At 61.3% G+C, this 57070-nt stretch carries 52 protein-coding genes and 1 tRNA gene (1 of these 53 only partly in view); 22 read left to right on the forward strand and 31 right to left on the reverse strand.

Annotated elements, in window-relative coordinates:
• On the forward strand, window positions 1–209 hold the final stretch of the coding sequence (tauD, locus tag ACF8GB_RS02495) for a taurine dioxygenase (RefSeq protein ID WP_392526500.1). 625 nt of this gene lie to the left of the window's left edge; 209 of the gene's 834 nt are visible here — the last part of the coding sequence; its start codon lies beyond the left edge, outside the window; it ends in the stop codon at window positions 207–209.
• 80 nt (window positions 210–289) lie between these two features.
• On the opposite strand, the gene betT is transcribed toward tauD, so the two are convergent.
• Together betT and epsC are read right to left on the reverse strand one after the other, a co-directional pair.
• Window positions 290–2251 carry a choline transporter BetT gene (gene betT / locus ACF8GB_RS02500; RefSeq protein WP_178091243.1) on the reverse strand — a complete coding sequence of 654 codons (1962 nt, stop codon included), beginning with the start codon at window positions 2249–2251 and terminating at the stop codon, window positions 290–292.
• A gap of 305 nt (window positions 2252–2556) precedes the next feature.
• Window positions 2557–3489, reverse strand: coding sequence for a serine O-acetyltransferase EpsC (gene epsC / locus ACF8GB_RS02505; RefSeq protein WP_392526501.1), 933 nt, complete (start codon window positions 3487–3489; stop codon window positions 2557–2559).
• 275 nt (window positions 3490–3764) lie between these two features.
• Between epsC and tcyJ the strand changes: the two genes are divergently transcribed.
• The 9 genes from tcyJ (at window position 3765) to ACF8GB_RS02550 (ending at window position 12673) form a co-directional block, all read left to right on the forward strand.
• The gene (gene tcyJ, locus ACF8GB_RS02510; RefSeq protein ID WP_058604706.1) at window positions 3765–4559 is read left to right on the forward strand and encodes a cystine ABC transporter substrate-binding protein; all 795 of its coding nucleotides are present in this window, start codon (window positions 3765–3767) and stop codon (window positions 4557–4559) included.
• Complete coding sequence (tcyL, locus tag ACF8GB_RS02515) at window positions 4556–5224, forward strand: cystine ABC transporter permease (RefSeq protein WP_023535780.1); 669 nt, start codon at window positions 4556–4558, stop codon at window positions 5222–5224. The genes tcyJ and tcyL overlap by 4 nt, the downstream gene beginning before the upstream one ends.
• Window positions 5225–5226: 2 nt before the next feature.
• Window positions 5227–5985 (forward strand): L-cystine ABC transporter ATP-binding protein TcyN, encoded by a 759-nt coding sequence (gene tcyN, locus ACF8GB_RS02520; protein ID WP_058637062.1) that lies wholly within the window; start codon window positions 5227–5229, stop codon window positions 5983–5985.
• Between the two features lie 285 nt (window positions 5986–6270).
• Complete coding sequence (locus tag ACF8GB_RS02525) at window positions 6271–7512, forward strand: SfnB family sulfur acquisition oxidoreductase (RefSeq protein ID WP_392526502.1); 1242 nt, start codon at window positions 6271–6273, stop codon at window positions 7510–7512.
• Between the two features lie 49 nt (window positions 7513–7561).
• On the forward strand, window positions 7562–8743 hold the full coding sequence (locus ACF8GB_RS02530) for an SfnB family sulfur acquisition oxidoreductase (RefSeq protein ID WP_392526503.1): 1182 nt from the start codon (window positions 7562–7564) through the stop codon (window positions 8741–8743).
• The gene (locus ACF8GB_RS02535; protein ID WP_392526504.1) at window positions 8743–10134 is read left to right on the forward strand and encodes an LLM class flavin-dependent oxidoreductase; all 1392 of its coding nucleotides are present in this window, start codon (window positions 8743–8745) and stop codon (window positions 10132–10134) included. Before ACF8GB_RS02530 ends, ACF8GB_RS02535 begins: the two co-directional genes overlap by 1 nt.
• Window positions 10127–10924 carry a MetQ/NlpA family ABC transporter substrate-binding protein gene (locus tag ACF8GB_RS02540; RefSeq protein WP_197844581.1) on the forward strand — a complete coding sequence of 266 codons (798 nt, stop codon included), beginning with the start codon at window positions 10127–10129 and terminating at the stop codon, window positions 10922–10924. The genes ACF8GB_RS02535 and ACF8GB_RS02540 overlap by 8 nt, the downstream gene beginning before the upstream one ends.
• Before the next feature lie 5 nt (window positions 10925–10929).
• A complete protein-coding gene (locus tag ACF8GB_RS02545; RefSeq protein WP_392475185.1) occupies window positions 10930–12039 on the forward strand; it encodes a methionine ABC transporter ATP-binding protein in 1110 nt (369 codons plus the stop codon).
• Complete coding sequence (locus ACF8GB_RS02550; RefSeq protein ID WP_058604699.1) at window positions 12029–12673, forward strand: methionine ABC transporter permease; 645 nt, start codon at window positions 12029–12031, stop codon at window positions 12671–12673. Before ACF8GB_RS02545 ends, ACF8GB_RS02550 begins: the two co-directional genes overlap by 11 nt.
• 38 nt (window positions 12674–12711) lie before the next feature.
• On the opposite strand, the gene dibA is transcribed toward ACF8GB_RS02550, so the two are convergent.
• Window positions 12712–14607 (reverse strand): phosphodiesterase DibA, encoded by a 1896-nt coding sequence (gene dibA / locus ACF8GB_RS02555; protein WP_196127041.1) that lies wholly within the window; start codon window positions 14605–14607, stop codon window positions 12712–12714.
• A gap of 208 nt (window positions 14608–14815) precedes the next feature.
• Between dibA and desA the strand changes: the two genes are divergently transcribed.
• Together desA and ACF8GB_RS02565 are read left to right on the forward strand one after the other, a co-directional pair.
• Complete coding sequence (gene desA / locus ACF8GB_RS02560; protein WP_196124562.1) at window positions 14816–16000, forward strand: delta-9 fatty acid desaturase DesA; 1185 nt, start codon at window positions 14816–14818, stop codon at window positions 15998–16000.
• A 128-nt stretch (window positions 16001–16128) separates the two neighbouring features.
• The gene (locus ACF8GB_RS02565) at window positions 16129–17115 is read left to right on the forward strand and encodes a sensor domain-containing diguanylate cyclase (protein WP_145253854.1); all 987 of its coding nucleotides are present in this window, start codon (window positions 16129–16131) and stop codon (window positions 17113–17115) included.
• 78 nt (window positions 17116–17193) lie between these two features.
• On the opposite strand, the gene gabT is transcribed toward ACF8GB_RS02565, so the two are convergent.
• Both gabT and gabD read right to left on the reverse strand, forming a co-directional pair.
• Complete coding sequence (gene gabT, locus ACF8GB_RS02570; protein WP_196124563.1) at window positions 17194–18471, reverse strand: 4-aminobutyrate--2-oxoglutarate transaminase; 1278 nt, start codon at window positions 18469–18471, stop codon at window positions 17194–17196.
• Window positions 18472–18653: 182 nt separating this feature from the next.
• Window positions 18654–20096 carry an NADP-dependent succinate-semialdehyde dehydrogenase gene (gene gabD, locus ACF8GB_RS02575; RefSeq protein WP_023535744.1) on the reverse strand — a complete coding sequence of 481 codons (1443 nt, stop codon included), beginning with the start codon at window positions 20094–20096 and terminating at the stop codon, window positions 18654–18656.
• A gap of 320 nt (window positions 20097–20416) precedes the next feature.
• Between gabD and ACF8GB_RS02580 the strand changes: the two genes are divergently transcribed.
• Window positions 20417–20493: transfer RNA gene (locus ACF8GB_RS02580), tRNA-Arg, on the forward strand.
• A 155-nt stretch (window positions 20494–20648) separates the two neighbouring features.
• Window positions 20649–22379 carry a dipeptidase gene (locus ACF8GB_RS02585; RefSeq protein ID WP_196135957.1) on the forward strand — a complete coding sequence of 577 codons (1731 nt, stop codon included), beginning with the start codon at window positions 20649–20651 and terminating at the stop codon, window positions 22377–22379.
• Window positions 22380–22448: 69 nt separating this feature from the next.
• Here ACF8GB_RS02585 and ACF8GB_RS02590 read toward each other — a convergent pair whose 3' ends face one another.
• Both ACF8GB_RS02590 and ACF8GB_RS02595 read right to left on the reverse strand, forming a co-directional pair.
• Window positions 22449–23339: an EamA family transporter gene (locus ACF8GB_RS02590; RefSeq protein WP_197844578.1), complete on the reverse strand. Its 891-nt coding sequence runs from the start codon at window positions 23337–23339 to the stop codon at window positions 22449–22451.
• A gap of 134 nt (window positions 23340–23473) precedes the next feature.
• A complete protein-coding gene (locus tag ACF8GB_RS02595; RefSeq protein ID WP_197844577.1) occupies window positions 23474–24733 on the reverse strand; it encodes an MFS transporter in 1260 nt (419 codons plus the stop codon).
• A gap of 139 nt (window positions 24734–24872) precedes the next feature.
• Here ACF8GB_RS02595 and ACF8GB_RS02600 point away from each other — a divergent pair, with 139 nt between their 5' ends.
• Window positions 24873–25328, forward strand: a complete 456-nt coding sequence (locus ACF8GB_RS02600; RefSeq protein ID WP_197844576.1) for a helix-turn-helix domain-containing protein — start codon at window positions 24873–24875, stop codon at window positions 25326–25328.
• 132 nt (window positions 25329–25460) lie between these two features.
• On the forward strand, window positions 25461–25898 hold the full coding sequence (locus ACF8GB_RS02605) for a CBS domain-containing protein (protein ID WP_197844575.1): 438 nt from the start codon (window positions 25461–25463) through the stop codon (window positions 25896–25898).
• Between the two features lie 154 nt (window positions 25899–26052).
• On the opposite strand, the gene ACF8GB_RS02610 is transcribed toward ACF8GB_RS02605, so the two are convergent.
• From ACF8GB_RS02610 to ACF8GB_RS02620, 3 genes are all read right to left on the reverse strand, one after another.
• The gene (locus ACF8GB_RS02610; RefSeq protein WP_058637047.1) at window positions 26053–26295 is read right to left on the reverse strand and encodes a DUF2789 domain-containing protein; all 243 of its coding nucleotides are present in this window, start codon (window positions 26293–26295) and stop codon (window positions 26053–26055) included.
• A gap of 215 nt (window positions 26296–26510) precedes the next feature.
• The gene (locus ACF8GB_RS02615) at window positions 26511–27143 is read right to left on the reverse strand and encodes a LysE family transporter (protein WP_058604691.1); all 633 of its coding nucleotides are present in this window, start codon (window positions 27141–27143) and stop codon (window positions 26511–26513) included.
• A 130-nt stretch (window positions 27144–27273) separates the two neighbouring features.
• Entirely contained in the window at window positions 27274–29184 is a 1911-nt protein-coding gene (locus ACF8GB_RS02620) for an ATP-binding cassette domain-containing protein (protein WP_326383693.1), read from the reverse strand.
• Window positions 29185–29234: 50 nt separating this feature from the next.
• On the opposite strand from ACF8GB_RS02620, the gene ACF8GB_RS02625 reads away from it, so the two are divergent.
• Window positions 29235–29717 (forward strand): TIGR02444 family protein, encoded by a 483-nt coding sequence (locus ACF8GB_RS02625; RefSeq protein ID WP_392475187.1) that lies wholly within the window; start codon window positions 29235–29237, stop codon window positions 29715–29717.
• Here ACF8GB_RS02625 and ACF8GB_RS02630 read toward each other — a convergent pair.
• Window positions 29693–30631 (reverse strand): AlgP family protein, encoded by a 939-nt coding sequence (locus ACF8GB_RS02630; protein ID WP_392475188.1) that lies wholly within the window; start codon window positions 30629–30631, stop codon window positions 29693–29695. The genes ACF8GB_RS02625 and ACF8GB_RS02630 overlap by 25 nt on opposite strands.
• A gap of 257 nt (window positions 30632–30888) precedes the next feature.
• Here ACF8GB_RS02630 and ACF8GB_RS02635 point away from each other — a divergent pair, with 257 nt between their 5' ends.
• The gene (locus ACF8GB_RS02635; RefSeq protein WP_392526505.1) at window positions 30889–31527 is read left to right on the forward strand and encodes an FKBP-type peptidyl-prolyl cis-trans isomerase; all 639 of its coding nucleotides are present in this window, start codon (window positions 30889–30891) and stop codon (window positions 31525–31527) included.
• Window positions 31528–31534: 7 nt separating this feature from the next.
• On the opposite strand, the gene rsd is transcribed toward ACF8GB_RS02635, so the two are convergent.
• The 7 genes from rsd to ACF8GB_RS02670 form a co-directional block, all read right to left on the reverse strand.
• Window positions 31535–32005: a sigma D regulator gene (gene rsd / locus ACF8GB_RS02640; RefSeq protein WP_144966069.1), complete on the reverse strand. Its 471-nt coding sequence runs from the start codon at window positions 32003–32005 to the stop codon at window positions 31535–31537.
• A 212-nt stretch (window positions 32006–32217) separates the two neighbouring features.
• Window positions 32218–32739 carry a disulfide bond formation protein B gene (locus tag ACF8GB_RS02645; RefSeq protein WP_197844572.1) on the reverse strand — a complete coding sequence of 174 codons (522 nt, stop codon included), beginning with the start codon at window positions 32737–32739 and terminating at the stop codon, window positions 32218–32220.
• 222 nt (window positions 32740–32961) lie between these two features.
• Entirely contained in the window at window positions 32962–34200 is a 1239-nt protein-coding gene (locus ACF8GB_RS02650; protein ID WP_058604684.1) for a heme biosynthesis HemY N-terminal domain-containing protein, read from the reverse strand.
• Entirely contained in the window at window positions 34197–35297 is a 1101-nt protein-coding gene (locus ACF8GB_RS02655) for a uroporphyrinogen-III C-methyltransferase (RefSeq protein ID WP_058637039.1), read from the reverse strand. The genes ACF8GB_RS02650 and ACF8GB_RS02655 overlap by 4 nt, the downstream gene beginning before the upstream one ends.
• 31 nt (window positions 35298–35328) lie before the next feature.
• A complete protein-coding gene (locus tag ACF8GB_RS02660; protein WP_058637038.1) occupies window positions 35329–36111 on the reverse strand; it encodes a uroporphyrinogen-III synthase in 783 nt (260 codons plus the stop codon).
• Entirely contained in the window at window positions 36108–37049 is a 942-nt protein-coding gene (hemC, locus tag ACF8GB_RS02665) for a hydroxymethylbilane synthase (protein WP_023535732.1), read from the reverse strand. The genes ACF8GB_RS02660 and hemC overlap by 4 nt, the downstream gene beginning before the upstream one ends.
• A gap of 159 nt (window positions 37050–37208) precedes the next feature.
• Entirely contained in the window at window positions 37209–37952 is a 744-nt protein-coding gene (locus tag ACF8GB_RS02670) for a LytR/AlgR family response regulator transcription factor (protein WP_392526506.1), read from the reverse strand.
• Between the two features lie 310 nt (window positions 37953–38262).
• Between ACF8GB_RS02670 and argH the strand changes: the two genes are divergently transcribed.
• On the forward strand, window positions 38263–39657 hold the full coding sequence (gene argH / locus ACF8GB_RS02675) for an argininosuccinate lyase (protein ID WP_058604679.1): 1395 nt from the start codon (window positions 38263–38265) through the stop codon (window positions 39655–39657).
• A gap of 111 nt (window positions 39658–39768) precedes the next feature.
• On the opposite strand, the gene ACF8GB_RS02680 is transcribed toward argH, so the two are convergent.
• On the reverse strand, window positions 39769–40428 hold the full coding sequence (locus tag ACF8GB_RS02680) for a glutathione S-transferase (protein ID WP_144966059.1): 660 nt from the start codon (window positions 40426–40428) through the stop codon (window positions 39769–39771).
• A gap of 148 nt (window positions 40429–40576) precedes the next feature.
• On the opposite strand from ACF8GB_RS02680, the gene ACF8GB_RS02685 reads away from it, so the two are divergent.
• Entirely contained in the window at window positions 40577–40876 is a 300-nt protein-coding gene (locus tag ACF8GB_RS02685) for a hypothetical protein (protein ID WP_058637035.1), read from the forward strand.
• 68 nt (window positions 40877–40944) lie between these two features.
• On the forward strand, window positions 40945–41190 hold the full coding sequence (locus tag ACF8GB_RS02690) for a TIGR02647 family protein (RefSeq protein ID WP_023535777.1): 246 nt from the start codon (window positions 40945–40947) through the stop codon (window positions 41188–41190).
• A gap of 147 nt (window positions 41191–41337) precedes the next feature.
• Here the strand turns inward: ACF8GB_RS02690 and ACF8GB_RS02695 are convergent, their stop codons facing one another.
• The 6 genes from ACF8GB_RS02695 to ACF8GB_RS02720 all read right to left on the reverse strand — a co-directional run bounded on the left by ACF8GB_RS02695 (window position 41338) and on the right by ACF8GB_RS02720 (window position 47298).
• On the reverse strand, window positions 41338–42756 hold the full coding sequence (locus ACF8GB_RS02695; protein WP_078477806.1) for an efflux transporter outer membrane subunit: 1419 nt from the start codon (window positions 42754–42756) through the stop codon (window positions 41338–41340).
• The gene (locus tag ACF8GB_RS02700; RefSeq protein WP_058604675.1) at window positions 42753–43628 is read right to left on the reverse strand and encodes an HlyD family secretion protein; all 876 of its coding nucleotides are present in this window, start codon (window positions 43626–43628) and stop codon (window positions 42753–42755) included. The genes ACF8GB_RS02695 and ACF8GB_RS02700 overlap by 4 nt, the downstream gene beginning before the upstream one ends.
• Window positions 43625–43837 (reverse strand): DUF1656 domain-containing protein, encoded by a 213-nt coding sequence (locus ACF8GB_RS02705; RefSeq protein ID WP_023535833.1) that lies wholly within the window; start codon window positions 43835–43837, stop codon window positions 43625–43627. Before ACF8GB_RS02705 ends, ACF8GB_RS02700 begins: the two co-directional genes overlap by 4 nt.
• Window positions 43834–45921, reverse strand: coding sequence for an FUSC family protein (locus ACF8GB_RS02710; protein ID WP_392526507.1), 2088 nt, complete (start codon window positions 45919–45921; stop codon window positions 43834–43836). Before ACF8GB_RS02710 ends, ACF8GB_RS02705 begins: the two co-directional genes overlap by 4 nt.
• Window positions 45918–46370, reverse strand: a complete 453-nt coding sequence (locus tag ACF8GB_RS02715; RefSeq protein ID WP_058604673.1) for a MarR family winged helix-turn-helix transcriptional regulator — start codon at window positions 46368–46370, stop codon at window positions 45918–45920. Before ACF8GB_RS02715 ends, ACF8GB_RS02710 begins: the two co-directional genes overlap by 4 nt.
• A gap of 136 nt (window positions 46371–46506) precedes the next feature.
• Entirely contained in the window at window positions 46507–47298 is a 792-nt protein-coding gene (locus ACF8GB_RS02720) for a tetratricopeptide repeat protein (protein ID WP_058604672.1), read from the reverse strand.
• Window positions 47299–47505: 207 nt separating this feature from the next.
• Here ACF8GB_RS02720 and ACF8GB_RS02725 point away from each other — a divergent pair, with 207 nt between their 5' ends.
• On the forward strand, window positions 47506–48066 hold the full coding sequence (locus ACF8GB_RS02725) for a WYL domain-containing protein (protein ID WP_392526508.1): 561 nt from the start codon (window positions 47506–47508) through the stop codon (window positions 48064–48066).
• 59 nt (window positions 48067–48125) lie between these two features.
• On the opposite strand, the gene ACF8GB_RS02730 is transcribed toward ACF8GB_RS02725, so the two are convergent.
• From ACF8GB_RS02730 to ACF8GB_RS02755, 6 genes are all read right to left on the reverse strand, one after another.
• Entirely contained in the window at window positions 48126–48989 is an 864-nt protein-coding gene (locus ACF8GB_RS02730; protein WP_058604670.1) for an ABC transporter permease, read from the reverse strand.
• A 15-nt stretch (window positions 48990–49004) separates the two neighbouring features.
• Window positions 49005–49868: an ABC transporter ATP-binding protein gene (locus tag ACF8GB_RS02735; protein ID WP_392526509.1), complete on the reverse strand. Its 864-nt coding sequence runs from the start codon at window positions 49866–49868 to the stop codon at window positions 49005–49007.
• A 3-nt stretch (window positions 49869–49871) separates the two neighbouring features.
• The gene (locus ACF8GB_RS02740) at window positions 49872–50891 is read right to left on the reverse strand and encodes an ABC transporter substrate-binding protein (RefSeq protein WP_058637030.1); all 1020 of its coding nucleotides are present in this window, start codon (window positions 50889–50891) and stop codon (window positions 49872–49874) included.
• Window positions 50892–50907: 16 nt separating this feature from the next.
• A complete protein-coding gene (locus ACF8GB_RS02745; protein ID WP_196185958.1) occupies window positions 50908–51807 on the reverse strand; it encodes a TauD/TfdA family dioxygenase in 900 nt (299 codons plus the stop codon).
• 196 nt (window positions 51808–52003) lie between these two features.
• On the reverse strand, window positions 52004–52345 hold the full coding sequence (locus ACF8GB_RS02750; protein ID WP_023535786.1) for a hypothetical protein: 342 nt from the start codon (window positions 52343–52345) through the stop codon (window positions 52004–52006).
• A 186-nt stretch (window positions 52346–52531) separates the two neighbouring features.
• Window positions 52532–57070: immunoglobulin-like domain-containing protein (locus ACF8GB_RS02755; RefSeq protein WP_392526510.1), on the reverse strand; the 4539-nt coding region annotated here is incomplete at its 5' end.

Here is a 57070-nt window from a genome sequence, read left to right on the forward strand (position 1 = left end):
ATGAGCTGAGCGAGCTGGAAAGCGAAGCGCTGCTCAAGCTGCTCTTCGCCCATGCCACCCGGCCGGAGTTCACGATCCGCTGGCGCTGGCAGGAAAACGACGTGGCGTTCTGGGACAACCGCGTCACCCAGCACTACGCGGTGGATGACTACCGGCCAAGCCGGCGGGTGATGCACAGGGCAACGATCCTGGGCGATGCGCCCTATTAACGAGAGGGATGGCCGATGCCCCAGCCCTGAAAGGTCAAACCTGGTGGTTCGCCTTTTCAGGGCTGGTCTGGCGCGGAGGGTCAGCGCACCAGGTGCAGGAACTGCATGTGCCGTTCGTACTGGTCGAGGATGTCGTTGATGATCTGCTCCTTGCTGTAGCCCACCAGGTCGTAATTCTGGCTGCCTTCGCTGAGGTAGACCTCCGCCCGGTAATAGCGGCGGTTCTTCAACTCATGGGCACCCAGGCCACCACGGGCGAACGAGGGCGTGAAGTAACCGCGCATCTGCACCTGGTAGATGAACGGCTGCTCATCGCCATGGCCGACTTTCAAGCTGACGTTGTCATGGCTCGGGTCGTCCTGGGTGATCAGCACCAGCCCTTTCTGCTCGAACACCTCACGCACATCGGCGATGGCCGGGCGCACCACATCGTCCATGAACCGGTACACCTCGTCCCGCGAAGGGAAATGCACGGCCTGGCTCAGGCGCTGGCGCCAACCCCCACGGCCTCGGCGCGACTGGGCGAAGGGAGCCAGCGAATGCATCTGCGCGATCTGGCGCTGCGACTCCAGGTAGAAGGCCTTGTGCAGCCCCCACATCATGCACAACAGGATCAGCGAGAAAGGCAACGAGGTGAGCACCACCGCCGACTTCAGCGAATCGATGCTGCCGGCGAACAGCAAGGCACTGGTCACCAGCGCCGTCATGGCACCCCAGAAGATGCGCAGCCAGTTCGGGCCGTCCTCGTCGGCATCGCCGCCGGTGGCCGACAGCGTGGACAGCACCACGGTACCGGAGTCTGCCGACGTCACGAAGAACACGAAGCTGACGAACACCGTCATGGCGATTACCGCCTTGCTCCACGGATAGGTCTCCAGTAGCAGGTACAGGCTCATCGACGGGTTGTCCAACGCGGCCTGGCCCAATGCGGTCATGCCGTGATTGATGACCTGGTCCAGTGCGCTGTTGCCAAAGATCGACATCCACGCCAGGGTGAAGCCAAGCGGAATCAGCAGCACACCGAAGACGAACTCGCGAATGGTCCGCCCACGGGAAATGCGCGCGATGAACAAGCCCACGAATGGCGCCCATGCGATCCACCAGGCCCAGTAGAACACCGTCCAGCCGCCCAGCCACTCACGGTTATCGCCATAGGCATAGACATCGAAGCTCTTGCGCGGCAAGGCGCCCAAATAGTCGCCCAGGTTCTGGATAAGGGTGTTGAACAGGTGCTGGGTGGGGCCTGCGAACAGCACGAAGAGCAAAAGCGCACAGGCCAGGAACAGGTTGATGTCGCTCATCACCCGTACGCCTTTTTCCACACCGGCTACTGCCACGGCCACCGCCGCGCCCATCATCAGCGTGATCAGCACCACCTGCACCCACTGGCTGTGGCTGATGCCGAACAGGTAATCCAGGCCGGCATTGAGGTGCAGCACGCCAAAGCCCATGTCGGCCCCCAGGCCGAACACCGTGGCGATGATGCCGAAGCCGTCGACCGCATAGCCGATAGGCCCGTTGATGCGCTTGCCGATTAACGGATAGAGCGCAGAGCGCAAGGCCAGCGGCAGATTGTGCCGGTAGGCGAAATAGGCCAGCGCCATGCCGACGAAGGCAAAGACGCCCCAACCATGCAGGCCCCAATGCAGGAACAGGATCTGCATTGCCTGCCGGCCCGCCTCAACCGTGCCCCCTTCACCCTGGGGTGGTTGCAACATGTGGGTAAGCGGTTCGGAGACGCAGAAGAAGAACAGCGTGATGCTTATCCCCGCAGCAAACAGCATGCCCGCCCACGACAGGTAGCTGAATTCGGGTTCGTCGTGGTCGGCACCGAGCTTGATCTTGCCGTAGCCCGATACGGCGGTGACCACCACGAAGACCAGGTACAGCGTCATTGCCAGCATGTAGTACCAGCCTACCGTGTTGGCAGCCCAGTTCTGCGCCGCCAGCAACCACTGGCCCGCACTTTGCGGATTGGTAATGACCACAAGGCCGAAGATAAGAATGAAACTTGCCGCGAAATAGAACACCGGAGGGTTCATGCGGATCTTGCCAGGGGCAAGCGAAGGGGTCGGTGCACTCATCGCGTGTGCACCTCGTCAAAGGACGAAAGACGCATAATTAACGGGTTCAGCAAAGGAATCCTCCTGATGAACACCGGCAGCGGACCAGCGTTTTTTTAATTGAACAAGCGTTCAAGTTAAACATGGTTTGAGCCTCATTGCGAATTGAAGCGCCGATTGGTAATGCCTTGGAAGCACCCTTTGGCCAGCCTGACTTGCCCTAGCGCTACCCCGGCTGAAGGTGCATGTAACGGTCTGGTGCCTGCCCAAGGCACCGCCTAGGATCACTGTTTGTCCTGGCAATCGAGCTGCAGGTTGGCCTGGGTGATGTTGCTGTGCGGCGGTACGCTACGCGTCAACCACACGTTGCCACCGATGGTGGAACCCTGCCCGATGGTGATACGCCCCAACACGGTGGCGCCGGCATAGATCACCACGTCGTCCTCGACGATCGGGTGACGGGCCAAGCCCTTGTGCAACGTGCCGGACTCATCGCTCGGGAAGCGCTTGGCGCCAAGGGTCACCGCCTGATAAATCCGCACGCGCTCGCCGATGATCGCAGTTTCGCCGATGACCACGCCGGTACCGTGGTCGATGAAGAAGCTTGGGCCGATCTGAGCCCCGGGATGAATATCGATACCCGTCGCCGAATGCGCCAGCTCCGAACTGATCCGTGCCAACAATGGCAGCCCGGCCGTGTACAGGTGATGGGCCAGACGGTGGTGGATGATCGCCAGGATGCCGGGATAGCACAGCAACACCTCATCGACACTGCGTGCCGCCGGATCGCCGTGATAGGCCGCCAGCACGTCGGTATCGAGCAGCATACGCATGCCTGGCAGCGCCGCGGCAAAGCCCTGGATCAGCTTCAGGGCATGGGCATCGACACCCGCCAGGTCCTCCTTGCCTTGCCGGGCGGCGTAGCGCAGTTCCAGGCGTGCCTGCACCAACAACGCATTGAGCGCGGCGTCCAGGGTATGGCCGACATAAAAATCCTCGCTCTCCTCGCGCAGGTCCACCGGGCCGAGACGCATGGGGAACAACGCGCCGCAGAGCTGTTCGAGGATCTGTCGTACCGCTTCGCGCGAGGGCAGTTCCCGGCCACCTTGCTCGCCGCTGCTGCGGCCATTGCGGGTGCGCCATTGCTCACGGGCACCGCGCAAGCCGGCCACGATCCCCTGCAGTTGCCAGTGCCCGGAGGCGGGTTGTTCGCTCACGGTGTGTTCTCCTGCCTTTTAGGCTATCTGTTCTGTTGTCGATGCCGTCATTCTACGGGCAAGCCCGTGGACCAGGCCCTCATCTCTACCTCTTTACACTGCATCGCAAGGCAAGGGCGATGACAGCCATGCCGTCCTCGCCTACCCTCAAGATCAATGGACAATTTCCAAACGCATAAATAGGCAAGGTGCGATAATTTTTGACTATTTCCTGCGTTGCGCATCCAACCCTATAGTCGCCATCACTTCATTCACAACACGCTCGGGGCTCAGACATGTCGAAGTTCGCCAAACCGCTACTCAATGCCAGCCTGGCCCTGTTGCTGGGCACGGGCCTGCTTGGCCAGGCCTTTGCCGGCGAAGAATTGAAGACCATCCAGGAAAAAGGCGTGATCAGCGTCGGCCTCGAAGGCACCTACCCGCCGTTCAGCTTCCAGGATGAAAACGGCAAGCTGACCGGCTTCGAAGTCGAGCTGTCCGAATTGCTGGCCAAGGAACTGGGCGTGAAGGCCAAGATCCAGCCGACCAAATGGGACGGTATCCTGGCTGCGCTGGAGTCCAAGCGGCTGGACATCGTCGTCAACCAGGTCACCATCTCCGAAGAGCGCAAGAAGAAATACGATTTCTCCGAACCCTACACCGTCTCGGGTATCCAGGCGCTGGTGCTGAAGAAGAAGGCTGACCAGCTCGGCATCAAGGGCGCTCAGGACCTGGCAGGCAAGAAAGTCGGTGTAGGCTTGGGTACCAACTACGAGCAATGGGTCAAGCAGGATGTGCCCAAGGCCGAAGTGCGGACCTATGAGGACGACCCCAGCAAGTTTGCAGACCTGCGCAATGGCCGCATCGATGCCATCCTGATCGACCGCCTGGCTGCGCTTGAATACGCCCAGAAAGCCAAGGACACACAACTGGCGGGCGATGCCTTCTCGCGACTGGAGAGCGGGGTTGCCATGCGCAAGGGCGAACCTGAACTGCTGGCCGCCATCAACACGGCCATCGACAAGCTCAAGGCGGACGGGACCCTGGCCAAGCTGTCCGAAAAGTACTTCGGTGCTGACGTCACCCGATGATCGCTGAAAGCCTGCAACTGGTCGCCGACTCCGCACCCTTCCTGCTCAAGGGTGCGGGTTACACCGTGCTGCTCAGCGTAGGGGGCATGTTTTTCGGATTGGTGCTGGGCTTTGCCCTGGCGTTGATGCGTTTGTCCAAAGTGCTGCCGCTCAACTGGCTGGCACGGATATACGTATCGTTCTTCCGAGGCACGCCCCTGCTGGTGCAGCTGTTCGTCATCTACTTCGGCATGCCCCAGATCGGCATCGAGCTCGACCCGATCCCCGCCTCGCTGATCGGGCTGTCATTGAACATGGCCGCCTACATCTGCGAGATCCTGCGCGCCGCGATCTCTTCGATCGACCGTGGGCAGTGGGAAGCAGCGGCCAGCATCGGCATGACCCGCGTACAAGCCATGCGCCGGGCGATACTGCCCCAGGCGCTGCGCACCGCGTTGCCGCCGTTGGGCAACAGCTTCATCTCGCTGGTCAAGGACACCGCACTGGCCGCCACCATTCAGGTGCCGGAGCTGTTCCGTCAGGCCCAGCTGATCACAGCACGTACGTTCGAGGTGTTCACCATGTACGTGGCAGTGGCCGTGGTCTACTGGGTGCTGTGCAGCATCCTGGCCTACTTCCAGAACCGCATGGAAGCGCGGGTCAACCAACATGACCAGGAGCACTGAGCATGATCGAAGTCAAAGGCCTGACCAAACGCTTCAAGGGCCAGACCGTGCTCGATGGCATCGATGTGACGGTGCAGCCGGGTGAAGTGGTAGCGATAATCGGCCCCAGCGGGTCGGGCAAGACCACTTTCCTGCGGTGCTTGAACCTGCTGGAAACGCCCGATGCCGGGCAAATCAAGATCGGCGCCATCAGCATCGACGCCAACCGCCCCCTCGGCCCGCAACACAGCGCCATACGTCGCCTGCGCCAACAAGCTGGGTTTGTGTTCCAGAACTTCAACCTGTTTCCCCACCGCACGGCCTTGGAGAACGTCATCGAAGGGCCGGTGATCGTCAAGAAAACACCGCGCGACCAAGCGGTGGACCTTGGCCGGCGTCTATTGGCCAAGGTGGGCCTGGCAGGCAAGGAAGACGCCTATCCACGTCGCCTGTCCGGGGGCCAGCAGCAACGGGTGGCCATTGCCCGTGCCCTGGCCATGGAGCCGGAGGTGATTCTGTTCGATGAACCCACCTCGGCGCTGGACCCGGAACTGGTAGGCGAAGTCCTGGCGACCATTCGCAGCCTGGCGGAAGAAAAACGCACCATGATCATCGTTACCCATGAAATGAGCTTCGCTCGCGACGTGGCTAACCGGGTCATTTTCTTCGACAAGGGTGTGGTAGTGGAGCAAGGTGAGGCCAAGGCGTTGTTCGCGGCCCCGCAACAGGAGCGAACGCGGCAATTCCTGCGCAAGTTTCTGGGCACGGCTGCTTCTGAATAAGCCTGCAAAGCCAGCCAGCGCTGTAGTAGCCCGTACGTCACTCAGCTCACGCCTGAATGCATGTCGCCTGGGGGCAGGCGACGCGCTTCTATATATATTCCAAAGCGTTAGTTCATAAATATTTTATAAACCCTTACGGTATATACACCGGACCACCGGACCAGCATACGTCTGTCGCGATCAGCTGTAGCGGCATAACCCACATGTGAGGTCAGCAATGGTCAGGATCACCATCACCCCAGTGCATAACGCCAGGGCATTGAGTGCAGCCAAGGAGCGGCACTGATGTCCAGCCAAGCCCTTATTGCCTCCCGCAGCGTGCTCGACAGTGCACCGCCCTTGCTGCCAGCCAAGGTTCTGCACAGCGATGCCCAAGCGCTGCAAGCTGCACGTGAAGTCGCCGCTGTCGCGCGCGAACAGGCTGCCCGTCGGGATCAGCAACGCGAACTGCCCTGGGCCGAAATCGAATTGTTTACCCGCAGTGGCCTGGGGAGCATCAGCGTTCCGAAGGCCTACGGCGGCCCTGATGTGTCGTTCGAAACCGTGGCCGAAGTGTTCCGCCTGATCAGCGCTGCCGATCCTGCGCTGGGGCAGATCCCACAGAACCAATTCGGCATGCTGCAACTGCTGCGCCTGACAGCCACGCCGGCGCAACAGGCAGTGCTGTTTCGCAGCGTGCTGGACGGCTGGCGAATCGGCAATGCAGGCCCTGAGCGCGGAACCAAGGACACCCTCACCCTCAAGGCACGGATCAACCGCGCAGGTGACGGCTATCGCATCAGTGGCGAGAAGTTCTACTCCACCGGCGCGTTGTTCGCCCACTGGGTGGCGGTCAAGGCGCTGGACGAGGAAGGTCGCCAGCGCCTGGCCTTCGTGCGCCGCGGCACCCCCGGGTTACGCATCGTCGACGATTGGTCGGGGTTTGGTCAGCGCACCACGGCCAGCGGAACGCTACTGCTCGATGACGTTCCGGTAGAGGCAGACCTGGTTATCGACAACTGGCGCCAGCGGGAGGTACCCAATACCCAGGGCGCCGCCTCGCAGCTCATCCAGGCGGCCATCGACGCAGGCATTGCCGAGGCCGCCATCGATGACGCCATTGCTTTCGTGCGCACAAAGTCGCGCCCATGGGTCGAAGCCCAGGTAGAGCGCGCCAGCGACGACCTCTATGTCATCGCCGACATCGGCCGCCTGAAGCTTGAACTGCATGCCGCCGAGGCGCTGCTGCGCCGGGCCGGGCAGGTGCTGGACGAGGTCAACGCAGCACCGGTGGATGCCGAGTCGGCTGCCCGTGCGTCGATTGCGGTGGCCGAGGCCAAGGTACTGACCACCGAGATTGCCCTGCAGGCCAGCGAGAAACTGTTCGAACTGGCTGGCAGCCGCGCGACCCTGGCCGAGTTCAACCTCGACCGCCACTGGCGTAACGCCCGCGTGCACACCCTGCACGACCCGGTGCGCTGGAAATACCACGCAGTTGGCGCGTACCACCTCAACGGCACCCTGCCCGCGCGGCATTCCTGGATCTGATGGGTAGCCTGCAGGACCGCTGCGCGGTCCGGGGCACCGGAGACACACCATGACCACACGCATCATTACCAGCGACGGCGAAGCCTTGGCCGTTGCCTTGGACATCGCCCGCCAGCTACGCCCCGACAGCGCGGTGCGCGACCGTGAGCGGCGTCTGCCACACCCTGAGCTGGCGCTGTTCACACGCTCGGGCCTATGGGGTATCAGCGTACCCAAGGCCTACGGCGGGGCGGGCGTATCCAACGTCACCCTGGCCAAGGTCATCGCCATCATCGCGCAGGCCGACGGCTCGCTCGGGCAGATTCCGCAAAACCATTTTTATGCCTTGGAAGTGCTGCGGGTAAACGGCACGCCCGAACAGCAGCAGCGTCTGTACGCCGAAGTGCTGGCAGGCCGGCGGTTCGGCAATGCCCTGGCAGAACTGGGCACCAAGACAGCCAATGACCGCACCACACGCCTGAGCCGCGAAGGCGATGGCTTTCGCATCAACGGTCGCAAGTTCTACGCCACTGGCGCGCTATACGCCCAGCGCATACCCACCTCGGTGATCGATGACCAAGGCGTCCAGCACTTGGCATTCGTGCCTGCCGACAGCCCCGGCCTGCAGGTGATCGACGACTGGAGTGGCTTCGGCCAGCGCACCACCGGCAGCGGTTCGGTGGTGTTCGATAACGTCCCCGTCAGCGCACAGGACGTCGTGCCGTTCCAGAGCGTGTTCGATCGCCCCACCCCGGTAGGCCCGCTGGCGCAGATTCTTCATGCCGCCATCGATACCGGCATCGCCCGGGCAGCCTATGAGGACGCCTTGCATTTCGTGCGGACCCGCAGCCGGCCATGGGTGGACTCAGGCGTGGACCAGGCGAGCGACGATCCGTTGACCGTCAAGAGCTTCGGGCAGCTGGCTATCCGCTTGCACGCTGCCGAAGCCTTGCTCGAACGCGCAGGCCACTACCTGGACAGCGCGCGTGACGACAGCACGGCCGAAACCGTAGCCGCGGCCTCCATTGCCGTAGCAGAGGCACGGGCCATCAGCACGGAAATAGCCCTGTCCGCCGGCACCACGTTGTTCGAGCTCAGTGGCAGTCAGGCCACGCTGGCCGAACACAATCTCGACCGCCACTGGCGCAACGCCCGGGTACACACATTGCACGACCCGGTGCGCTGGAAATACCACGCCATCGGCAACTACTACCTCAACGAGCAAAACCCACCGCGCCGGGGGACCATCTGATGGCCCGGCAGATCCTGCTCAATGCCTTCAACATGAACTGCGTGGGGCATATCAACCATGGCCTGTGGACGCACCCGCGCGATACGTCGACCCAGTACAAGACCCTCAAATACTGGACCGATTTGGCGCGTCTGCTGGAACGGGGCCTGTTCGACGGTCTGTTCATCGCCGACATCGTCGGCACCTACGATGTCTACGGCCAGTCGCTGGACGTAACGTTAAAGGAATCCATCCAGTTGCCGGTCAACGACCCTCTGCTGCTGGTGTCTGCCATGGCCGCCGTCACCCGCAATCTCGGTTTCGGCCTCACGGCCAACCTCACGTATGAAGCACCTTATCTGTTTGCACGCCGTCTCTCGACCCTGGATCACCTGAGCAATGGCCGAGTCGGCTGGAACATCGTCACTGGCTATCTGGACAGCGCTGCGCGCGCCATGGGCCTGACCCAGCAGCCTGAGCATGACCGTCGCTACGACCAGGCCGATGAATACCTCAAGGTGCTGTACCAACTGCTTGAGGGAAGCTGGGCCGACGATGCCGTGCTGGCTGACCGCGGACAACGCATCTACGCGCGCCCCGACAAAGTACGCAAGGTCCATCACCACGGGGAGTTCTACGATGTCGAAGGCTATCATCTGTGCGAGCCGTCGCCACAACGTACGCCGGTACTGTTCCAGGCTGGCAGCTCGCCGCGCGGCCTGACGTTTGCGGGCAACCATGCCGAGTGCGTGTTCATCAGCGGCCAGGACAAGGCTTCAACCCGCGCCCAGGTGGACAAGGTGCGCGCCGCTGCCAGGGCTGCGGGTCGCGACCCAATGGCAGTCAAGGTTTTCATGGGCATCACGGTGATCGTGGCGCCCACCGAGCGACAAGCCCTGGCCAAGCACGCCGAATACCTGAGCCATGCCAGCCCCGAAGCCGGCGTCGCGCATTTTGCCGCCTCCACCGGCATCGACTTTGCGGCCTTCGATCTGGACGAGCCGATTGCCTTTACCCAAGGCAACGCCATCCAGTCGGCCACCCGCCAACTGCAGGAAAACGCCTGGACCCGACGCCGCCTGCTGCAACAGCACGCCTTGGGCGGTCGCTACGTCACCTTGGTCGGCGACCCCGAGCAGGTGGCTGATGAGCTGATCGCATGGGCCGACGAAACCGACCTGGACGGCTTCAACCTGACCCGCACCGTCACACCGGAAAGCTTTGAGGACTTCATCGACCTGGTGATTCCGCCGCTACAGGCGCGCGGCCGCTACAAGACCGCCTACGCCGGCGGCACGCTGCGCGAAAAGCTGTTCGCAACCGACCATCCCTACTTGCCAGCCGATCACCCTGGCTCGACCTACCGCTTTGCGCCTGCCCCCGCCTCGACTGGAGCCTTGCACCATGCTTGAAAAACTATTTCGTCCCATTGCGGCCGTCGCGATTGCCTTGGGCTTCTCCAGCGCAGCCCTGGCCGATGAGCCGCTTAAGATCGGCACCACCTCAGCCTTCGCCATCCCGCTGGAAGCCGCCGTCGAAGAGGCGCACAAGCAAGGGCTCGAGGTGAAGCTGATCGAATTCAGCGACTGGATAGCCCCCAATGTCAGCCTCAACAGTGGCGACATCGACGTGAACTACTTCCAGCACATTCCCTTTCTGGAAAACGCCAAGGCTGCTGCCGGTTTCGATCTGGTGCCCTACGCCCCAGGCATCATCAACAACGTGGGCCTGTATTCCAAGCGTTATAAAAGCTTCGTCGACCTGCCCGAAGGTGCCAGCGTCGCCATCGCCAACGACCCGATCAACAGCGGACGCGGCCTGCAATTGCTGGCCAAGGCTGGCTTGATCACGCTCAAACCGGGTGTGGGCTACAAGGCCACCGAACAGGACATCACGGCCAACCCGAAAAAGCTCAGGATCATTCAGGTCGAAGCGGTCCAGCTGGTACGGGCGTATGACGACGCGGACCTGGTGCAGGGCTACCCCGCCTACATTCGGCTAGCCAACAGTTTTGACGCCACCTCGGCCCTGCTTTTCGATGGCCTGGAGAACAAGGAATACGTGATTCAGTTCGTCATTCGCCCACAAAGCAAGGATGACCCTCGCCTGGCCAAGTTCGTCGACATCTACCAGCACTCGCCAGTTGTACGTGCGGCCCTGGACAAGGCTCATGGCACGCTCTACCAGGCCGGTTGGGAGTGACAGCGATGAGCCAGTCCACTGCACGGCGAGCACTCGAGTCCCCTGCACCACCCCGTCAGGCTGAACACTTGTACCTTCGCCCTGACGTCAACCACGCCCATGTGCGGTTCATCGGGCTGGGCAAGACGTATCCAGGCCAGAGCCAGCCAGCCCTGCAAGGCATCGACCTGAACATCCAGCGCGGTGAAATCTTCGGCATCATCGGCCGCAGCGGGGCGGGTAAGTCGTCGCTACTGCGCGCCATCAACCGGTTGGAACAGCCTACGCAAGGCCGAGTGCTGATCGAGCAGGCGGACATTGCCAGCTACGACGAGGACGCACTGGTGGGGTTGCGCCGAAGCATCGGCATGATTTTCCAGCACTTCAACCTGATGTCAGCCAAGACCGTATGGCAGAACGTCGAGCTACCCCTGAAGGTGGCCGGCGTCGCCAAAGCGCAGCGCCAGCACAAGGTGCGCGAGCTGCTGCAACTGGTTGGCCTCGAGGACAAGCATCACGTTTACCCTGCGCAGTTGTCGGGCGGCCAGAAGCAGCGCGTGGGCATTGCCCGCGCTCTGGTACATGACCCAAGTATCCTGCTGTGCGACGAAGCGACCTCGGCGCTGGACCCGGAGACTACCGCCTCAATCCTGCAACTGCTACGCGACATCAACCAGCGCCTGGGCCTGACCATCGTGCTGATCACCCATGAAATGGCCGTGGTGCGCGACACCTGCCATCGGGTTGCGGTACTGGAGCGTGGCCAATTGGTCGAGCAGGGCGAGGTCTGGCAGGTGTTCGGCGCGGCGCGGCACGCCACCACGCGCACGTTGCTGGCGCCCCTGCAACCGACCTTGCCAGAGGCCTTGACCGCGAACATCAAGGCTGCGCCATCGAGCCCCGACAGCGCCATCGTGCTGAAGCTGACAGCCTTCGGCGAGCCCGATCTGTCGGCATTGTTCGCCGAGTTGGGCGGACGCGTGCGGTTGCTGCAGGGGGGTGTGCAATCCATCGGCGCGCATATCCTGGCGCAACTGATCGTGTCGGTGCAGCACTCGCCTCATGACGCCAACCGCCTCCTGGAACGCAGTCGGCGCTGGGCCGAAGATGTGGAGGTGCTGGGCCATGTGGGTTGATCGTCTGCTGGAGGGTTTGCTCGACACGCTGCTGATGGTGGGCGTTTCTTCGCTGATCGCCTTGCTGGTGGGCGTACCGATGGCCGTCATGCTGGTGACCAGCGACAAGGGCGGCATCTATGCGGCGCCGCTGCTCAACCGGGTGCTGGGCGCGTTCGTCAACCTGTTTCGCTCGGTGCCGTTTCTGATCCTGATGGTTGCCCTGATCCCCTTTACGCGGTGGGTAGTCGGCACAACCTATGGCGTCTGGGCGGCCATCGTGCCCCTTACCATCGCGGCCACGCCCTTTTTCGCCCGCATCGCCGAAGTCAGCCTGCGAGAGGTCGACCACGGCCTGGTGGAGGCGGCGCAGGCCATGGGGTGCCGACGCTGGCACATCGTCTGGCACGTGCTGCTGCCAGAAGCCCTGCCAGGCATCGTCGGCGGCTTCACCATCACCTTGGTGACGCTGATCAATTCATCCGCCATGGCGGGCGCCATCGGTGCCGGAGGGTTGGGGGACATCGCCTACCGCTATGGATACCAGCGCTTCGACAGCCAGATCATGTTGACGGTGATCGCCATGCTGGTGGCTCTGGTGGCACTGATCCAGCTGGGTGGCGATCGGCTGGCCCGAGGGTTGAACAAGCGATGAGCGAAGGCGAAGGGCTGGCGCCAAGCCAGCCCCTGGCCTCATTCCCAGCGCAGGTCCTTTGCGGCGACCGGCCGGCCGAACCAGTAGCCCTGCCCCAGCTGGCACTGCTCCTGCAACAGAAAGCTGGCCTGCTCCTGCTGCTCGATGCCTTCGGCGTGCACTTGCATGCCCATGCTGCGGGCCAGGGCGATGATCACACGCACGATGGCGACATCATCCTCATCGCACGGCAGCCCGGTCACGAAGCCCTGGTCGATCTTGAGCTTTTGCACGGGCATGCGCTTGAGACGTAGCAGCGAGGAATACCCAGTGCCGAAATCATCGATGGCCAGGGTTACCCCCAGCTCGCGCAGACGGTGAAGCTGCTCCAGGGCCACTTCCGGGTCCTCCATCACCGCACTTTCCGTGACCTCCAGCTCAAGCAGCGCTGGCGCCAGGCCTGTTTCATGCAGCACATCGGCCACCTGCCGGTACAACTCATGCTGGCCAAACAGCCGGCTCGAGATGTTCACGGCCACGAATGCCAGTGGGCGGCCTTCCTGCTGCCAGCGCACCATCTGCAGGCACGCCTGGCGTAGCACCCAGGCATCGATTTCGGCAATCAGACCGGTGCGTTCGGCAATCGGAATGAATTCGCCCGGTGCCACCAGGCCCCGCTGGGGATGCTGCCAGCGGACCAGCGCCTCGACCCCCACCTGGCTGCCCGAGGCCAGGTCCTGCACCGGTTGATAGAACACGCATAGCTCATCCTGCTCGAGGGCGCGGCGCAATTCCCCGGCCGTTTCCACGCGCAACTGGGCGTGCGCTGTCAGCTCCTCGGTGTACAGGGCGTAGCAGGCGCGACCGTTGGTCTTGGCCTTGTACAGCGCCGAATCGGCATTGCGCAGCAACTGCTCGGCACTCAGGGCGTCGCTTGGGAACAGGCTGATGCCTGCGCTGACGCTGATGAACAAGCGATGGCCCTCGAACAGGAAGGGCTCGCGCATGCGTTCGATGATGCGCTGGGCCAGCTTTGCCGCCTGCCCCAGGTCCTGGCAGTGCTCGGCCAGGACGCCGAACTCGTCGCCGCCCAGGCGCGCCAGGGTGACCCCGCTGCTCACCACTTCGCCCAGGCGGGCGCCCACCAACTTAAGCAACTGATCGCCGATCGTATGACCCAGCCCGTCGTTGATGCTTTGGAAATGATCGAGATCCAGAAGCAGCAGCGCACAACCGCGCTTCTTGGCCTGGGCCGCAGCCAACGCCTGTTGGACCCGGTCGGTGAATAACAGGCGATTGGGCAGGTCGGTCAGGGGATCATGGTGGGCCAGGTAGGCCAGCTCCTGCTCCGAATGCTTGATGGCGCTGATGTCACTGAATACCGCCACGTAATGGCTCAGTTCGCCTTCGTCGTCGCGAATGGCGCGAATGGTTTGCCATTGAGGATAGATTTCACCGCTTTTGCGGCGGTTCCAGATCTCGCCGCTCCACTCCCCAGTCTCGGTCAGGGCCGCGTAGATCTGCTGGTAGAACGCGGCACCATGGTGCCCCGACTTGAACTTGCTCGGGCGCTGGCCGATGACCTCATCCTGCTGATAGCCGGTGATGCGCATGAACGCGCGGTTGACGTGCACGATCACCCCCTGCCGGTCGGTCACAAGGACCCCTTCCAGGGTGCAGTCGAACACCGCGGCGGCCATGCGCAGGCGCTCACGGTCTTCGCCGCGCAGGCGCGCACCGGCACCGATGAAGTTCAACAGCCGCACACGCGAGACGTAGATCAGCAAGGCGCTGAGCAACACCCAGACCACGACGTTGATCTGGCGCCCCACCGTCAGGGCCAGGGGGTCTTCAGTCATGCTGTGCAGCACCACCTCGGCCAGCACCAGCCAGAGGATCGAGAGCACCACATAGAGCGCAGCCATGCGCAAGGCGTCGCGAACGGAAACAGACATGTCGGGTGGAATTGCCCATGGAAAGTGTTGGGGGATTATAAAGCTTCTGCTGCCCGACGTGCGGTTGCCGCTTTGCAAAGGCCTCGCGCCAAGGCATGCCGGGCACCGCCGCCCCGCTGAAACATCGCGTGGTCAGCTTTGACTGGTTTTATTTCCCGACCCAGGGATAATCGCACCTTTCCCCTGAATTTCGAGGGTATCTCTACCTATGTGGTACAACGGCCTGCTCGACTTGTCGGCCTGGCAACTGGTCGGCATCACTTTGTTGATGACCCATGTGACCATTGTCAGCGTCACGGTCTACCTGCATCGCTATTCCGCGCATCGCGCGCTGGAGCTCAATTCCGGGCTCAAGCATTTCTTCCGCTTCTGGCTGTGGCTCACCACGGCGCAGAACACCCGTGAATGGACCGCTGTTCATCGCAAGCACCACGCCAAGTGCGAAACCCCGGACGACCCGCACAGCCCAGTCTACAAGGGCTTGAGCACGGTGCTTCGTAAAGGGGCCGAGCTCTACCGCGAAGAGGCGCGCAACCCTGAGACCCTGCGCATCTACGGCAAGAACTGCCCGGACGACTGGGTCGAACGCAACCTCTACTCCCGCTACAAGCTGGGCGGTATCGTGCTGATGGCGCTCATCGACCTGCTGCTGTTCGGTACCGCCGGCATCACGATCTGGGCCGTGCAGATGATGTGGATTCCCTTCTGGGCAGCCGGGGTAGTCAATGGCCTGGGCCATGCCGTGGGCTATCGCAATTTCGAATGCCGCGACGCTGCGACCAACCTGGTGCCTTGGGGCATCGTCATTGGCGGCGAAGAGCTGCACAACAATCACCACACCTACCCCAACTCGGCCAAACTTTCGGTCAGGCGCTGGGAATTCGACATGGGCTGGGCGTGGATTCGCCTGTTCTGCCTGCTGCGGCTGGCCAAGGTCCAGCGCGTGGCCCCCATCGCCCACCGCGTTGCCGGCAAGGCCAGCCTGGACATGGACACTGCCATGGCCATTCTGAACAACCGCTTCCAGATCATGGCCCAGTACCGCAAGCTTGTGATCGGCCCGCTGGTCAAACAGGAACTGGCCCGCGTCGATGCCTCGGTCAGCCACCATTTCCGACGCGCCAAGCGCCTGCTGTCCCGCGAGACCAGCTTGCTGGAGGATCGCCACCATGTCCGTATCGAGTCCATGCTGGCGCACAGCCAGGCATTGAAGACCATTTACGAGAAACGCCTGGCCCTGCAGCAGATCTGGGCGCGGACTAGCGCCAACGGCCACGACATGCTTGCCGCCATGAAGGATTGGGTGCATGAGGCCGAGACCAGTGGCATCCACGCCCTACGCGACTTTGCGTCACAGTTGAAAACCTATTCCCTGCGCCCGACCGCTGCCTGACCTCCGTTGATCGATACGCCCCGTTCTGGGGCGTAAGCTCAGGAACTTCACTGCTCTGTTTCGACTCGAACTGCCCACATCGGCCGGAAGGTGGCCGCACCTTTACCCGTCGAGCGCGCCCTGTGCACATGGCCAAGAACAATCCCAAGATTCTGCCCGGTACTCCTCCCCCCGACGCTGCTCAAACCCTGCTGGCACTGATGCATGCCCAAAGCGAAGTCGCCCGCCTCAGCGAACGTGAGCAGTTGTTCAGTTCGCTGCTCGAAAGTGTCAACGCCGTACTGTGGGCCTTCGATTGGGAAACGCGGCAAGTGCTCTACGTAAGCCCTGCATTCGAGCGCATCTTCGGTCGCCCTGTCTGCCGGGTCATGGCCGACTTCAACGTATGGCGCGACAGCATCTATCCGGATGATCTTGAATTTGCCGAACAGAGCCTGGCTCAGGTACTGTCCACAGGCTCCGTGGAACACCGCGAATACCGCATTCTCAATGGCGATGGCGAACTGCGCTGGTTAAGCGACAAGTGCTACGTCAGCCAGCAGCCAGGTAACGATCGGGTAACCATCGTTGGCATTGCCGAAGACATCACCGACAAGAAACGACTGGAGGGCGAGCTTCAGCGCCTGGCCACTACCGATGTCCTGACCCAGAGCAGTAACCGTCGCCACTTCTTCGAATGCGCCAAGCAGGCGTTTGACAAGGCACGCGAAGACGGTACACCGCTGACGTTCCTGCTTCTGGACATCGACGATTTCAAGAACATCAATGACAGCTATGGCCACCAGGAAGGCGACCAGGTGCTGCAGCGTATCGCCCACAGCGGCAGGACCGTACTGCGCCGAGGTGATCTGTTCGGCCGGATCGGGGGTGAAGAGTTTGCCGCGGTGTTCCCGGGCTGTAAGGCCAAAGTGGCAGAACAGATCGCCGAACGGTTGCAGCGGGAGGTTCAGCGGCTGAGCTTCGGCCAGGAGGGCCAGACCTACAGCGTGACGGTGAGTCAGGGTCTGACGGGTTTATTGGATGACGATGACACCCTGAACAGCTTGTATGCCCGCGCCGACGCAGCCATGTATCAAGCCAAGCGCCAAGGCAAGAACCAGATCGTTCAGGGGTGAGCATCGCCGCCGCCTGCCGTCTGTATATTGCTGACATGAAAAAACCCGCCGAAGCGGGTTTTTTTAAAGCCAGCTACATCAAGCGAGTTCAGCGAAGCACTCTTCGATGATGGCCAGGCCCTTGTCCAGCAGGGCGTCTTCGGCGGTCAGCGGCACCAGAATACGCAGGACGTTGCCGTAGGTACCGCAGGACAGCAGGATCAGACCCTTGTCGCGTGCCTTGGCAACGACCTGGGCGACAGCTGCAGCGTTAGGGGCATGAGTGCCTTTCTCGAAGACTTCGACGGCAATCATCGAACCCAGGCCACGCACGTCACCGATGATCGGGTGCTTCTGCTGGATTTCACGCAGGCCGGCAGTCAGGCGCTCGCCCACGGCCTTGCTGCGGTCCAGCAGGTTTTCTTCTTCGAATACATCGATGACGGCCAGGGCCGCAGCACAGGCGATTGGCGAACCGGCATAAGTGCCGCCCAGGCCGCCCGGTGCAATGGCGTCCATGTATTCAGCCTTGCCGCACACACCGGCCAGCGGGAAGCCGCCAGCGATGGACTTGGCGAAGGTCGTCAGGTCAGGCGCAACGCCCATCTGCTCCATGGCGAAGAAGGTGCCAGTACGGCCTGCACCGGTCTGCACTTCGTCGGCAATCAGCAGGATACCGTGCTGGTCACACAGGGCACGCAGACGCTTCATCAGCTCTTTAGGCGCTGGCAGGAAGCCGCCCTCGCCTTGTACGGGCTCGAGGATGATAGCGGCGATGTCACGTGGCTCGGCATCGTTCTTGAAGATGCGCTCGACCGAAGCGATGGCATCGTCAACGCTGACGCCATGCAGCTCGCTCGGGAACAGTGCACGGAAGACGCCACCTGGCATCAGGCCCATGCCTGCGGAGTACGGCACGACTTTACCGGTCAGGCCCAGTGTCATCATGGTACGGCCGTGGTAGCCGCCGGTGAAGGCGATCACGCCAGCGCGGCCGGTCGCGGCACGGGCGATCTTGACGGCGTTCTCGACCGCTTCGGAGCCGGTGGATACCAACAGGGTCTTCTTGTCGAAGTCACCTGGCACCAGCTTGTTGATCTTTTCGCACAGCTCTACGTAGGGCTCATAGGCCAGCACCTGGAAGCAGGTGTGGCTGACCTTGGTGAGCTGCTCTTGCACCGCTGCAACCACTTTTGGGTGCAGGTGCCCGGTGTTCAGCACGGCGATACCGCCAGCGAAGTCGATCAGTTCGCGGCCTTCGACGTCGATGACGGTGGAGTTCTTGGCCGATTCAACGAAAATCGGGTGGATCTGACCGACGCCACGTGGAACGGCGGCGACACGGCGTTGCATCAAGGATTCGTTGGTCTTGCTCATAATGCCCTCATTGCGCCGTTGAACATGGCGCTTTTATTCGGGGGTAGCTGGGGTTGCCCACAGTCAGTATTCGTTGATCGACTGCCGCGAGCGCCCTGGCCACCAGGTGCTGCAATGTAAAAAAGGCCAGCGGAACGTCGCTCTCGCGCCCCGCTGGCAGAGGTAAAGCCTTTACCGTGCGATCAGACGCTGATGCACAGGTATTTGATTTCGAGGTAATCCTCGATACCGTACTTGGAGCCTTCGCGGCCCAGGCCAGAAGCCTTGATACCGCCGAATGGCGCCACTTCGTTGGAAATCAGGCCGGTGTTGATGCCTACCATGCCGTATTCCAGCGCTTCGGCGACACGGAACACACGGCTCATGTCGCGGGCGTAGAAGTAGGAGGCCAGGCCAAACTCGGTGTCGTTAGACATGGCGATGACTTCGGCTTCGTCTTTGAAGCGGAACAGCGGCGCCAGCGGGCCGAAGGTTTCTTCCTTGGCAACGGCAGCGGTCTTGGGCACGTCGACCAGAATGGTCGGCTCGAAGAAGTTACCTTCGATCAGCTTGCCGCCGGACAGGACCTTGGCGCCTTTGCTCACTGCGTCTTCGATGTGCTCCTGCACCTTGGCCACGGCCTTGCCGTCGATTAGCGGGCCAGTGGTGGTGCCGTCTTCCAGGCCGTTACCGATCTTGAGCTTGGCGACAGCGGCGGCCAGCTTCTGCGCGAACGCGTCATAGACGCCGTCCTGCACGTAGATACGGTTGGCACAGACGCATGTCTGGCCGTTGTTGCGGTACTTGGAGATGATCGCGCCTTCGACTGCCTTATCCAGATCGGCGTCGTCGAACACGATGAACGGGGCGTTGCCACCCAGCTCCAGGGATACTTTCTTAATGTCCTTGGCGCATTCCTGCATCAGCTGGCGACCGATTTCGGTGGAGCCAGTGAAGGAGAGTTTGCGCACCAAGGCGTTGCCGGTCAGCTCGCCGCCGACTTCGCCAGCACTGCCGGTGACCACGCTCAGCACGCCCGCCGGAATACCGGCACGGTTGGCCAGTTCGACCAGGGCCAGCGCGGAGTACGGCGTCTGCGAGGCAGGCTTGAGCACCATGGTGCAGCCAGCGGCCAAGGCCGGGCCGGCTTTACGGGTGATCATGGCAGCCGGGAAGTTCCACGGGGTGATGGCCGCAGTGACGCCAATCGGCTGCTTGATGACGATCAGGCGCTTGTCAGGCTGGTGGCCCGGGATGGTGTCGCCATAGACGCGCTTGGCTTCTTCGGCGAACCACTCGATGAAGGAAGCGGCATAGGCGATTTCGCCTTTGGCTTCAGCCAGCGGCTTGCCTTGTTCGGTGGTCATCAGGCGAGCGAGGTCGTCCTGATTTTCGATCATCAGTTCGAACCAGCGACGCAGCTTGGTCGAGCGCTCCTTGGCAGTCAGGGCACGCCAGGCCGGCAGGGCCTTGTCGGCTGCCTCGATGGCGCGGCGGGTTTCCGCAGTACCCATCTTCGGCACGGTACCAATGACTTCGCCCGTGGCAGGGTTGGTCACATTGATAGTCTGGCCGCTGTCCGCATCCAGCCATTCACCGTTGATGAAGGCTTGCTGGCGGAACAACTGAGCGTCTTTGAGCTGCATGTCGGCTTCCCGAATTGTTGATTGTTGAAAGCGCCCAGCGCAGGGCTCCGAGCGTTTGAAATCTCAAACGAATGCTAAGCGTCTGCTGGGGTGTTGGACAATAGGCTGTTCGAAAAAAAGAACGAGCGGTTGAACACCTTAATCTGAAATCGGCCCGCTGGCCTGGCGTAATGCAGCCCGCCGGGCCTGGGCGAGCACGAATCGAAAATTGTAGCCCTAGGCAGCAGCACCATGGAGGCGAAACACGGCAACAGGTAAAAAGGGCTACAGATCAAGGCGATGGACGCCGACGAACGAGATAGGTATCATGCGTGCGCGTTGCACTCGTAGCTCAGCTGGATAGAGTACTGCCCTCCGAAGGCAGGGGTCGTGGGTTCGAATCCCGCCGAGTGCGCCATACATGAAAAGCCCCAGGCCAACGCCTGGGGCTTTTTCGTTTGTGCGCCCTGTCACACGCCTGGTACTGCCGTACCACAGGTCATTGGTGTTAGCGTGAGGGCCTTCCCGCACGACGGGGCCTCATCAATGACTGGCGAAGGAATGCGTACACTCATGCACCTGAAAAAGCTCACCTCTGTTTCCCTGCTGGCGGCCAGCATCGGCTTGTTCACATTGCCTGCCCAGGCCAACCTCACCCAGCAGCAGTCTGCGGCGATCGTCAAGGCGTTCGACGGCAGCGATCCGCATGACTTCAAGCAGTTTCTCGGCAAGCTCAAAGGCAGCGACCTGAACCAGGCCGATGGCCTGGGCGCCACCCTGGACACCTACCTGGCCGGCAAGCCGTTGGACGCCGAGCAGCAGAACGAGATCAATCGCCTGCTCGGGCTCTACACCCGCATCAAGTACGGCAAGGCCGCCACCCAGACGCTGCGCGAATTGGTGGCCATTCCCACGGTCACCGTCGAGGGCACACCTCAGCATGAAAACCCTGAGTTCCTGAAGATCGCCGACAAGATCAAGGCACTGGCCGATGGCTTTGGCCTGGCTTTTCGCAACGTCGACAACCGTGTCTACGAAATCTCCCTGGGAAGCGGCAAGGAAGTGGTCGGTATCCATGCCCATGCCGACGTGGTTCCTGTCACACCGGAAAACTGGAAGCTTGCCGACGGCACGCGCCTGGACCCGTTCAAGGTGACCCTGGTCGGTGATCGCATGTACGGCCGTGGTACCGAGGACGACAAGAATGGCATCGTCGTAGCGCTGTATGCCCTGAAGGTCGCCAAGGATGAAAACCTGCCCCTGGCGCGGCAATTCAAACTGCTGATCGACACCACCGAGGAAACCAGCGGCGATGCCATCCCGTACTACTTCGAGCGCAACCCCACGCCTGACTACAACCTCGCCCTGGATGGCGGCTACCCGGTGGTCATCGCGGAAAAAGGCTACGGCACCGTAATGGCGAATTTTGCCAAGCGTGCGGCCAGCGGCCAGGGGGCCGAAATCGTCAACCTCACCGGTGGGCTTGCTACCAATCAGATCCCGTCCACCTCGGTAGCGACCTTGCTCACCGACGACTCCAGCGCACTGGCGCAGCGACTGAACACGGCCGGTGCCGAGTACGTGAAGCAAAACGGTGGCGACTTCAGCATCGCTGCCAAACCCGATGGCAAGCAGGTGGTGCTCACCGTGACCGGTGTGTCAGCTCATTCCTCAGAACCCGAATCGGGCGTGAACCCTGTCGCGCGCATGCTGGACTTCATCAATGGCGTGGGCAAAACGGTGCCATTGAAGCAGAACCAGTTCACCGATGCTGCCCGCTATGCGGCGGACAACTGGGGCCTGGACTACCTGGGCAAGAAGCTGGGCATCGCCTATGACGATGCGTTCATGGGGCCGCTTACCGCCTCGCCAACCTTCGTCGGTGTGGATGACAAAGGCTTGAAGCTGGCGATCAACCTGCGCATTCCCAAGGGCAAGGCGGTCGCAACGATCAAGGATGAAATCGCCGACAAGCTCGGCAAATGGTCGCAGCAGAGCCATATCACGCCCGCCTACGACTACAGCCTGGATGAGCCGATGTACCGCAACCCAGAAGGCGAGTGGGTCAAGGCACTGCTGGCCGTGGCCAGCGAAAACCTGGGCATGGAGCACACCTTCGGTACGTCCGCCGGGGCCACCTCGGTTCATGACCTGCCCAACGGCGTGCAGTTTGGTCTGGCAATGCCCGGCGTGAAGTACACCGGGCATAACGACAACGAGTTCAAGACCGTGGACCAGTTCATGCTGGACCTGCAGGTGGTTAGCGAAATGGTGGCGCGGATTGGGCAGATGCCGAAGCTCTGAAGCATCTGCCTTCTTGAGCCTGGGCTCCGCCCGCTTGTGCATGACGACCCGACCTTCGCGTTGGGATCGTCATGCAGCGCGAACGCGTGCGAACAAGGCGGTGACGAGCCGGCGACCATAAAGCCCTACAACCAGACCGAGCATGATCAACGTTGCAGCCAATGCTATGCCTGCCGTCAAGCGTTCACCGAACACCAGAACCGACCCAACCAGGCCGAAGATCGGCACCAGCAGCGACAGCGGTGCAATCGTAGACAGGGGATAAGTCCTGAGCAAAGAGTTCCAGATCCAGTACGCGAACAATGTATTGGGATAGACCTGAAACAAAAGCGAAAAGACAGCAGTGCTGTTCATCTGGCGCAACAGCGCACCATAGCCTGCGCCGCCATGCACTGCATAATCCAGTATGAACAAAGGAACCGGCGCGACCGCGCTGGACCACACCAGAAATCCGAACACGTCGTTGGTTTGGGCCTTCTTGACGATGGTATTGGCGATACTCCAGCAGGCAGCACCGGCCAGCACGAACGCCAGACCAGGCCAGGTCACCGATCCACCGCTGAACTTTATGATGCACAGCAGGCCTGTGCTGGCGATCAGCATACCGAGCACTTGAAAACGGGTCAGTGCCTCCTTGAAAACCACTCCACCTAGCAGCAGCGTAAAAAAAGCGCTGAACTGTAATACCAGCGAAGCGACACCCGCTGACAACCCGGCTTGAATGCCGAGGTTCACCATACCCCAAAGCCCGACCCCGAAAACCAAGCCATACAAGATGATGAAGCGCCGAGGTACGTCGGGTTTACGGACAAAGAAGATAGCGGGCAACGCGCACAGCCCGAAACGCAAGCCGGCAAGAATGAGCGGATCGATCGCTGCCAAGCCCAGCTTGATCACCGAGAAATTGATACCCCATATCAATGTCACCAGTACAGCCAGCACTCCATGCAAGGGTTTCATTATCGGGTCACCTTAGGTATGGGCCTTGGAAATGTGGCACCTTTCACATTCGTACGCCTTCGCCAGCTGGTAGTGCATATCCAAACCGGCCGTAGACCAACGTTTCGACGCCACTAGACCGCCCCCCTCCTGCGTCAGCGCGTTTCGAACATCAACCACAGCCAGTAGATCAAGGCGGCGGCACTGATTGATGCGCCCACTAGGCAAACGGCTACCCAACCCGCCTGGGCGTAGGTATAGGTCGCCGCGATGGCGCCAAGCCCGCTGCCCAACGAGTAGAAGCACATGTACGCGCCAACGAGCCTGCTTTGTGCGTCTGGTCGTGCGGCGAAGATCAGGCTTTGGTTGGTGACGTGCACGGCCTGTACCGCAAAGTCGAGCATCACCACGCCCAGCACCATTGCCAGCAGCGAGCTGTGGACGAACGCCGTCGGGAGCCAGGACAGGGTCAACAAGACCAGCGCAATGCCTGTGGTGCGATTGCCCAGGCCACGGTCTGCCAGTCGTCCGGCCCTCGCCGCGGCGAGGGCCCCTGCTACGCCGGCAAGGCCAAATAGCCCGATTTGGGTATGCGAAAGCGCAAGGTCTGGCTCACTGAGCGGCAGGACCATGGAGGTCCAGAGCACGCTGAAGGCTGCGAAGATGAGCAACGCGAACACCCCGCGCACGCGCAGGGTACGTTCGCTGAGAAACAGCTGCAGCACCGAACGGAGCAAGGCAAAGTAGCCGCCGCTGACCGAAGCCCGTGGAGGCGCGGGCAGCATGCGCCACAACACCAAGGCCATCCCTGCCATCAGCGCTGCCGACACGAAATACACGCTGCGCCACCCGGCCAGATCGGCCATCGCGCCAGACACGAAACGTGCAAGCAGGATCCCCAGGACCACGCCGCTGGTCATAGTCCCCACAGCCTGGCCACGTTGCTCGGGGCTTGCCAGTGCCGCAGCGTAGGCCACCACCACTTGCACCAGCACGGCCATCAATCCCACCAAAACCATGGCACCCAGCACCACGGCCCAGGCCTGCGCCAGCCCTACGGCACAGAGGGCCAAGGCGCTAAGGAGCATTTGGCAGAGAATAAGTTTTTTCTGGCTGACCAAGTCGCCCAGCGGCACGATGAACAGCAAACCGACCGCATAACCTGCCTGGGTGGCCGTGACGACGATGCCGATGGTGCTGGCAGGCACCGCCAGGCTGCTGGCCATGGACTCGAGCAGCGGTTGGGCGAAGTAGACATTTGCCACGGCCATTGCGCAGGTGATGGCAAAGAGGAAGGTTTGGGAAGGACTGAGTGTGGTCTTACGCGGTATGTCGCAGCGCGCCGTGCCGTAACCGTTGCTAGACGCTTCGGCTGTCGCCGCGCGCTTGTCCGGGCTGTCTGGCCTGTACGGCATGCACTTCCGTCCCTGTACCTGGTTTTGAAAAGAAACCACTTGTAGCGACTTTTAACAAAACAGGTTTTAAAATGCAACAACTGACCACGAGCGTTTTCCCATATGGTTAGCGCTTTTCATCATCTGCTCACGGACAAACATGGCCAAACAGGAACAGCTAGCGCGCAGTGAATGCCCAGTAGCGCGCACCCTTGAAGCGATTGGGGACCGATGGGTATTGATGATCATCCGCGAAGCGTTCGACGACGTACGGCGGTTCAGTGATTTTCAGAAGCGACTTGGTGTCGCCAAGAACATCCTCACCGTAAAGCTCAAGGCAATGGTCGAATTGGGCGTGTTCGAGGTCCGGCCTGCTTCGGATGGAAGCGCTTACAAGGAGTATGTGCTGACCGAGATGGGGCGGGCCGCCTTCCCCATTGTCATCAGCATGCGCCAGTGGGGAGAGCGTTTCCTGTACGGTCCAGGCGAGTGCCATTCGATCATGCTGGATAACGTGACGGACGAGCCCATCGAGACGATCATCGTTCGATCCCGTGCAGGCCGGCAGTTGAGCCCCGAGGACTGTCACCGACGACTGATCACCCGAGAGGGTTGAGGCAAACGCCCTCTGCATGCTCATGACGTTTTTCAATCACCTCGATGCCGTTTCCTGCATTGCCGGACGGCGCCGGGTGGTCGATGCTTGCATGACCATCGCCAGTGTTCCCCTCCACCCGCAGAGGCCGCCATGAAAAACGTCGAACAAATCCTCAAGAGCAAGTCCGAACACCACACCGTGTATACCATCGGCCCGGACGACTCAGTGCTCGACGCCCTCAGACTGTTGGCCGAGATGAACATCGGCGCATTGCCTGTCGTTGAAGGCAACGAGGTGGTAGGTATCGTCAGTGAACGCGATTATGCGCGCAAGCTGGTGCTCAAGGGACGCTCGTCGGCCGCCACGCCGGTGCGCGATATCATGAGCGCACCGGTGGTCACCGTGGAGCCGAAGCACAACCTTGAGTACTGCATGAACCTGATGACCAACCGGCATTTGCGCCATCTACCGGTGGTGAGCAACGGTGAGCTGTTGGGGCTGTTGTCGATTGGCGACCTGGTCAAGGAGACCATTGCGGAGCAGGCAGGGCTGATCTTGCAGCTCGAGCAGTACATCCGCGGTGAGTGAAACGCTTGGAAACGCGTTTGGCCGCAAGCGCCACAGGTAAGGCTGGCCGTCAGCCGAGTCCAGAACGGTCCACACCCTATGCCGCTTGAATGGCGGTAACGGCGCATTGACTAGGGCGACTCACGGCCACTTACTTTCTTTCGCTGCGGGTAACTTATTTCTTGGCCGGATGAAGTGCTTCGTTCAACTGGTCGATCATGGGAATCCAGTCGGCATCGGCAGTGTAGCTTTCCTTGAGAAAAGCACGCTGGCCTTCACTCCAGAACGGTGCATCGACCAACTTCACATCATCGTCGAGGGGCGAATGGGTGGTGATGAAGCGCTCGATCTCGACCGGATCGTCGTCCAGTCCAAGCTGCTTGAACAATTCGGAAAAGTGGTGAGTCGGTTTGTCCATGATTCCTCCGCAGTGCCGGCATGCGCTTCGGTGTAAGCGCCAGTCCTGTTTGAGAGCTTGCGCTCAAGGGTGGGCATCAGCGCCCCAGGCAGGATGACCGCAATCATCGTGCCTGGGAAATAGACAGCGCGCCAAAGCAGAAGACTCGATAAATCCCACTAATGCCCTGAGCAGATGGCTGTGAACCAAAAGGCGCAGCCACCCCTGCCCTGGATTCACAGCGGCGCGCGGCGCAAGGTGGCCAGGAACGTGGCCGCACCGATGAACAGCCCGGCAAAGGTACGGTTGAGGCGCTTTTGCTGCCTGGGTGTGCGCAGCACCCGCAGCACGCGGGCTGCAAGCCCGGTATAGCCCGCCATCACCAGCATGTCGACGGCGACCATGGTCGCGGCGATGGCGATGTACTGTGGCAGCAAAGGCGCATGGGGATTGATGAACTGCGGCAGCACCGCCAACATGAACACCAGGGCCTTGGGGTTGCTGACGTTCACCAGAAAACCCCGGAACACCAGGCTCAGCGGTTTGCCGATGGGTCGTATACCGGATTCATCGCTCATGTCCATGGGCAGGGCGCGCCATTGCTTATAGGCCAAGTACACCAGATAGGCGACGCCGAACCATTTGATCACATGGAAGGCGGTAGCCGAGGCAGCCAGGATGGCCCCGACGCCTGCAGCAATGATTGCGATCTGCATCACCAGGCCGATCTGCAAGCCCAGCGCATTCCAGTAACCGCGCCAGAACCCGTATTGCAGCCCGCTGGACATCGAGGCGATAGCGCCCGCGCCGGGAGACAGACTGATTACCCAGCAGGCGGCAAAAAAGCCCAACCACACTTCCATCGACATCCCACACCTCGCTCATGCACATGTTTCAAAACATTAAGCTAAGGTGCCGATGAAAAAATGACCAGCGCAATTTGAACGATTCTGCAGCTCTGCTTCCGAGGGGCAGGTAGCAAAGCTCGCAGAGCGCGCGTCAGCTGAGCGCTTCGAGTTCGGCCTGCATGGCTTCAAGCGTTTCCAATGCCTGCATCCAAGCGTCTTCGAGGTCACCTTCACGCTGCTTGAGCGCAGTTTGCCGGGCCAGCAATTCACGCAGCTCGTCCTTGCGCGCAGCTTCGTAGAGACCACCATCACCCAACGCAGCCTCGATCTCGGCCAACTGTGCATGCACCTGGTTGAGTTCAGCTTCAAGCTTGTCAGCGGTCTTCTTGTGCGGCGCCAATTGTTGGCGCAATGCTGCCGCAGCCTGGCGCATGGCCTTCTTGTCGGTCTTGTCGGGGTTGGTTACTGCGCTACTGACCGGCGCGTTGCGCTGACGATAGTCCACGAGCCAGCGGCTATAGTCATCGAGGTCCCCGTCGAAGGGTTCGACCTTGCCATCGGCGACCAGCAAGAAGTCATCAGTGGTGCTTTTGAGCAGGTGCCGGTCGTGGGACACCACTACCACTGCCCCTGCGAATTCCTGCAAGGCCATGGTCAGGGCCAGGCGCATTTCCAGGTCCAGGTGGTTGGTGGGTTCGTCGAGCAGCAGCAGGTTCGGCCGCTCCCAGGCGATGAGCGACAGCGCAAGCCGTGCCTTTTCGCCACCTGAGAAATTCACGACCGGCTCGTCTACGCGATCGCCATGAAAATCGAAACCACCGAGGAAATCGCGCAGCGTCTGCTCGCGCTCGGTTGGGGCAATGCGCTGCAGGTGCAGCAAGGGGCTGGCCTTGTCGTCCAACGAGTCGAGCTGATGCTGGGCAAAATAGCCGACGGCGAGGTTTTCACCTCGCACCAGGCGCCCGGACAGCGGCTCAAGCTCACCGGCAAGGTTCTTGATCAAGGTGGACTTGCCTGCGCCGTTGGGGCCTAGCAGGCCAATGCGTGCACCTGGCACCAACTGCAGCTTCACCTTCTCGAGGATGGCCTTGTCGCCGTAACCCAGTCGCCCTTCGGACAAGCTCAACAGGGGGCTGGAGATTTTCTGCGACTCGCGGAACACGAAATCGAACGGCGAATCCACGTGAGCAGCTGACAGCTCCTCCATGCGCTCCAGGGCCTTTATGCGGCTCTGTGCCTGACGCGCCTTGGTGGCCTGGGCCTTGAAGCGCGCAATGTATTTTTCCATGTGCGCGCGCTGCGCCTGCTGCTTCTCGTAGGCCTGCTGCTGTTGGGCCAGGCGTTCGGCACGGGTGCGCTCGAAGGCACTGTAGCCGCCCTTGTACAGGTTCAGCTTACGTTGTTCGACATGCAGCACGTGATCGACCACGGCATCGAGGAAATCCCTGTCGTGGGAGATCAACAACAGCGTGCCCGGGTAGCCCTTGAGCCAGTCTTCCAGCCAGAGGATGGCGTCCAGGTCCAAGTGGTTGGTCGGTTCGTCGAGCAATAACAGGTCGGAGGGGCACATCAATGCCTGGGCCAAGTTCAGGCGCATCCGCCATCCACCGGAGAAGTCGCCGACGCGGCGGTCCATCTGCTCGTTGGTAAAGCCCAGCCCCGCCAGCAGCTTGCGCGCTCGCGCATCGGCGGTATAACCGTCAGCACTGTCCAACTCACTGTGCAGCCGGGCCAGTGCCGTACCGTCATGGGCCTGTTCGGCCTCTGCCAACGCAGCCTGCACCCTGCGCAATCGCACATCGCCGTCGAGCACATAGTCCACGGCCACCCGGTCAAGGGTATCGACCTCCTGGCGCATGTGTGCGATCCGCCAGTCTGCCGGCAGGTGGCAATCACCGCCATCGGGCGACAACTCACCGCGCAGCAAGGCGAACAAGCTGGATTTGCCGGCACCGTTGGCACCGATGAGGCCGGCCTTGTGACCGGTGTGCAGGGTCATCTCGGCGCCATCTAGCAAGCGCTGAGGACCACGCTGTAAAGTGAGGTTGGATAGTCTGATCATGATGGTCGCGGAGTCTACCAGCTTCCTCGGCCCATAGCGCGAGTGGAACCATGCAAAGCGACTTGTGGGATCACGCCCTGAGCCTGTACGCCAGGCCCGGTGTGGAAGCGGCTTGCCTCGACCTGCAACGGCAAGGGAGCGATGTATGCCTGCTATTGTGCGCCACCTGGCTGCAGGCCAGGTCAATCGAGGTGCAGCAACTGCGCATCGAGGCATTGCAGGGCTGTGCAGGGCCCTGGCAACGGGATGTGGTATCGCCCTTGCGAAGCCTGCGCGAACAATGGCGAGAATCAGCCAAAGAGGATCAACCGTTGGCTGAACTTCGAGAGCAACTCAAAAAGCTGGAGCTTTCGGCCGAAAGAGCGCTGTTGGAGCGCTTGCAAGCCTGTGCATCACAGTGGCCCGCTGGCAGACCTGGACAAACGGGCGACTGGCTGGCTGGGCTTGTGCCGAGCCAGCTGCAAGATCACCGCGCGCTTGAACAATTGCGCGCGGCGGCACTGGCGCATCAGGCGTCGGTGGACGACGACTGAGCAGCACTTGCATCGGATACTGGTGTGGCAGGGCTCACCGAGTTGCCGGACGATGGGGCTTTTTCTTGCGCAGCTGTTGCCGGCTTGGCACTCGCGGAGCGGCTGCTGGCAGTGCGAGTCGCCGTTCTGGTAGCGGTGCCACGGGTGGAGGGTTTGGCAGGTGCGGGCTTGCTTGTGGCTTTTGCGCCCGCAGCGCCTGATGCAGACTTGGATGCAGCCTTAGCCGCCTGGGGACGGGCTGCATTAGGTTCGGTCGCGGAAGACTTGGCCGCCGTTGCTTTGGCAGGGGACTTGGCCGCGGCCGGCTTCGCGGCAGCCTTGGCCGCGGTAGGCTTCGAGGCCGATCTTGCAGCGGGTTTGGCTGCCACGGATTTAGCGTCGGCGGCCTTGGCCGCAGGCTTGGTCGCTGCGGTTCGCGCGGCTGGTTTGGCCTTGCCGGTAGCTTGGGTGGACGATTTGGCGGCTGTGGTCTTGGCAGCAGGCTTGGTAGCGGCTGGGGCGGCAGCCTGGGCTGCACGTTGGTCGAGGGCCTTGGTGGCAGCTTCACGCACCTTGCCAACGCCCTGGGCCAGTTTCAGGCTGTCCTGAGCATCGCGCTTTAGCTGCTGGATGTAGCCGCGAGTCTGGGTCTGACGGTCCTTGAGCGAGTCGAGCAGCGCTTCGAGCTCGGCAACTGCCTTCTTGGCCTTGTTTTGCGACTTGGCTTTGCCCGCCGTTGCTGCGTCCTGCAACTTCAAGCGACCGTTATGCAGTTTTTCCTGGGCCTTGCCGCGCTGCTTTTCCAACTTGGCCAACAGCTTCTCTGCATCAGCCAGCGCTTGCGAGCAGGCCTCTTCCAAATGTTCAAGCAAGCTACCCGAAAGTTGCTGAAGCAGGTGTAACGGCGTGCTGACTGGCTTTTTCTTGGCCGACATGACTTACCTCCTGACTGATGAGAGTGCGACTCATACTATGCTTCCGCTGCGCAGGCCGCTAGGGCATCTTGACCGCAATATCCATACACTGTTGCATATCAACGTCTGAGTACATAGCGCATCGCAAACACTGCAATCAACAACTCATCGCCGACGCTAACTGCCGTTGCTGAATGCATCATGTGCCCGGCACCGGGCGAGCCCGCACCGCCCTGGACACTGGCATACTTCGCCACCCACCGCCGTAGGAATTGGTCATGCTTCGATCCATTGTTCTAGGTTTTTGCCTACTGCCGATGTTGGCCGTGGCCAACACCGATGATCAGGACCTTGCCTACAGCCTGGGCGCCAGCCTGGGTGAACGGCTGCGACACGAAATGCCAGGGCTACAGCTCGATGCGCTCATTGAGGGCTTGCGCCAGTCGTACCAGCAACAGCCCTTGAAGTTGAGCCAGGCCCGCATGCAGGCGCTGCTCGAACAGCACCAACCGCAGCAGCAAGACGCTGTGCCCCAGGCGCCTGAAGCCGCAGAGGTACGTTTCATGGCCAATGAGCGGGCGCGTGCTGGTGTGCGTGAGTTGATGCAAGGCGTGCTGTACAGCGAGCTACAAGCAGGCAATGGCCCGCAGCCCAAGGCAGGCGCCAAAGTACTGGTTAATTACGTGGGGCGGTTGCCCAGCGGGGACGTGTTCGACCAAAGCCGTGAACCGCAGTGGTTCAGCCTCGACTCGGTTATCGAGGGCTGGCAGGTGGCGCTGCCGCAGATGCGGGTGGGGGCAAAATGGCGACTGGTGATTCCGTCCGCACTGGCCTATGGCGCCGACGGCGCGGGTGATTTGATCGCACCCTACACGCCGCTGGTTTTTGAAATCCAGTTGCTGCAAACCAAGGACTGAATGACCCTCAGACGGGCGCCAGGCCTTCTTCCTTGTGCGCGTTGTGCAGCACTTCGATCAGACAGTCTTCAAGCTCGAAGCGCTCATGCAACAAGCTGCCAAGCTTGCCGAGCTTCTCGGCAAAGCGCTCGGTGTCCCTGCATTGAGCCTTGACGCAGTGGTCGTTGAACGCCAGTGCAATCTGGGTAATGTCATCGATGCGTGGGCTGATCTCGCCTGCAAGGTCAAGGGCTCGGGTGTCTCCGAATGCCTTGGCCTCGCTGACCAGTTGTTCACAGATTTCGAAATGCCACGCCGAGACGTAGTCCACCAGCAACGCACAGAAGTCGCCGTTGGTGTCCTTGTCTGCAAAGGCAGGCTTGGCATCGCGCAAAGAACGATAGGCATGAACCAGTTGCTCGCGCTCGCTCAGCCAACGGTCGATCAGCGTGTTGACCCCGCCCCAGCGTTCCTGTGCATTCTGACAACTATCGAGCATGGCGATCTCTTCCCCTGTGGGCTGATGCCGCTGCTCCTCGCGTAGCGCTGCTATGGCACGAGACAGAATCAGCAGGACAGCATCAAACCTTGGATTTTCGGTATGCGTGCTCGGAGATTATTCCCACGCAAGCTGCCCTTCAAGGTACGCAGGGTAATAACTTCGTACAAGTGTTTAATAAACCGCCTGAACACCACCGGTCGTACGGCGGTTCAGCGTTGTTCGAGGTCATGGGTGACCAAGGCCTGCAGGCGACTTGCAAGTAGATGGCCAAGCGCCAACGCAGCCAGGAGCACAAAAGCCATCAGGCTCCATTCGGGTAGCGTCAAGTCCATGAAGCTCCAGGTCATGGCATTGCAATCAGGGGCCCCGGAAAACAGTTGCCGGGCAAGCTCGGTCCAGTACTGCCCGGCGTTGTGGTCGATGGCGACGGGGCACACCAGATCATCGACAACAACCCCCTGCAACCAGACATGCCTTGCGGCTACTGCAGCGCCACCCAGAGCAAAGCCAAGCGCTAGCTGGGCATAGCGGCGTTGACCTTCAGGTGTCGGCCCATGCAGCACCGCGCTTAGACACACCAGGACATACCCTGCCAGCAGCACCCGTTGCGTCAGGCACAGTAGGCACGGCAAAAGCCCAAGCGCGTCCTGCAGCTTGAATGCAGTGACCAGGGCGGTGAGCGCCACCAGGCAGGCAGGGAAGAAGAAAGTACGCAGGCGGGCCGGCAGCATGGGCAGTGGGGGTCCCGGTATCGGTGGTCGTGACTTGAAACGGTAGAGGAAACACATCCTTTGTTTCAAGGCACAACAGTCGAGACAATTCCCAGCGTTGCCTAGGAAATATCCAACTGCCGTGTAAGACGCACCTTAAGAAAATACGTCAGGATTTCTCCACCCCAAACCGAAAGATTACCTGCCCATGAAGCCCGCGGCTTCCCGCGGGCCAGGGTCAGGTCAAGCGCGAACCGTCTCCGGCAAAGGCAGCGCGAGCAAACGCTCATCGAGCAAACCAAGCCCTTCCTGGAAAAGCTGATTGCTGCGTTCGGTTTCGCCAAGGCCAGCGAGTAGACGCGCCAGCTCGGCGCAGGCTTCGGGGTTGCGCTCCATGCGCAAGCTGCTTTCCAGGTAGTCACGGGCCTTGCCCCACAACCGATTCTGCAAGCTGAGTCGACCCAGCGTCAGCAGCAGACTGGCATCCTGGGGATGGTCCTTGAGCCAAGCTTCGGCGGTCTGCAGCTGGCGCGCGGGATCTTCACCGCGCACCAGACCGTACAGCCGGGCAAGATGGCTTTCGTAGCTGCGCTTGAGCGCCGTACGCAACACCTGCTCGGCCTCGCCCTGGGCGCCGAGCTGGCGCAGTTGTTCGGCATAGGCCAGGACCAGTTGCGGCTCCTGACGCTGGGCGGAGGTCAATTGCTGCCAGGCACGCTCCAAGGCTTGGCGAGCCGTTTGCGCATCTTCGCCCCGGGTCTGTGCCAGGCTCAGGTTTTGCCCCCAGGCACGACGTTCGAGCGTGGCAAGCTCGGTAGCGGGCAGCACCTTGTTCTTGCGCAGGTCCGGCATCAGGCGAATGAGCGCAGGCCAGTCGCCGCGCTCGAGCTGCAAGCGTTGCAACAAACGCAGTACCTGAGTGTTGTGCGGATGGCGCTCCTGCATGGCCAGCAACGTCTGAAGCGCCCCGTCGTTGTCGCCACGGTCCATTTGCAGTTGGGCATGGGTCAGGGCTACGGCAAGCTCCGCCTGAGGTTGCCGCTCCAGCGCACGCTCCAGCAGACCGTCGCTTTCCTCGACACGGCCCTGCTCGTTGGCGGCCTTGGCGGCGCCAAGGTAATACATCAGCGGTTGACGTTCAGCCTCTGCGGCCCTGTGCAGATGACGCTGGGCGCTGGCCCAGCGCCCTTCTGCCAAGTCCAGCTGGCCCTGTTCGATGGCAACGCGGTTACGCCGGCTGCGGTTGCGCCGGGACCAGGGGTTGACCGCCCCGCCGGACGCCAGAACCAGGCCGACCAGAAAACGCAACACCAGCAGCGCCAGGATGACGGCCAGCAGCCCCAACAGCGCGGCCCAAAGCCCGGACTGGTAACGGAAGCTGCCATAGGAAATCATCACGTAGCCGCTGTGCTTGGCAACGGCCACGCCGAGGGCCGCCGCCACCACAATGGCCAATACCGCCAACAGGTAGACACGCTTCATGGCTTGTCTCCCTTGTCCTCGGCAGGCAGATGCCGGCGCTGGATATAGGCCTGAACGGAGGCAAGGCTTTCACTGAGATCAGGGGTCACGACCGAAACGGGTTGCTTGGCCAGTGCGTTGAGGCTGTCGAGCATGGCTTTGCTCTGCGGGTTGTCGGCGTTGAAGTTGGCCAGCAGCACGCTGCGTGCATCATCCAATGCCTGTGCATAGACCTTCGCATCACCGTTGAGCGCTGCCCATTGCGCCTGCTCCAGCGTAAGGCTCAGCGCCAGGCGCAGCTGGTTGAGCTGCTGACCGGCGAGCAACGGTTTCACATTCTCGTCGGCATTGAATTCAATCTGGAAATACTTGGATATTTCCGACCACCATTTGGCCAGGCGACTGGCGCTATCGCCGTCACTGGTCAGCGCACCCATGGCATTGGCGTCATTGTCGAATTCGGGCGACTGGGCGCTCAGTTGCTGAACGAGCTCACGCTGGGCCGCCAATTTCAGGAACAGGCCGGTGCGGTCAGGTTGCTGGGTATTGTTGAGGGTGGCGAGGCTGCGGGCCAGTTGCTCGCGCGCGGCGAAGGCGCCAGGGTCGCTTTGCTCGCGCAAAATCTCGTCCGCGCCTTCGACCAGTGCCTTGGCGCTGGTGATGTCCTGCAAGGCCGACAGCCTCAGGGTCGCCAGGCGCAACAGGTGTTCGGCTTCGGCCAGGCGCCATTCCTTGCGGCTTTCACCAAGTACGGTCTCAAGCCGCTGACTCAGACGCTGTTGATCGCCTTGGAGCTGCGCCACCAGGCGACGGCGGTCTTCAAGCTCGCTGGCTGCCGGCAGACCTGCCAACTGCGCGCTGATTTTCTGTTCGCGCTGCTGAAGTGCCTCGGCACGCTGGTTCAGCGCCTCCAGGTGCTGGCCCTGATCGAACTCGCTGCCTTGCAGTTGGTGCACTTGCCAAGCGCCCCAACCACCGATAGCGATGCCGGCAGCGCCCAACAACAGGGCCAGCGCGGCCAAGCCATTGCCGGAGCGCTTGGCGGGCACTGGGGTGACAGGCTCCGTCGGCGCCTGTGCCGATGTTTGATCCTTGTTGGACAAGACAGTCTCGCTCACGTATCCATCCTTTGCATGGGGGCGCGCCGCCTTAGAGCTTGGCGCCTGGGTCGGCAGGTGCAGCGCTGCGCTGCACGGCTGCCAGCAAGGCCGTGGCGCTGGCGCCACGGCAATCCACAACGTGTTGGGCACCTGCGGCCCGGGCCTGTTCGGCGACCCGCGGGCTCGGTACGAACACCGGCAAGCGTGCCAGCTGCGGCCATTGGCTACCAGCCAGTTGCTGCAAGTGTTCGAAACCCTGTCCACTGCTGACCACCAGGCCATTAAGGCGTTCCGCTTCGATGCGATGCAACAGGTAGCCTGCAGGGTAGGGCGGCAGGTTGCGGCGATACAGTTCCAGATAATCGACGGTAGCACCTAGCTGAGCAAGACGCTCTGCCAGCAGTTCGCGACCTCCGACACCCCGCACGATCAAGATGCGCGGCGCTGGGTTCGCCAGTACCTGTTGCAGCGCAGGCAATTCGAGCAGGGCTTCACTGTCGTCCCCGCCTGCGGGGAAGCTGACATCAAGCTGTGCATCCTGCAGCACCGCAGCTGTAGCCGCGCCTACCGTGAACCAACCCTGGGGCGGTAGGGATAGCTGCCGCTGCTCCGCTGCCGCCAGCAGCAGCCTGGCGGCCGGTTTACTGACCACGATGAACCCCTGGTAAGTGGACAGTTCCTTGAGCAATTCCAACTGCGGCCGCTGCAGCATGACAGGTTCGATTGCAAGCAAAGGCATGCAGCTGCTGGCTATGCCGGCTTCGCCCAGTGTGTGGGCAAGCGCTGCACACTCCTCGGCGGGTCGGGTCAACAGCAGGCGCCAAGGGCTCACGAATGCCCTGCCTCGCCGTAGACTTCCTTGAGAATGGCCTCAGCCCCCTGGTTGAGCAGGTCTTCGGCCACCTGCATACCGAGTGCTTCGGCTTGCAGACGAGGCGCCCTGGCCTGGGCGACCAACAGGGTACCGCCGTCTGGATGCCCTACCAGGCCGCGAAGCCACAGCTGGTCTTGTTCGAGCACGGCATAACAGGCGATCGGCACTTGGCAACCGCCGTTGAGGCGCTTGTTCAAGGCGCGCTCGGCTACCACACGATCGGCCGTATCGAGATGATGCAAAGGCGCAAGGAGCGCGTGGATCTCTGCGTCGGCGCTGCGGCACTCGATGCCGACGGCGCCTTGCCCCCCGGCAGGAAGGCTATCGTCGACGCTGATGCTGTCGGTGATTCGCGCTTCGAAGCCCAGGCGGATGAGCCCCGCTGCCGCCAGGATGATGGCGTCGTAGTCACCCGCGTCGAGCTTGGCCAGGCGTGTATTGACGTTGCCGCGCAGAAAGCGGATTTGCAAGTCGGGACGACGGGCCAGCAGTTGGGTCTGTCGACGCAGGCTCGAGGTTCCGACGATGCTGCCGGCGGGCAACGACTGGAGGCTGTCGAACCGGTTGGACACGAAGGCATCGCGCGGATCTTCACGCTCGCAGATGCAATACAGGCCAAGGCCCTCGGGAAAGTCCATGGGGACGTCTTTCATCGAGTGCACGGCAATGTCGGCTTCGTGCTCGAGCAGAGCGGTTTCCAGTTCCTTGACGAACAGCCCTTTGCCGCCGATCTTGGCCAAGGGTGCATCAAGCAGCTTGTCACCCCGACTGACCATGGGCACCAGGGAGACTTTCAGGCCAGGGTGGGCCTGTTCCAGGCGCGCCTTGACGTATTCGGCCTGCCACAGGGCCAGGGCACTTTTACGGGTGGCAATACGGATTTCGCGAGTGGACATGTAACGCCCCGAACCAGAGAAATGCTGCCGATGATAACAGCATCACCGGCGGCACTAGCAGATACGGATCAACAGCATGGCCGAAGCTGCCAATGACAGGCCCAGCGGGACGCCCCCGTGCGGCTGTCATGAGTGCTGGCGCGTCACTGGCTCAGGCGTTCAGAGGGTCTGCATCATCTTGCGCATGCCTGCTACATGGCGCCGGCTCACGGTCAGGGCATCACCGTCGAGCCCTTGAAGGTACAGTTGGAAATGCCCCAGCGGTGTACGTTGCAGGCGTTCGATCCGCTCCCGCGCAACCAGTGCATTGCGGTGGATACGCACAAAACGGTCGCCAAATTCATCCTCAAGCGCCTTGAGCGGCTCGTCGAGCAACACTTCGCCCGTTTCATGACGCAGGGTCACGTACTTGTGATCGGCAATGAAATAGATGATCTGAGCGATAGGGATCAGCTCGATGCCCTTGCGGGTTCTAGCGCTGATGTGGCTGCGGGGACCACTGCCCTCGTGGCCTGGACGCGTGAGCGCGGCCAGCTGGCTGCGGTTCGGCCGGTCGGCCCTGCGCAGTGCATCGCGAAGCGCCTGCACGTGAACAGGCTTGGTCACGTAGCTGAGGGGGGTTTCCTTGAAGGCATCTTCTCCATACTCGTCATCACCGGTACAGAACACGAGCGCAGGCGGCGCCTCTCGCTCGCACAGTCGGGCGGCGACCTGCAGACCATCGAGGCCAGGCATTCCGATATCCAACAGGACAATGTCGGGTTTCAGGCTTTCGATCAGCGCAAGGGCCTCTTCACCATTGGTGGCACTTGGCTCCAGCACGGTATAACCCTCGAGTTCACCGAACATTCGGCTTAGGCGCTCGCGGCCTTGGGGTTCGTCATCAACGATCAGGACATTCATAATTGCGCTGGATTCCTGAGTGAGTCTCGCACGGTTAAAAGCGTAGACAGCTGTGTTTGAAGCGACGCTGCGTGTCACGCTCTAGACCGGTGCGATAGCCAAAGATTCACTGTGGCTGGCAGATTAGCTGCCCGCCTCTGTGAAACTGTAGACGGTCCATGGAACACTGCCGTTCAATCCGTAAAATCTCCGTTGCCTACACCGCGCTATGCCTTTTCCTCGCGCCCACCCTGCAGGCGCCCTGCGGCACTGGGCCTAACCCTGTTATCATCGCGGCAATTTTTCGTTCACGCCTGCAATGAGTGAAACCATGAGCACTGACAAGACCAATCAGTCCTGGGGCGGCCGCTTCAGTGAACCCGTAGACGCCTTCGTCGCCCGTTTCACGGCCTCGGTCGATTTCGACAAGCGCCTGTACCGCCACGACATCATGGGCTCCATCGCTCATGCCACCATGCTGGCGCAAGTCGGTGTGCTCAGCGATGCCGAGCGCGACACCATCATCGATGGGCTCAAGACCATCCAGGGCGAAATCGAGGCTGGCACCTTCGACTGGCGCGTCGACCTGGAAGACGTGCACATGAACATCGAAGCGCGCCTGACCGACCGCATTGGTATCACCGGCAAGAAACTGCACACCGGCCGTAGCCGCAATGACCAGGTCGCGACCGACATTCGCCTGTGGCTGCGTGACGAAATCGACCTGATTCTGGCCGAAATCACCCGCCTGCAAGAAGGGCTGCTGGAACAGGCCGAACGCGAAGCCGAAACCATCATGCCTGGCTTCACGCACCTGCAGACGGCGCAGCCGGTGACCTTCGGCCACCACCTGCTGGCCTGGTTCGAAATGCTCAGCCGCGACCATGAACGCCTGGTCGACTGCCGCAAGCGTACCAACCGGATGCCATTGGGCAGTGCTGCGCTGGCCGGCACGACCTACCCCATCGACCGTGAGCTGACCTGCAAGCTGCTGGGCTTCGAAGCCGTGGCAGGCAACTCCCTGGACGGCGTGTCGGACCGTGACTTCGCCATTGAATTCTGCGCCGCCGCCAGTGTGGCGATGATGCACCTCTCGCGCTTCTCCGAAGAACTGGTGCTGTGGACCAGTGCCCAGTTCCAGTTCATTGACCTGCCCGACCGATTCTGCACCGGCAGCTCGATCATGCCGCAGAAAAAGAACCCGGACGTGCCCGAGCTGGTGCGTGGCAAGAGCGGGCGCGTCTTCGGTGCACTGACTGGTTTGCTGACCCTGATGAAAGGCCAGCCGCTGGCCTACAACAAGGACAACCAGGAAGACAAGGAACCGCTGTTCGATGCCGCAGACACGCTGCGCGATTCGCTGCGTGCCTTCGCCGACATGATCCCGGCCATCAAACCCAAGCATGCCATCATGCGCGAGGCCGCCTTGCGCGGGTTCTCGACCGCAACGGACCTAGCCGACTACCTGGTGCGCCGTGGCCTGCCGTTCCGTGACTGTCACGAAATCGTGGGCCACGCGGTGAAGTACGGGGTCGATAGCGGCAAGGACCTGGCAGAGATGAGCCTGGAAGAGCTCCGTCAATTCAGTGACCAGATCGAACAGGACGTATTCGCCGTCCTTACGCTGGAAGGCTCGGTAAATGCCCGTGATCACATCGGTGGTACGGCACCGGCGCAGGTACGTGCAGCGGTGGCGCGCGGCAAGGCGTTGCTGGCCGCACGCTAACGGCGCTGAGTGACGGGGCGGGGGCTACCCTGCCCCGTCGCTTTGCCAAAAATATTCAGATTGTTAGGGGCTGTAACACAAGCCCCCATCTGGTCGGACTAGCCCGCCGCCTCAGCGCCTGTTGCGCATCATTTCCAGGAAGGACGGCATTGCCGCTTCCTTGTCTGCGACGATTTTCGCCATGTGGGGGTTCTGCCCCATTAGTTCGAGCAATGCCTTGGCCTGAGGGAAATCTTCAAGGAAGTCGATGTTGAGCACTTTCTTGCCTACGGCGCATGCCAGGTCGACCGAGAAGCAGAACATCAGGTCGGCCAGGGTCAATTGCTCGCCTGCCACGTAAGGTGCAAAACGCCCGTTGCGCTTGAGCGTGGCGAAACCTGCCAGAAGCTCGGTGCGCGCCTTTTCCTTGACCAAGGGTTCCACGGGCATGCCAAAGAATGCTTCGGCGTAGCATGTACGCGCAGGGAGCTCGATGTACAGCTCGATCTCCTTGACCAACTCATGCACCTTCGCCTTTGCGTACGGATCAGCGGGAAGCAGCGCCTTGCCGCCCTGGGTCTGCTCGATGTAGTCGAGGATCACCGTGGTTTCGCTGAGAAAGCCGTGCTCGGTCTGCAGTACCGGCACCTTGCCCCGTGGGCTGACTTCCAGCACCTGAGGCGTCTGACCGCTGAAGAACAGGACTTCTTCGAAAGGCGCGCCCTTTTCCAACAAGGCCAATTTGACCATGTTGTAGTAGTTGCTGACAGGGAATCCGTGGAGCTTGAGCATGGTTCGACAGCCTCCGGGCCGTATGGGAATGGCAGGGCTTTTATAGCCCTTTTGGCCATCGGCTGACCAGCGTCATGCACCCGGTCAATGACCAGGCATTGCCACCACGGACGTGGCAAACTGTAGCGCCCACGACAGGAGTAATCCCATGAGCGAGCCCACCGATATCGACAATGACGATGAAGCGTTCGCCGAAGCCACGCTGACCCAGGCCATTGAAAACCAAATTGAAAGCGGCGAGCCGGCTGCGGCGAAGGCTACGTTCAACAAGCTGACACTGGTCGGGTATGAGCGCGAGGATATCCTCAACCTGATGGCCCACGTGCTGGCCTTCGAGATCGACAACATGCTGGCGCAGGACCGAGCCTTCGACAGCCAGTGGTATGAAAACGCCTTGCGCGCGCTACCCGAACTGCCTCCTGAGATGGATCAAGGCGACGACGAATAACCCGGCTACACTCCAGATTCAGGCACCCCCGCGGTGCCGCTATCCTCGTCTGGAAGTCAGGAGTCGCCATGTCCTTTTCACCCGAACTGATCGCTGAACTGGAAGTGCTTGCACTGTTCAATCTCGACAGCAGCCAGGAAGGCATCAAGATTCACAACACCGCATCCCCGACGCTCATCGCCGCCGCGCAGCGGCTGCACGAAAAAGGCCTGACCGATCAACCCGACGGGGGCTACCTGACCAGCCTGGGTCACGACGCGGTCGAAAGTGTTCAGTTGCTGCAGAACATTCTGAGAGCGCCCCAGCCGGCCTGACCTTGTGATTGACTGGGGCTGCGCTGCAGCCCCTGCTGTACATTGGCCGCGGAACACTCATTCACAAACCGTAAACTCTGTTTTCTCGGCTGCGCGCGCCTTGCCTGACCCTTGTCTCGATACTTTTACACAGACTCTATTTACCCCTCAGTGCTCCATGGGACGCTTCCAACCGCCTCCAAGCGCCAGAAACACGCCAACCTGCCCCATTGCAACCTGGCTGTTCGCAGCCGCCAACTGCGCACGCATGTCGGTATAGGTCCGCGTCGCCTGCAAGTCCGCCAGAAATGACTCACGCCCGGCCTGGTAGTACCGGTGCGTCTGGTCGGCCGCTTCCCGAGCAGACTTCTCTGCCTCGGCCAGTGCATCGCGCCGGTCCAGCAGTGCGCTGTATTGAGCCAGCCTTGTCTGGGTTTCGCGTATGGCATTGAGTACCACACCATCGAAATTCGCCAAGGCCGCCTGGGTGGACGCTTCAGCCATGCGAATGCGGGCCCGCGTGCCGTTGGTGGGGATGCTCCAGCTGATCTGCGGGCCGAAGCCCCAGCGGTTGGTCGCAGGCTCGCCCAGGTTGTCCAGGATGCCGATGGTCCCGACCTGCGCGCCGATGCTGATCTGTGGATAAAGCGCGCCGGTCGCTACACCGATATTGGCGGTGGCAGCCGCCAATTGGCGCTCTGCCTGGCGTACGTCGGGGCGACGTTTGAGCAACGCGGCGCCATCGCCCACCGGCACTAACTGAGTCAGCTGCGGCAGTTCAGAGCAATCGGCAGTTCCTGCTGGCAGCTTCTGCATGGGGACCGCCAGCAATGCGGCCAGGGTATACAGGCCTGTCTCACGTTCGGCCTTGAATCGCGGCAGCTCGGCGCCCAAAGACTTGAACTGGGTTTGCGACCGCGTCACCTGAGTTTCATCACCACGCCCCGCATCGCGCAGGCGCTGGCTGAGCTTGACGCTTTGCGCCTGTAAATCGAGCGACTCACGGGCAATGTGGTATTCCTCGTTGGCCGAGCACACCTGGGTGTAGGCCTTGACCACATCCGCCACCAGCGTGATCCGCGCCGTGTCCGCTGCGGCCTGTACCGCATCGGCACTGGCCCTGGCAGCTTCCGTACCGCGTTTGAAGGTGCCCCACAGGTCGAACTGGTAGGACGCGCTTATGATCGCCTCGCCGATGTTCGCCACAGGCACCTTCTCGGGCTGCAAGAAAGCTTCCCCAGACTCTTGCAGGCGCTGGGCACCTAGCTTCACCCCACCGTCGAAGCCTCCTTGAGATTCAGCGATGTCGACCTGCGCACGGGCCTTGGCGATGTTCGCCGCAGCCACGCGCAACTCGGTATTGGCACTCAGGGCCTGGCGTACCAGCGCGTTCAACCGCGGGTCGTGATACAACTGCCACCAATCTTCCGGCACCGGTGCCGACACCACGCTGTCGGCATCTTGGCGCAGGGGGCCGTTGAGGTCAGTGCGCTGGATTGCCGCTTCTTTGGGCAGCTCGTAGTCTGGCCCGACCGTCATGCAGGCGCCGAGCGACAGGCATAGCCCTGCGAGCATCAGCCGTTTCATGGGTGCATGTCCTCGACGATCGAGACGGTGGCGGTTCGCCCGGCAATCATGCGGAAATCCTGCGGGACTTCGTCAAAGGCGATCCGCACCGGAATCCGCTGGGCCAGCCTCACCCAGCTGAAGGCAGGGTTGACGTTGGGCAGCAGGTTGGTGCCGCTGCTGCGGTCGCGGTCCTCGATGCCGGCTGCAAAGCTTTCCACATGCCCGCGCAGGCGGGTGTTGTCGCCCATCACACGAATATCCACCACGTCCCCGATGTGAATGCCCCCCAGCTTGGTTTCCTCGAAGTAGCCATCGACGTGATAAGAGGCACTGTCGACCACCGACAGCACCGGTCGCCCGGCGGTTACGAACTCATGGTTGCGCGGCGCGCGATCGTTGAGATAACCGTCCACGGGGCTGCGCACCACCGAGCGATCCAGGTTCAACTGGGCACTGTCGACAGCCACCTGCGCCTCACTGACCGCCGAGCGGGCGCGCGCTTGGCGCGACTGGCTTTCTTCGAGCTGTTCGGCCGCGACCAGGTTGCCCAACTTACGATTACGGTTCACCTCCCGCGAGGCCTGGGCCAAAGTTTCCTGACGCTCGCCGAGCGTGGCCTTGGCCTGACGCAGCGCCAGGGTGAAACGGTCCTGGTCGATGGTGAACAGCACATCGCCACGCTTGACGGTCTGGTTGTCGCGCACCTCGACCTTCTGGATCAACCCGGATACGTCCGGGGCGATCTGGATCACATCGGCGCGAATGTGGCCATCGCGCGTCCAGGGTGCGAACAGGTAGTACACAACCATCTGCCAGACGAGTACGGCGGCAAATGTCACGACCAACAGAGTAAGGACCACACGGCCCAGGGTCAGCAAAGGTTTTTTCATGGCAGCATCAGGCTTCGACAGAAGTGGTCCACCGCACCGAGCAGCACGGCGTAGAGGGCAACGTTGAACAATGCCCGGTGCCAGACCAGGCGATAGAAGTGCACACGCACCAGTACGGCGTGGACACCCAGAAACAGCAGGTAGGTTCCAATCATCATCACCAGCAGCGTGGGCAGGAATACCCCACTGATATCCAGTTCACCGATCACAGGGGTGCTCCATCCAGGCCAGACGGTAGTTGCAGTTGCTCCGCAGGCTCGAGCATGACCTCGACGCCTGGCAGCAGCGCCAGGCGCAGGCCAGCCAGCGCATGCAACAAATGCGGGCGGGCGTCGAGGCGTTCGCAGGGCTCATCGAGACTGAGCGCCAGCCGGGCCCTTTCCATGTTGCGCAAGAGTGCAGGTGGCGCGTGCAGCCGCTCACCGGCGCGCAGGCAGGCCGCGTAATGGGCACCCACTTCAGCGATCACCAGGGCCAGTCGTTCACGGGCGACCTGACCGGCACGCGGCATGTACGCCAACAAGTCGAGCAGGTTCAGCCCAACACGCAAGTCCCGTAGCGCCACGCTGCTGTCCTGGCCGGTTTGCGACAGGCGAGGTAAATGCTGCATCAGGCGATCGAGCATTTTTACACCCACCTTGCGATGCTCGGCCAAGGTTGCGTGCTCGGTCACCTCGACGATGTCGCGCCAGGCGAAACGGGTCATGCGCTTGGCAGCCAGCTCCACACCGAAGGGGCGCATGACCAGGGTCCAGATGAACGCGAAGAGCAGGCCAACCGGGCCGGCGAGGTTGGAATTGAGGAAGGTGAAGAAATCGGCGTCGTAGGCACCCTGGATGCTGATGAAGGTCGAGGTGTTGACGATGGTCAGCAATGTCCCTAAGTAAAAGCGTGGCTGTACTGTCAACGTGCCGATGCAGATGAAAGGCACGGCGAAGGCCAGTACCAGCATCGGGAAGTCATGCAGGTTGGGCAGCACGAGGAACAAATACAGGCTCGAGAAAATGACCGACAGCAGGGTCCAGAAGAAAAAACGGTAGATCTGTGGGGCCGGGTCGTCCATCGCCGCGAAGAAGCTGCATGAGACGGCCGCCAGGATCACCGCACTGGCGCCATCATTCCAGCCCAGGCCGATCCACAGGCCGCAGGCAACGATGATGGCCAGGACGGTGGAGGTGACCGAGTAGAGCATCAGGCCCCGGTCGAAGAATGGCCGCAAGCGTGCCAGGCGCCAGTGCCGGTAAACGGCGCGCCAGGGGGTGGCGTCGTCGGTACGCAGAGCATGCTGCAAGGTACAGCAGTCCTGCCACAGGTCTACCCATTCGGTGAGCCGATAGAGCGCGTTGGACAGCAACAGCTCGGCCCGTTGGTCCAGTGCAGCCGCATCCGGGCGCAGATCGTCGATCCTTTGATGCAGAGCTGCCCACCGCTGGACAGAGGGGCTGTCTGCGGTGCCCTTGAGCCATTCACGTGCAGCATCGAGCACAGGCAGGATGTGTTCAAATTGCTGCGCAGCGCGCCCTTGCAAGGCCGCCAATGCATCGTCCAGCGCGTCGATGACCGGCAGCAGGTGGATCATGCGCCCACGTAGCTCGCGGGCGTTTTGCAAGGTATGGGGGCCGGTACCTTCATGGCCGAGCTGGCCGATCATCAACTCCAGTGAGTTGAAGGTCGCCACCATCGCCCCGCGCATGCCACCGACATCGACCGTGCTCTGCTGCCGGGCAAGATAGCTGTCGCTGTAGCGAATGGCATCGTTGAACCAGTTGCCTGTCGCCCCTACCACCACAGGCGCCAGCCGTCGTGGCCAGAAAATGGCCCCGACTACGGCTGCGCAGACGATCCCCAGGCAGATTTCCTGGGCCCGCGAGGAAGCCACGTCGAACACGGCCAATGGGTTATCGACCACTGCCAGGGCGATCATCGGCAAGGTATACCCGGCCAGCATGAACACGTAGTTGTTGGCCGTGCGCACATTCAGCGAGAGGAACAGCAACGTCCCCGTCCACAGGGCCACTGCGATGCTCAGCAGCAGCGGCGACTGCACCAGGGGCGGTACCAGCAGCACTGCCCCAGCGGCGCCCAGCAAGGTGCCCAGGGCGCGGTACAACGCCTTGGAGCTGGTAGGCCCCAGGAAGGGGCTGGAAACGATGTAGACGGTCGCCATGGCCCAGTACGGGCGCGGCAACTGCATGAGCAGGGCGATATATAGCGCGATCATGGAGGCGGCGAATGTGCGCACGCCGTAGAACCAATCGCGCGCCGGTGGCACCGAGCTGAAGAAGCCGTTCATGCGACCCCGCCCGTGCTGCCCAGCCCGGCTGCTTCGAATGCGCGCAGTACACGCAGCGTGGCCTGCAGGTCTTCTGGATCGAGCCGACTCAGCACATCACCGCGCACCCTCACCAGCTCCGCCTCGATGGCCTCGGCCAGCACGCGCCCTTCAGCCGTAAGGCTCAGGGCCTTGGCGCGCCTGTCCATCGGATCTTCGCTACGCAACACCAACCCGGCCCTGCACAGCTGGTCGAGCAAGCGCACCAGGGACGGGCTTTCCAGCCCGGCCGCCTGGGCGACCGCCACCTGGTGCACGCCATCGCCCAGGCGCACGATCATCAGCAGTGGCGCGGCACAGGCTTCGGAAATGCCGTAGCCGGTCAGTGCCATGTGGCAGATGCGGCGCCAGTGCCGAGCGGCAACGACCAGGCCACTGCTGACCTGAAGACGCAGAAGATCAAGGGACATGGGAATCACATATATTCATAGTTTGCTAACTATCAATATACGCCTGATGCTCCCCCTTCCGTCAACCGGGGGCGACGAAGCGCCTGCATGAAATCTTGTTCACACGGCCAGGCCAACCGCTACCCACTCTATTACTTCAAGGCTGAACCTGATCTTCCAGCTTCATGGTCAGGGCCAAGGTACTGCCCATCTGCACGGCGCGATCGCGCCATTGCTGATAGCGCTCCTGATCGCGTCGACTGAAGTGCACGGCCAGTTCTTCTGCCGCCTGCACCACACCCGCAGCGGCCGCCAGTTCGAGCCAGTACAATGCCGGCTTGAGCTCCGGTTGCACATGCAGGCCGTGAATCAGCCGGTAGCCAACCTCGAAACGACAGCGTGCTTCACCCTGTTCGGCACCCTGCAGGAACCATCGGTAGGCCAGCTGCGGATCGACCTGCCATTGCATACGGCCATCGCACACTTCTTCTTCGTACAAGTCTCCCAGCGCAGCGGCCGCATGCGACATGCCTCGCTCGAACGCCTGGCGGTAGCATTCGGCGGCCTGCGTGTAGGAACGATCCACACCTTTGCCGAAGTAGTGCTGCTGCCCCAGGTTGAACCAGGCCACGGCACTGCCCTGCAATGCCGCCATGCGCAGAAGGTGCCCGGCCAACACCGTATCAGCACGCCAGTACTTGCCATTGAGCCAGATCCAACCCAGGTCGTTCAGCGCTGCCACGTTCCCCTGCAGGGCTTGCAGGCGCAGATCCTGGTAGACCGCTTGCAGGTCACTGGCTTCGTCCAGACGGCTGACCAGCATCGTCCGTTGACTGGGCATGCCGACACCTGCAAACAGCCGCTGGCGTCGGGCGACAGCGGGCGGAACGATCACCTGTGCCGGAAGCAGGCGGGCGAGCAGCGAATGGATATTGCCGACAGCAGACATGTTCATCCTCATTGAACGACGCACAACCTCAACCTTCGGCTGTGATGAGGCGTGATTCTGCGCAACAGGACGTCAAAACCTGTCGCGAACGATTCGGAGGCAGGCAACCAACCGTCACTTACTTGATCTGAGCGGTCCGTGGCCAATTGCCATGCCCCTCGCGTGCCGCCATCCTAGAGCGGCAAGCCTAGACAAGGACGTTACCTTTTGCCGTTCGCCACCACTCGCGCCACCCTCAGCCGTCAGTGGGCGCTGCTGCGCCAGCTACCGGGCCGTTCTCCAGGCCTCACCAGTTCCGAGCTGGCTTGTCGGCTACGAGACCTGGGCTTTACCGTCAGCAAGCGAACCGTAGAGCGCGACCTCAATGACCTGTCGTTGATCTTCCCGCTGGAGCGCAACGACAAGAGCATTCCCTACGGGTGGCACTGGGCCGCGGGCGTTGTGAGCGAGCTGCGCGGCACCACCGATCTGCTGGCGCATCTCAAAGGAGAAGCGCTGCAAGCGCCACCGGGCGAAGGCATTGAATTGGTGGCGCGCATCAGTGACCCCCTGGCGCGCCAGCTCAGAGAGGCTCCACTGAGCAGCGACATGCAGTTGACCGCCCATGACCAGGGGCATCGGCTGCGGGCCACGGTGAGCGACGGGAGCTCGTTGCGCTGGTGGCTTTTGAGCCGTGGGGACGAACTGGTGGTCGAGCAGCCTGCGCATTTGCGCGAAGAGATCGGCAGGATTCTCAGCAACGCCGCAGCCCAGTATCTAACACCATGACCAGGGCCGGTCGCATTGGCCTTGGCCAATGCGACCGGCCAACGCCGGCGCTTGCAAGCTCAGCGCTGCATGCCCCAGCGCTTGACCGTCAGGCGCTCCAGGGTGTTGAAGACTAGCCCCTCAACCAGCAGCCCGATCAGGATGACCACCGCAAGGCCTGCGAACACCTTGTCGGTATAGAGTTCGTTGCGGTTCTGAAAAATGTACCAACCCAGGCCACCTTTGCCGCTGCTGGCACCAAAGACCAGTTCTGCGGCAATCAGCGTGCGCCAGGCGAACGCCCAGCCGATCTTGAGCCCGGACAGAATCGAGGGCAACGCCGCCGGCACCAGGATGTGCATCACCAGCCGTAGCCCTTTGAGGCCATAGTTGCGCCCGGCCATGCGCAGGGTGTCGGAAACACCCTGGAACCCTGCATAGGTATTGAGCGCCAGGGCCCAGAGCACCGAATGCACCAGGACGAAGATCAGGCTGTTGTCGCCTAGCCCGAACCACAGCAAGGCCAATGGCAACAGGGCGATGGCAGGCAGGGGGTTGAACATCGAGGTCAAGGTGCTCAGCAGGTCGCGCCCAAGCTGGGTGGAGACGGCCAGGCTGGTGAGACCAAAGGCCAGGATAATCCCTAGCAGGTAGCCCTTGAGCAAGATCACCAGCGACACGCCGACCTTGGCCGGCAGCTCTCCACTGACCAGGCCCTCCCACAGCGCGGCAGCTGTCTGCAGGAAGGTAGGTAGCAGCAGGTCGTTGTCCTGATAACGGGCGACGGCTTCCCACAGCAATGCGATAACTATCAGGATGACGGCCTTGCGCAGCCAACCGTGCTGCCAGAGACGCTGACTCAACGACAGGTCGCGTTCCACAGGCACGCTGAGCAATGGCTCCAGCTGCACCTCGTATTCCTGGCGCACAGGGGTTGTGGTCATGGCTCAAGCTCCTGATCAGTAGGCAATGCGGATGTCGTTGAAACCAATGTCATCGACTTGAGCGGGGTCGGCCGCTTCATCGAACAGCAAACGGTGTATGCGCCGGGCACTGGCCTGGAAATCGCTGCCCCCCAGGCTGCCCAGGTCATATTGGTGGCTGTGCACCTCGGCGCGTACCCGGCCGGGGTGAGGCGTGAGCAGCAAGATGCGGTTGCCCACCACCAAGGCCTCTTCGATGGAGTGGGTGACGAACAGCAAGGTGAAGCGTACTTCCTCCCACAGCAGCAGCAACTCTTCCTGCATCTTGCGCCGGGTAAGTGCATCGAGTGCGGCGAACGGTTCGTCCATCAGCAATATCTTCGGCTGCGTGGCCAAGGCCCTGGCAATCGCCACGCGCGCTTTCATGCCGCCTGATAGCGTATGCGGGTAGGCATCGGCAAAGGCTGCAAGACCGACTTTCTCCAGGTAGTGAAGCGCCCGCTCTTCAGCATCGGCCCGCTTCAATTGGCCCGATACCAACAGTGGAAACATGACGTTGTGCTTCACTGTCTTCCAAGGCGGCAACTGGTCGAATTCCTGGAACACCACGATGCGGTCCGGTCCCGGGCCGCTGACGGGTTGCCCCTGAAGCAGGATCTGTCCTTCACGGGGTTCGATGAAGCCGGCCACGGCTTTGAGCAAGGTTGACTTGCCACAACCGGATGGCCCCAGCAGGACGAAGCGATCAGCCTGATCCACCTCGAAACTGACCTGATGGGTAGCGCGTACCACCCGTTGCCGGGTGCGGTATTCAAGGGTAAGGCCCTGCACGTTCAACAACGGCGGTGCTATAGGATGGCTCAAGGTGCTGACCGTGTGGCCTGGCAATGGCGCAGTCATGGCTCAGCTCCCCTGCAGCGGATGTTCATCCTGGAAGAAATAATCCTTCCACGACGCTGGCTTGTGCTTGATCGCGCCGACCCTGTAGAGAAATTCGGCGAGCTTGTAGGTGTTCTTTGGCGTGACGGTAAATTCGTACCGAGGGTTGTCGATCAGCTTGATGAGGCTTGCGCGGTCGATCTTAGCGTTGGTCACCCGGATGTAGGTATCGGCGGCTGCCGCCTTGTCGTTCTGGGCAAACGTGGCCGCTTCGGCGATGGCATCGACGAAGGCTCTGTACGTCTTGGGGTTGTCCTTGCGGAATTTTTCGGTGGCAAACAGCAGCGTGGGCGAATTCGGCCCAAGCAAGTCGTAGCTGTCGAGCACGATGTGCACGTTCTTGTTGGCCAGCGCCTGATCCTGGAACGGCGGGTTTGAGAAGTGCCCGTTGAGTTCGGTACCGCCTGCCAGCAAGGCGGCCGTCGCATCAGGATGAGGAACCGCCAGGGTGTACTTGTCCAGGCGGTTGTATTGCTCGTCTCCCCATTGCTGCGCCGCGGCGTATTGCAGCAAGCGCGACTGCACGGACACCCCCACCGCCGGCACGGCGATGCGGTCCTTGTCGGAAAGATCCGCAATGGTCTTCACAGCCGGATTGCTGCTGACCAGGTAATACGGGAAGTTGCCCAGCGAAGCCACGGCCTTGACGTTCTGTCGCCCTCGGGTTCGATCCCAGACGGTGAGCAGCGGGCCTACGCCAGCACCTGCGATATCCACCGAGCCGGACAGCAATGCGTCGTTGATGGCCGAGCCACCGGAAAGCTGTGCCCACTCGACGTCGATGTCGATGCCTTGCGCCTTGCCGTGCTTTTCGATCAGGTGCTGGTCACGCACCACATTGAGCAGCAGGTAGACGATGCCGAACTGTTCGGCGATACGAATCTTGCCTTCTGCCTGGGCGGCGGCGGGGGCCACGAGGCTGCCAATAACGAGGCTTGCGCCCAGCCCGATGCTTGCCGCCAGGCGGCTGATGGATTTGCGCATGATGGAATCCTTGTCGTCAGAACGGGGCATCGCCCTGGATGGTGGTGCGGTAGAGCTTGCGCCGCAGGTGTGCAGGGCAACCGGCAGCCAGGTGGATCAGGGAGCGGTTATCCCAGAACACCAGGTCGTGGGGCTGCCATTGATGGCGGTAGACGTTGTGCTCCAGCACGCTCAAGGCATACAGCTGCTGCAGGACATCCCGGCTTTCGTCCTCCGGCAGCCCGACGATGCGGGTGGTGAACCCTTCACTGACGAACAATGCCTGGCGACCGGTTTCGGGGTGGGTACGCACGACGGGGTGGATGACTTCCTGCACCTGAGCCAGTTGCTCGGCTGTCAGTGCAGGGCGCCAATTGCCTTCGAATCGGGTTTCGGCGTAGCGGGCTGTGTAGGAATGAGCGGCACTGCGCCCGGCTACCAGTGTGCGTAGCGCAGCGGGTACTGCGTCCCAGGCCTTGTGCATGTCGGCGAACAACGTGTCCCCGCCCTCGTCAGGGAGTTCCTGGGCATGCAGCATCGAGCCCAAGCTGGGCAGTGCCTTGTAGGAGAGGTCCGAGTGCCAGAACTTGCCCGCATCGCCCAGGCCGATGTTCTGGCCGTTCTCGATGATGTTGGAAACAATCAGGATTTCAGAGTGCCCCAGAAGCAGGAACTGCTTGAGCACATGAATCTGCAGTTCGCCAAAGCGGCGGCTGAACGCGATCTGCTGCTCAGGCGTGATGCGCTGATCGCGAAAAACCAGAACATGATGATCGAGGTGAGCGCGATGAATACGCGCGAAGTCCTGGGCATTGAGCGGCCTGGATAGGTCGAGGCCGATGACTTCGGCGCCGACGGCGCCGGCGAACGGGTGGACTTCAAAAAGTTGTGACGGCGCGCTATCGATGAGCGACAGGGCGTTCAAGGCGGCTGGCATGTTTCACTCCCACGCAGTGCGCGACTTCATGACGCGCGACGATCGGAAACGCACGGGGGACTCCCGTGTGGGTTCGAGTCGTGCGGCGCATCGATTGGTCGACGGGTACGCAGTGGGTGAACTATAAGGTCATAAGAAAGATATTTTAAATACCTTTAAAGCATAACCATAGTCCGGCCGGTGCATGGGCTGGGTGTCAGATCAGGCCACCCTCTTCTTCTTCCTCTATCAGGTTGTTGAGGCTGCTCAGCGCCTTGCGCGCCGTCGAACGGTTGAGCAGTTTGGCCTGGGCGCCAGGTGGCAGATCGGTGATCTTGAACACGCCTTTGGCGGTCAGCACATCGATCAGGTCTTCAAGCACCCGGATCATGTCCAGGTCGCTTTGCTTGAGCTGATTGAGGCTGTTTTCCACGACGTCATCGGCAAACCATTCCTGGATGTCGGCATGGTCGGCCGGAAGCATTTCGGTAAATTCGTCGAACGCAGCAGCTTCCACTCGCTGCAACTGGCCAGCGGCGTCGCGTTGCACGTAGAACATGGCGATGTCCCTCGTCACATGGATTCCTTCAGGGTAGACAGCAGCATAGGCAAAAAGCGCCGTACGCGTGGATGCGGCGCGAAAGTATGCGCTGTGGGAGTGCGTGGCGGGAAGGCCTGCCCAGGCAGTTGCGCCAGGTCAAGGCATACCGGGGCAACCTTTTACGGTTGCCCCGGTGATGGGCCGTCAGCTGTCTTTGTTGTGGATGATGATGGTCGGGTCGGCACCGCTGATCAACGAATTGATCGTCTGGTTGGACCAGTTCACACCTTCGAGCTTGATGGTGACGTCAGCATTGGCCAGCCCGCCATCGGTGTTGAGCTTGCCTTCGCTGCTGACCTGCAGCGTCGTGGTGCCCTCCACGGTCGACAGCTTGAGGTAGTTGTCGATGATGCTGCCTTTCTCGCCTTGCAACAGGTCCTTGAGGTCGATGCGGTCACCTTCGGAGCGGTTGAAGTCCTTGATGACGTCATTGCCATAATCGCCGGCCTTCCAGACGAAGGTATCGGCACCGCTGCCGCCGATCAGGATGTCGTCACCCGGGCCGCCGATGAGGGTGTCGTTGCCTGAGCCACCCAACAGGATGTCATTGCCTTTGCCGCCATCGAGGATGTCATTGCCGCCCTGACCGAACAGGATGTCGTTACCGTTACCGCCCGACAGGATGTCGTTGCCGTCATTAGGCCCTGAAATATCGAACTCGGTGTAGTGCTCAGCGATGTATTGGTGGACATTACTAGTCGTGACAGCACTGGCATCTACCCCTGTTTTCTGGGCGACATACGTTTGCAAGGCTTGATAGCCCTCGCTGACAACACCGTTCAAGGTAATCAAGTCACCAAAGATGATGTCGTTGCCATTCCCACCGTCGACAGTATCGGCACCAGGCAACGTCGCCTCAGTATGTCCAAGGATAGCGCTTGCCAGTTTGGTTGGATCTATATTGATCTGCGGTTTGCCCGCCGTGTCGTACGGCTTGAGATCAGCGAGGCTGACCTCAGAATTCAATCCAATAGCCTGCACCTTACTCAGTCCAGGTACGGTAGAACTACCACCGAGCAACATGAAACTATCAGTTGTATTTGTGGCCGAATCGCTCCAATTAGTGGATGACTTCTTGCCAGTGCCGCCCAAACTGGACAGCTCGTAGGTGCCATCCCCTTGGGCATGTATTGTCCCGATAGTGTTTGAGGAAATGGGAACAAGGAAACCCAAAAGATTGCCATACGTTGTGACTTTTAGTTGTCCAGCACTGTTTATGTCAACCTTGTGAGTTGAGTCAGCCCACTCACTGAACGTGGCACCAACCTTGTAGTTGTTAACATTAACAACCTCATCCAGCATTTTGCCGTTCGTCCACAGTCGAGCATCGGTCTGCTCGCCACGCTGGTAAAAGGTCGGCTTACCATCGGTAATGAAGTACGTCAGATTCTCAGCGTTCGTGTTGCCCATCGCCATCTTGCTCTTGAAGAAGTTGGCTGTAGTTTTAAACGCATCCTCATAATTGGTACCGCCGCCGTAGTCGCCGCCCTGCATGGAATTCAGAACTCTCTGAAGTTGGCTCAAAGCATCCGCGTCCGATAGATTGACGGCTACGTTTTGGTTTACCTGAGTATCGAAATCTACCAGGAAGATATTAACCGTTCCCGACGTGTCGGCCCCCACGCTCGCTTTGAGTGTCTTGAATACAGACTCCAGCTGTGTCTTCGCAGCAGCCACTGAGTCGTCGGTCATACTGCCGGAGCTGTCAACAATGAATGCAATATTGTAGTTTTTACCGGCCACCACGTTCAGGCCAGATACATCCGCCACGATGATGTCGTGACCTTCACTGCCATTCAGTACGTCGCTGCCCGATGTACCAACACTGGCTTTGTAAACGCCGCCATAAACCGTAACCGGAATACGGCCCACGGTGCTGGCGGAGTCACCTAGACTTTCAGTAGCAGTTGAAGTGACCGTTATGTCAAACGAGCCCTTGAAGTAGGCAGGGGGGGTAAGGGTCAAGCCACTGAGTTTCCACCCTGTTACGTTGATCGGCCCATCGCTGACTGTAGCCGTATGGCCTGCATTGTCAGTTACCACCGTTCCTTTTGGTAAGCCACCCAACGTCACTTTCAGCGTCTCGGAACCGTCGGTATCGGTCAGGGCAGTCGAGATACCGACCAGTTTCACCGTACCGTTCTCTGGGCCTTCGTTGAGCTTGTAGCCATCGTAGTAGGTTTGGCCGTTGACCGTGTGCGCGTCTGACACGCTCAGACCAGCGTTGGCCATCTCGGTCACGTTCTGGTACATGCGGATGTTTGCGCTGCTCAGGTCCACTGGGCTGCCAGCGCCCACCTGAATGTTCAGGTCATAGCTGCCCGGGCCGGACTGGTTGGCATGGTAGACCTCGATCGGGTAGTAGCCGGTCGCCGTAGGCGTGAACGACCCCGTCACCTGGCCGCCGCCGCCCCACGTGGCCGTGACCACGGTCTTGCCACCGATATTGACCAGGAAGCTGTCGTCGGCAGTACCACTGAAGGTGTAGGTCTTGCCAGCTTCCAGGTAGATCAGGCCGGAGGTCTTAGAACCGCTGCCCCCATTCACGCTGCCGTCGGACTGGACGTTGGTGGTGGTGGCACTGGAGGTGGCGCTGCCGGAGTTGGCAAAGACCGTTTTCAGTGCATCACCGGTGATGCCATTGCCGTTGGTACCCAGGTTCTTCAGGGTGGTCCACACTTCCTTGGTCAGGCCTTTGGACACCACATCGGCGCTGCCGATGGCCAGCGTCGGCATGTCTGCCACAGGGCTGATGTCGACCTTCATGGTCGTTTCGGTACCCAGGTTGGTCCCGTCGTTGGGCTTGTACTTGAACTGCGCGTAGTCAGCCTGCTGGTTGCCCACGCCGGTGCCACCGTAGCCATCAGCGCCGGACTGGTTGAGCAGTGGCACGAACTTCAGTTTGCTGGCGGCGATATCGGCCTGGCTGATCACCTGGCCGACAGTAACGTTGGTCCAGCTGCTGCCGTTGAAGTACTTGAGGCTGCCTGCAGCCGGCAGCGAGGTGATGGTCACGGCCAGACCGGTATTGCCATCCGGGTCAGTGACCTTGAAGTCACCCCAGGCGAATACATAGTCGGTGTCTTCCACGCCATACACGGCACCGCCTGGTGATACCGGCAGGTTGTCGTTGTCGAGGATGGCGGTGGTGACGCTGCCTTTGCTGCCGTTTACCTGCAGGTTCTCGAAGTTGCCACCGGTGGCGCTTTCGATCTTGACCGTGAAGTTCTCGGTGCCTTCGACCAGCTTGTCGTCGATCGTCGGCACATCGAAGGTCACGCCGGAGCTGTTGGCCGGGATCTTCACGGTGGTGACACCCGTGAAGTCTTCGCCGTTCTTGGCCGTGCCCGAGTAGCTGAGGGTCACAGTGACTTCGGACTGGGACGGGTTGCTCAACGTCAGGGTGTAGTGCGCCGTCTCGCCTTCGGTGAGCGAGGTGGTGCCACTGATACCGACGGTGGTCACATCGCCCTGGCCGCTCGGCTCGTCGGTCACGGTCGTGGTCACGGCAGTCTTGCTGCCCACCAGGCTCTCGAACTGCTTGTCACCGGCAACGCTGATGTCGGTGATGGCCTTGGTGATGGCAGGCTGGCCACCGACGTACACGTCATCCGGCGCATTGATGCTGACCGTACCGCTTGCGGAACCCGCGGCAATGAACACTTGCGTGCCACCGGTCAGGGTGACGGTCACGCCACCATGGCCGGTCACTGGCAGGTTGTTGTCTTCGCTGACCAAGGTCACGGTGTAGGTGATCTTGCCACCCTCGACGACGGTGGTGTTATCCACAGCCAGCACAGCAGTGACCTTGCTGATGGTGTCAGTGATGTTGACCGAGGCAGGCGCGCCCAGCACCAGGTTCTCGAACTTGGCGTTTGGTACTTCGGCCTTGGTGATGCCGATCTCCAGCTTGCCCTCGTCCTTGAACACGTCATCACCCTGAGCTGGCGCGACGTAGGACTTGCTGGTCTCCCCGGCCTTGAACACAACGGTGGCGTTGTTGCTCAGGGTCACGGTGAGGTCCTTGTCCAGCACGCGGTTCAAGGTCAGGGTGAACAGAGGCGGCGTGGCTTCATTGACCGAGGCCTGGTTGGCCACGATGTTGACCAGTACCAGGTCACCCTGGCCGGCCGGCTCATCGGTCACCGCCGTGGTGACCGTGTTCTTGCTCGCCACCAGGTTCTCGAACTGCTTGTCACCGGCGACGGAGAGGTCAGTGATGGCCTTGGTGATTGCAGGCTGGCCACCGACATACACATCATCCGGCGCATTGATGGTGACGGTACCGCTGGCAGACCCGGCGGCGATGAACACCTGGGTGCCGCCGGTCAGGGTGACGGTCACGCCACCATGGCCAGTCACCGGCAGGTTGGTGTCTTCACTGACCAAGGTCACGGTGTAGGTGATCTTGCCGCCTTCAGCCACAGTGGTGTTATCCACAGCCAGCACAGCGGTGACCTTGCTGATGGTGTCGGTGATGTTGACCGAGGCAGGGGCGCCCAGCACCAGGTTCTCGAACTTGGCGTTTGGTACTTCAGCCTTGGCGATGCCGATCTCCAGCTTGCCCTCGTCCTTGAACACGTCATCGCCCTGCGCCGCAGCGGTGTAGGTCTTGGTCATCTCGCCAGCCTTGAACACAACGGTAGCGTTGTTGCTCAGGGTGACGGTCAGGTCTTTGTCCAG

It is taken from the genome of Pseudomonas sp. xss_4, assembly GCF_043104125.1.
Classification (GTDB): Bacteria; Pseudomonadota; Gammaproteobacteria; order Pseudomonadales; family Pseudomonadaceae; genus Aquipseudomonas; species Aquipseudomonas parafulva_B.

Coding starts and splice junctions, on each gene's coding strand:
- tcyL (WP_023535780.1), top strand. CDS start 4,556: ATGATCGCTGAAAGCCTGCAACTGGTCGCCGACTCCGCACCCTTCCTG.
- ACF8GB_RS02605 (WP_197844575.1), top strand. CDS start 25,461: ATGAAAAACGTCGAACAAATCCTCAAGAGCAAGTCCGAACACCACACC.
- ACF8GB_RS02565 (WP_145253854.1), top strand. CDS start 16,129: ATGGCCAAGAACAATCCCAAGATTCTGCCCGGTACTCCTCCCCCCGAC.
- gabT (WP_196124563.1), bottom strand. CDS start 18,471: ATGAGCAAGACCAACGAATCCTTGATGCAACGCCGTGTCGCCGCCGTT.
- ACF8GB_RS02615 (WP_058604691.1), bottom strand. CDS start 27,143: ATGTCGATGGAAGTGTGGTTGGGCTTTTTTGCCGCCTGCTGGGTAATC.
- ACF8GB_RS02550 (WP_058604699.1), top strand. CDS start 12,029: ATGTGGGTTGATCGTCTGCTGGAGGGTTTGCTCGACACGCTGCTGATG.
- ACF8GB_RS02645 (WP_197844572.1), bottom strand. CDS start 32,739: ATGCTGCCGGCCCGCCTGCGTACTTTCTTCTTCCCTGCCTGCCTGGTG.
- ACF8GB_RS02715 (WP_058604673.1), bottom strand. CDS start 46,370: ATGTCCCTTGATCTTCTGCGTCTTCAGGTCAGCAGTGGCCTGGTCGTT.
- ACF8GB_RS02625 (WP_392475187.1), top strand. CDS start 29,235: ATGCAAAGCGACTTGTGGGATCACGCCCTGAGCCTGTACGCCAGGCCC.
- ACF8GB_RS02545 (WP_392475185.1), top strand. CDS start 10,930: ATGAGCCAGTCCACTGCACGGCGAGCACTCGAGTCCCCTGCACCACCC.
- ACF8GB_RS02535 (WP_392526504.1), top strand. CDS start 8,743: ATGGCCCGGCAGATCCTGCTCAATGCCTTCAACATGAACTGCGTGGGG.
- ACF8GB_RS02720 (WP_058604672.1), bottom strand. CDS start 47,298: ATGTCTGCTGTCGGCAATATCCATTCGCTGCTCGCCCGCCTGCTTCCG.
- ACF8GB_RS02650 (WP_058604684.1), bottom strand. CDS start 34,200: ATGAAGCGTGTCTACCTGTTGGCGGTATTGGCCATTGTGGTGGCGGCG.
- ACF8GB_RS02750 (WP_023535786.1), bottom strand. CDS start 52,345: ATGTTCTACGTGCAACGCGACGCCGCTGGCCAGTTGCAGCGAGTGGAA.
- ACF8GB_RS02540 (WP_197844581.1), top strand. CDS start 10,127: ATGCTTGAAAAACTATTTCGTCCCATTGCGGCCGTCGCGATTGCCTTG.
- ACF8GB_RS02630 (WP_392475188.1), bottom strand. CDS start 30,631: ATGTCGGCCAAGAAAAAGCCAGTCAGCACGCCGTTACACCTGCTTCAG.
- tcyJ (WP_058604706.1), top strand. CDS start 3,765: ATGTCGAAGTTCGCCAAACCGCTACTCAATGCCAGCCTGGCCCTGTTG.
- ACF8GB_RS02635 (WP_392526505.1), top strand. CDS start 30,889: ATGCTTCGATCCATTGTTCTAGGTTTTTGCCTACTGCCGATGTTGGCC.
- ACF8GB_RS02710 (WP_392526507.1), bottom strand. CDS start 45,921: ATGAACGGCTTCTTCAGCTCGGTGCCACCGGCGCGCGATTGGTTCTAC.
- ACF8GB_RS02680 (WP_144966059.1), bottom strand. CDS start 40,428: ATGCTCAAGCTCCACGGATTCCCTGTCAGCAACTACTACAACATGGTC.
- ACF8GB_RS02745 (WP_196185958.1), bottom strand. CDS start 51,807: ATGCCAGCCGCCTTGAACGCCCTGTCGCTCATCGATAGCGCGCCGTCA.
- ACF8GB_RS02590 (WP_197844578.1), bottom strand. CDS start 23,339: ATGAAACCCTTGCATGGAGTGCTGGCTGTACTGGTGACATTGATATGG.
- ACF8GB_RS02685 (WP_058637035.1), top strand. CDS start 40,577: ATGAGCGAGCCCACCGATATCGACAATGACGATGAAGCGTTCGCCGAA.
- ACF8GB_RS02700 (WP_058604675.1), bottom strand. CDS start 43,628: ATGAAAAAACCTTTGCTGACCCTGGGCCGTGTGGTCCTTACTCTGTTG.
- hemC (WP_023535732.1), bottom strand. CDS start 37,049: ATGTCCACTCGCGAAATCCGTATTGCCACCCGTAAAAGTGCCCTGGCC.
- tcyN (WP_058637062.1), top strand. CDS start 5,227: ATGATCGAAGTCAAAGGCCTGACCAAACGCTTCAAGGGCCAGACCGTG.
- ACF8GB_RS02730 (WP_058604670.1), bottom strand. CDS start 48,989: ATGACCACAACCCCTGTGCGCCAGGAATACGAGGTGCAGCTGGAGCCA.
- dibA (WP_196127041.1), bottom strand. CDS start 14,607: ATGTCTGTTTCCGTTCGCGACGCCTTGCGCATGGCTGCGCTCTATGTG.
- betT (WP_178091243.1), bottom strand. CDS start 2,251: ATGAACCCTCCGGTGTTCTATTTCGCGGCAAGTTTCATTCTTATCTTC.
- ACF8GB_RS02690 (WP_023535777.1), top strand. CDS start 40,945: ATGTCCTTTTCACCCGAACTGATCGCTGAACTGGAAGTGCTTGCACTG.
- rsd (WP_144966069.1), bottom strand. CDS start 32,005: ATGCTCGATAGTTGTCAGAATGCACAGGAACGCTGGGGCGGGGTCAAC.
- ACF8GB_RS02620 (WP_326383693.1), bottom strand. CDS start 29,184: ATGATCAGACTATCCAACCTCACTTTACAGCGTGGTCCTCAGCGCTTG.
- gabD (WP_023535744.1), bottom strand. CDS start 20,096: ATGCAGCTCAAAGACGCTCAGTTGTTCCGCCAGCAAGCCTTCATCAAC.
- ACF8GB_RS02695 (WP_078477806.1), bottom strand. CDS start 42,756: ATGAAACGGCTGATGCTCGCAGGGCTATGCCTGTCGCTCGGCGCCTGC.
- ACF8GB_RS02525 (WP_392526502.1), top strand. CDS start 6,271: ATGTCCAGCCAAGCCCTTATTGCCTCCCGCAGCGTGCTCGACAGTGCA.
- ACF8GB_RS02585 (WP_196135957.1), top strand. CDS start 20,649: ATGCACCTGAAAAAGCTCACCTCTGTTTCCCTGCTGGCGGCCAGCATC.
- ACF8GB_RS02600 (WP_197844576.1), top strand. CDS start 24,873: ATGGCCAAACAGGAACAGCTAGCGCGCAGTGAATGCCCAGTAGCGCGC.
- ACF8GB_RS02735 (WP_392526509.1), bottom strand. CDS start 49,868: ATGACTGCGCCATTGCCAGGCCACACGGTCAGCACCTTGAGCCATCCT.
- ACF8GB_RS02530 (WP_392526503.1), top strand. CDS start 7,562: ATGACCACACGCATCATTACCAGCGACGGCGAAGCCTTGGCCGTTGCC.
- ACF8GB_RS02595 (WP_197844577.1), bottom strand. CDS start 24,733: ATGCCGTACAGGCCAGACAGCCCGGACAAGCGCGCGGCGACAGCCGAA.
- argH (WP_058604679.1), top strand. CDS start 38,263: ATGAGCACTGACAAGACCAATCAGTCCTGGGGCGGCCGCTTCAGTGAA.
- ACF8GB_RS02740 (WP_058637030.1), bottom strand. CDS start 50,891: ATGCGCAAATCCATCAGCCGCCTGGCGGCAAGCATCGGGCTGGGCGCA.
- desA (WP_196124562.1), top strand. CDS start 14,816: ATGTGGTACAACGGCCTGCTCGACTTGTCGGCCTGGCAACTGGTCGGC.
- ACF8GB_RS02610 (WP_058637047.1), bottom strand. CDS start 26,295: ATGGACAAACCGACTCACCACTTTTCCGAATTGTTCAAGCAGCTTGGA.
- ACF8GB_RS02670 (WP_392526506.1), bottom strand. CDS start 37,952: ATGAATGTCCTGATCGTTGATGACGAACCCCAAGGCCGCGAGCGCCTA.